Source organism: Kosakonia oryzendophytica (assembly GCF_027886705.1).
Lineage (GTDB): Bacteria > Pseudomonadota > Gammaproteobacteria > Enterobacterales > Enterobacteriaceae > Kosakonia > Kosakonia oryzendophytica.
This window is the reverse complement of sequence record NZ_CP115659.1, coordinates 4,076,367-4,134,037: the sequence shown is the minus strand read 5'-3', so window position 1 is coordinate 4,134,037 and position 57,671 is coordinate 4,076,367. Positions and strand designations below refer to the sequence as shown.

Sequence of the window (57,671 nt, the reverse complement as noted above, 5' to 3'; positions counted from 1 at the left end):
CATTGCCGTATCGAAGTGGCTTGCGACGTGACCAATCCACTCACCGGTAAAGAGGGCGCGTCGGCGGTATTTGGTCCCCAGAAAGGGGCGACGCCTGAGATGATCTCCCGGCTGGATGATGCGCTGGGGCGTTATGCGAAGATCATCGCCCGCGATCTGGATCTGGATGTCCTCAATCTGGCTGGCGGCGGTGCAGCCGGGGGAATGGGCGCGGCGCTGTACGCCTTTTGCGGTGCGGAACTGCGCCACGGGATTGAGATCGTTACCGATGCGCTTGATCTGGATAAGTACGTTGCGGATGCAGATCTGGTGATCACCGGGGAAGGGCGGATAGACAGCCAGACCGTGCACGGAAAGGTGCCAGTAGGGGTGGCGAAAGTGGCGAAACGTTACCGGATCCCGGTCATTGGTATCGCTGGTAGCCTGACCGCTGATGTAGGTGTGGTGCACAGCCACGGTATTGATGCGGTTTTCAGCGTCATCTACCGGATCTGTTCGTTGGATGATGCGCTGGCGAATGCCAGAGAAAACGTGCGCATGACAGCGCGTAACGTGGCGGCGGTGCTGAAAGCAGGTCAGACAATATAGCCTTTGTTTGCCGGATGGCGCGAAGACGCCGATCCGGCAACCTCACTACCCAATCAATCTCCGCGCTTCGCGTACCACATTGTCCATTTCATCCAGTAGCTCAAGAAACTCCGGCTCCAACTCCTCGGCCGGTACGCCGCTGCGTAACTGATGCTCGATAAGCTGGCAGAGGTTTTTCAGGCGCGGAACACCGCTATACCCGCAGCTACCATGCAGTTTATGGATCCCTTCCGACAGCCCCTGTGGTGACTCTCCCACCAGTTGCTCTTCCACCTGATTGCGGATCTCCGGCAGAAACTCCACCAGCATTTGCAGCATCTCCCGCGCCAGATCGGTTTTCCCCGCCGCCTGCCGTAAGGCCAACTGCCAGTCGAGCGTCACATCTGCATTTACCACCGGTTCTGCATGCGGCGTCTCTGGCTCCGGCGGCGTTAACCAGGAGCTGATGTCCGGGCCGGGTTTATAGCGCAGCAGCAGGTTGTGCAGCTTGTCTTCTTCAATCGGTTTCGCCAGATAGTCGTTCATTCCTGCGCTCAGTAATTTTTCTTTCTGTCCCGCCATGGCATGCGCCGTTACGGCAATCACCGGCGTTTGCTGCTGGTGAGGTAACTGGCGGATCAGCTCACAGGCGCGGATGCCGTCCATATCCGGCATCTGGATATCCATCAGGATCAGATCAAATTGCAACTGTCTGGCGCGCTCAAGGGCCTGCATACCGCTGTCGCATAGCTCAACGTGCTGGACCTGATCCTCAAGCAGCGCGCCGATCAATTTCAGGTTCGCCGGGTTGTCATCTACCGCCATCACTGACATCGGCAGTTTGCTTTCGTTAGGTACAAAGGTCTGGGTTAAGCGTGTGGAACGGCAATATTCCGTGAGCGCAGGTAGCAGACGTGTGGGCGTCAGCGGTTTCAGCAGACAAGCCGCCGCGCCATCCTGTTTGAGCTCTTCCGCGTTCACTTGCGCATGGCAAGGGAGCGCCAGCAAGAGATAGTCCGTCATGGCCGCCGCCCGCGCGAGGCGGTCATGCTGCATGTTCAGCGGTTCGCGAACGGTGACCGGAATCGCCATCAGCAAAATATCGTAATGATCCTGCGGCAATGCGGAGAACGACGGACTGTAAACCACCTCCAGCGGCGTTTCGCTCAGCACATCCAGCGTACTTTGCGCTGCGGTGGCGTTCGGCTCAACATACGCCAGCCGTTTGCCTGCCAGGCAACCTGTTGCAGGCGCTTCGGTAATGGCATTTGGGTTGAGATCGAGATTGATATGGAACCAGAAGGTGGAACCACGGTTTGGCTGGCTGTGGAACGAAATATCGCCCCCCATCTCATTCACCAGTTTCTGTGTGATCACCAGGCCCAGACCGGTGCCACCATGGCGACGGGAAATACTGGCGTCAGCCTGACGAAACGCCTGGAATAAACGCGACTGGTCACGCTCAGGGATTCCGATGCCGGTATCGCGGATCTGCACCTCAATCTGCACTTTGTTATTACTGATCGCGCGTTTCTCCACGACCACATCAATGTTGCCATTTTCGGTGAACTTGATGGCATTACCTACCAGATTGGTAATGACTTGCTGTAAACGCAGCGGATCACCAATCACATTATCCGGCACATCGTTTTTGATATTCAGCGTCAGCTCCAGCCCTTTATCGTGGGCGGAGTGCGCCAGCAGGATCACTACCTCATCCAGCGTATTGCGCAGCGGGAAAGGAATGCTCTCAAGGATCAGTTTGCCTGCTTCCAGTTTGGAGAAGTCGAGCACGTCGTTGATGATGGCCAGCAGGTTATTGGCCGAACGCTCAATAGTGAGCAGGTGGTCGCGTTGTGTGGGGTTCAGCTCCGACTTCAGCGTCAGGCGGGTAAAGCCAATCACCCCATTCAGCGGTGTACGCAACTCATGCGACATGTTGGCAAGGAACTCTGATTTGATGCGTGCGGCTTCTTGTGCACGTTTTTTGGCCAGGTCCAGTTCAACGTTCTGGATCTCCATCTGCTCCAGCGTTTCTCGCAGGTCGGAGGTGGACTGATCAATATTGTGCTGCATCTCTTCGTGGTAGGCCGCCAGCGACATGGCCATCGAGTTGATGCCGTTTTTCAACATATCCAGTTCACCGAGCATAAAGCCTTCAACACGGCTATCAAGCTGCCCGCGACGAATACGGTCTACGGTATTCACCATATTACGGATCGGACTGGTGACATCGCGCATCAGACGCCAGCCGAAAATCAGCGCAATGCCGATACAGAACAAGATCATCAGACTGGAGATAAAAATCTCTTTGTACTGCTGTAAACGCACGGCTTTCAGATCGAGTTCCAGCGCGACATAACCGAGCATATTGCCGGTAATTTTATCTGCCGGAAGTGAGGTGTTCGCTGGCGCGTAGCCTTCTGAAAGGATCGGCGTACGCAGCACCATCACATCGCCGTGGCGGGTCACGCTTAATTTGCGCGGGAAAGGCTGCCCCTCCGCCAGTTTCAGATCGTCGCCATCAAGCTGGAAATTCGATGAAACAAACACATCGTTCTTGCCGTCGTAAATGGAGATAGCTCGCACTATATCCGAATGACGGCGGTGCAGAACGCTAATAAGCTGACCAATAGCTTCTCTGTCCTGCAACGCCATACTGTATTCGCTGGAGACCGCCAACGGTTCAATAATGCTGGCGCCGGCATCTTCCAACTGACGCTGTAAGTCGTTGTAGCGGTGAACAACAAAAAAGATGCTGAGCAACACACCGATAAGTACGGTGGGGGCCAGGATCAGAATCATCATGCGTGCGCGCAAGCTGTAGTTGGTCATGGAATTCCGTTATGGGAGAATAAGGCCATTAATCGGTAATGAGATATTTCCAGGCAATGGCGCAATTCTACTCTGCAAAACGACGCGTGACGACTCGTCAAACACTAACGGTAACCGTAAATGATCTTGATCCCTTTGGTCAGGGCGTTGCGCGCCATAATGGTAAGGCGTTGTTTGTTCCCGGACTTTTGCCTGGCGAGACGGCAGAAATCACGCTGAAAGAGGACAAACGGCAATTTGCGCGCGGTGAGGTAAAACGCCGCCTGAACGACAGCCCGGAGCGTGTAGCGCCCGTGTGCCCGCACTTTGGCGTTTGCGGGGGGTGCCAGCAGCAGCACGCCAGTGTTGCACTGCAACAGCGCAGTAAAAGCGCCGCGCTGGCACGTTTGATGAAACACGATGTCGAAGAGGTGATTGCCGCTCAGCCGTGGGGGTACCGCCGACGCGCACGCTTAAGCCTGAGCTGGCAGTCAAAAACGCAACAACTGGCGATGGGCTTTCGTAAAGCGGGTGACAACGACATCGTCTCTATCACGCGTTGCCCGGTGTTGGTGCATCGGCTTGAAGCATTGCTCTCCCCGCTGCGCGAATGTCTGGCGCAGTTGAAAGCGGTGCGTCATCTTGGGCATGTTGAATTGGTTGATGCAGACAACGGTCCGCTGATGGTTTTACGCCATACCGGCCCGTTAGCCACTGATGATAAAGAAAAACTGGAACGGTTTTCGCATTCTCATGACCTGGCGCTGTATCTGGCGCCGCAAAGCGAGATACTGGAACATGTGTGCGGAGATGTTCCCTGGTACAGCTCTGAAGGGCTACGCTTAACGTTCAGTCCGCGGGATTTTATCCAGGTGAACGACGGAGTGAACCAACAGATGGTCGCCCGTGCATTGATGTGGCTGGATGTACAGCCAGACGATCGCGTACTGGATCTGTTCTGCGGAATGGGGAATTTCACGTTACCGTTGGCGAAACGCGCGGGCAGTGTCGTCGGCGTAGAAGGCGTTGCCGGGCTGGTGGCGAAAGCGCAGCAAAACGCGCAACAGAATGGCTTGCACAATGTGACATTTTTTCATGAAAATCTGGAAGATGATGTCACAACGCAGCCGTGGGCCAGGCAGGGTTTTGACAAAGTGTTGCTCGATCCTGCGCGCGCCGGTGCTGCAGGCGTGATGCAACATATTATAAAATTGTCGCCGCAGCGGGTGGTGTACGTTTCCTGTAATCCCGCCACCCTTGCCCGCGACAGTGAAGCGCTTTTACATGCGGGTTACCAGATTCAGCAGTTGGCGATGCTGGACATGTTCCCGCACACAGGCCACCTGGAGTCGATGGTGTTGTTTGTGAATCACAAATGATTAATTTCGGCTTGTCGAGTTCGACAGGCCCGGTCCCTGAAAGGAGAGGACAATGGTTGCGGTACGCAGTGCGCATTTGAACAAAGCGGGTGAATTCGATCCGGGAAAATGGATCGCGAGTCTGGGGATCACCAGTCAACCGTCGTGTGAACGCTTAACCGAAACCTGGGAATATTGTCTGCGCCAGACGCAAGGGCATCCCAATGCGGAAATACTGCTGTCGCGCGGTATCGAGATGGTTGAAATCCTCTCCATGCTGAGTATGGATACGGACACATTGCGTGCGGCGCTCCTGTTCCCGCTGGCGGATGCCGAAGTGGTCAGCGAAGAGGTGTTGCGTGAAAGCGTGGGCGCTTCCGTCGTTAACCTGATTCACGGCGTACGCGATATGGCCGCCATCCGCCAGCTTAAAGCCACCCACACCGATTCTGTCTCCTCCGAACAGGTGGATAACGTCCGCCGTATGCTGCTGGCGATGGTGGATGATTTCCGCTGCGTGGTGATCAAGCTGGCTGAACGTATCGCGCACTTGCGCGAAGTAAAAGATGCGCCGGAAGATGAACGCGTGCTGGCGGCCAAAGAGTGTACGAATATCTATGCGCCGTTGGCGAACCGCCTCGGGATCGGGCAACTGAAATGGGAGCTGGAAGATTACTGCTTCCGCTATTTGCACCCGGCGGAATACAAACGCATCGCCAAACTGTTGCACGAGCGGCGTATCGATCGTGAACACTATATTGACGAGTTCGTCGGCCATTTGCGTACGGAGATGAAAAACGAAGGCGTTAAAGCCGAGGTATATGGTCGTCCGAAACACATTTACAGCATCTGGCGCAAAATGCAGAAAAAACACCTCGCTTTTGACGAGCTGTTTGATGTGCGCGCCGTGCGTATTGTCGCTGAACGCTTGCAGGATTGTTACGCGGCGTTAGGGATTGTCCATACCCATTACCGCCATTTGCCGGATGAGTTTGATGACTATGTCGCCAACCCGAAACCGAACGGTTATCAGTCGATCCATACCGTGGTACTGGGGCCGGGCGGGAAAACGGTGGAGATCCAGATCCGTACCCGCCAGATGCATGAAGACGCTGAACTGGGTGTGGCGGCGCACTGGAAGTACAAAGAGGGTACAGCCGTTGCAGGCAGCCCACGTTCCGCTCATGAAGACCGTATTGCCTGGCTGCGTAAACTGATCGCCTGGCAGGAAGAGATGGCCGACTCTGGCGAGATGCTTGATGAAGTGCGCAGCCAGGTGTTCGACGATCGGGTGTATGTGTTTACGCCGAAAGGGGATGTAGTGGACTTACCGGCAGGCTCCACACCGCTGGACTTCGCTTACCATATTCACAGTGACGTGGGGCACCGCTGCATCGGCGCGAAAATTAGCGGGCGCATTGTGCCCTTTACATACCAGTTGCAGATGGGCGATCAGATTGAAATCATCACTCAGAAGCAGCCAAACCCAAGCCGCGACTGGCTGAACCCGAACCTCGGCTATGTGACCACCAGCCGTGGGCGTTCGAAGATCCACGCCTGGTTCCGTAAACAGGATCGTGACAAAAACATCCTGGCCGGGCGGCAGATCCTCGACGATGAGCTGGCGCATCTGGGCATCAGCCTGAAAGAGGCGGAAAAACATCTGCTGCCGCGCTACAACTTTAACGAAATGGAAGAGTTGCTCGCGGCGATTGGCGGTGGGGATATTCGTCTTAACCAGATGGTGAACTTCCTGCAATCGCAGTTCAATAAACCGAGCGCAGCAGAGCAGGATGCCGCCGCACTGAAGCAGTTGCAGCAGAAAACCTATACGCCGCAAACCCGCAGTAAAGACAACGGTCGCGTGGTGGTGGAAGGCGTGGGTAATCTGATGCACCATATTGCACGGTGCTGCCAGCCGATCCCGGGGGATGAAATCGTTGGTTTTATCACTCAGGGGCGTGGGATCTCGATTCACCGCGCCGACTGCGATCAGCTTGAAGAGCTGCGCACGGTCGCGCCGGAGCGCATCGTGGAAGCCGTCTGGGGCGAAAGCTACTCGGCAGGTTACTCGCTGGTGGTGCGTGTTACCGCCAACGATCGCAGTGGCTTGCTGCGCGATATCACCACGATCCTCGCCAACGAGAAGGTGAATGTGTTGGGCGTCGCCAGCCGCAGCGATACGAAGCAGCAGCTAGCCACTATCGACATGAATATCGAAATCTATAACCTGCAGGTGCTGGGCCGCGTGCTGGGTAAACTTAACCAGGTGCCTGATGTGATCGACGCCCGTCGTCTGCACGGCGGCTGATTTTCTCTTCACTCAACTCCTCTCCCTGCGGGGAGAGGAGCAACGTTTTATGATCAGGGATTTCTCATGACTCAAATCGACCGTTTGCTCGGGATTATGCAACGCCTGCGCGACCCGGAAACTGGCTGCCCGTGGGACAAAGAACAAACCTTCGCCACCATCGCGCCGTACACGCTGGAAGAGACGTATGAAGTGCTGGACGCGATTTCCCGTGAGGATTTTGACGATTTGCGCGGTGAGCTGGGCGACTTGCTATTCCAGGTGGTGTTTTACGCGCAGATGGCGCAGGAAGAGGGGCGTTTTGATTTCAACGACATTTGTGCCGCTATCAGCGACAAGCTGGAGCGACGCCACCCGCATATCTTCGGTGATGCGCACGCGGAAACCAGCACGGAAGTGCTGACTCGCTGGGAGCAAATCAAAAGCGAAGAGCGGGCGGAAAAGGCGCAACATTCGGCGCTGGATGATATTCCCCATAGTCTGCCAGCGTTGATGCGCGCGCATAAAATCCAGAAACGCTGTTCTACCGTCGGCTTTGACTGGACTACCCTCGGCCCGGTGCTCGACAAAGTCTATGAAGAGATTGATGAGGTGATGCACGAGGCGAAACAGGTCGTTGTGGACGATGCGAAACTGGAAGAAGAAATGGGCGATTTGTTGTTCGCCACGGTCAATCTTTCCCGTCATCTTGGGGTAAAAGCAGAAACCGCGCTGCAAAAAGCCAACCTCAAGTTTGAACGCCGTTTCCGCGAAGTTGAGCGTATTGTCCGCGAGCGCGGGCTGGAAATGACAGGCGTGGATCTGGAAACAATGGAAAATGTCTGGCAGCAGGTAAAACGCCAGGAATATGATCTTTAACGGATTTGTTCCAGTAAGCGCTATTTGTGTGATTTTTAAAATAACAAGCGCTTGATTTACGTCAAAAACATTTACCTGAAAGTGGCTATTTTCACACTCCTTATATTTGTTGAAACGCCTTGAGAATCGCCTCTTCGAGTCATTCGGGTCGCAGCAAGGCGGCAACCGAGCGAATCCCGGGGCACAGAGAAAGACTCCGTGAACGGGGTAAGCGAAAGAAGCCAACGCAGATGCGGCCTGAAGAACGAAGGAGAGGGTTAATGAAAGTTTGTGGCACAAGCCATGATCGGGTATACTGCTTTCCCGTCCTGGTTATTCCATCGTCTTTTAAACCTAACTTCTCAGGTTCAGCATGACAACGAACTATATTTTTGTGACCGGCGGGGTCGTATCCTCTCTGGGTAAAGGCATTGCCGCAGCCTCCCTGGCAGCCATTCTTGAAGCCCGTGGCCTCAACGTCACCATGATGAAACTCGATCCGTATATCAACGTCGATCCGGGTACAATGAGTCCAATCCAGCATGGCGAAGTGTTCGTTACCGAAGATGGCGCTGAAACCGATCTGGATTTGGGTCACTACGAGCGCTTCATCCGCACCAAGATGACCCGTCGTAACAACTTCACTACTGGCCGCATCTACTCCGAGGTTCTGCGTAAAGAACGTCGTGGCGATTATCTGGGCGCGACCGTACAGGTGATTCCGCATATCACCAACGCGATTAAAGAACGCATCATTGCTGGCGGTGAAGGCCATGATGTAGCGCTGGTGGAAATCGGCGGCACCGTTGGCGATATCGAATCTCTGCCGTTCCTCGAAGCCATTCGCCAGATGGCAGTAGAAGTGGGCCGCGAGCGCACACTCTACATGCACCTGACGCTGGTGCCGTACATGGCGGCTTCCGGGGAAGTCAAAACCAAACCAACACAGCATTCTGTAAAAGAGCTGCTGTCTATCGGCATCCAGCCGGATATTCTGATTTGTCGTTCCGATCGCGCGGTTCCTGCTAATGAACGCGCAAAAATTGCTTTGTTCTGTAACGTTCCAGAAAAAGCTGTGATTTCTCTGAAAGACGTCGATTCCATTTATAAAATCCCGGGCCTGTTGAAATCTCAGGGGCTGGACGATTATATTTGTAAACGATTCAGCTTGAACTGTCCGGAAGCAAACCTGGCCGAATGGGAACAGGTGATCTACGAAGAAGCGAATCCGTCAGGGGAAGTCACCATCGGTATGGTCGGTAAGTATATTGAACTGCCGGACGCCTACAAATCAGTGATTGAAGCCCTGAAACACGGTGGCCTGAAAAACCGCGTGACCGTCAACATCAAGCTGATTGACTCGCAGGATGTGGAAACGCGCGGTGTCGAAATTCTGAAAGGTCTGGATGCTATCCTCATTCCTGGCGGCTTCGGCTACCGCGGTGTGGAAGGCAAGATCGCTACCGCACGCTATGCGCGTGAAAACCAGATTCCTTACCTGGGCATTTGCCTCGGTATGCAGGTGGCGTTGATTGAATTTGCTCGTAATGTAGCCGGGATGGAGAACGCCAACTCGACGGAATTTGTGCCAGACTGTAAGTACCCGGTTGTGGCGCTTATTACCGAATGGCGTGATGAAGACGGCAACGTCGAAGTCCGTTCGGAGAAGAGCGATCTCGGTGGCACCATGCGCCTCGGCGCACAGCAGTGCCAGCTTGACGATGGCAGCCTGGTTCGCCAGCTGTACGGTGAGCCGACTATCGTCGAGCGTCATCGTCATCGTTACGAAGTCAACAACATGCTGTTGAAACAAATTGAAGCTGCAGGTCTGCGCGTTGCGGGCCGTTCCGGTGATGATCAGTTGGTCGAGATCATCGAAGTGCCGAATCATCCGTGGTTCGTCGCTTGTCAGTTCCATCCGGAATTTACATCTACGCCGCGTGACGGGCATCCGCTGTTTGCAGGCTTTGTGAAAGCCGCCAGCGAGTACCAGAAGCGTCAGGCGAAGTAAAAAGTTACAACAGCAACGCGTACCCCAGGGTACGCGTTGTTTGTCTGGAGTTTTAGTTTAACTTGTACTGAGGAAAACCTAATGTCCAAAATCGTTAAAGTCATCGGTCGTGAAATCATCGACTCCCGTGGTAACCCGACTGTTGAAGCCGAAGTACACCTGGAAGGTGGTTTCGTCGGTCTGGCTGCTGCGCCGTCAGGTGCTTCCACGGGTTCCCGCGAAGCGCTGGAACTGCGCGATGGCGACAAATCCCGTTTCATGGGTAAAGGCGTACTGAAAGCGGTTGGCGCGGTTAACGGCCCGATTGCTCAGGCAATCCTTGGCAAAGACGCCAAAGATCAGGCTGGCATCGACAAGATCATGATCGACCTGGACGGCACCGAAAACAAATCCAACTTCGGCGCGAACGCAATCCTGGCTGTTTCTCTGGCTACTGCTAAAGCTGCTGCTGCTTCTAAAGGCCTGCCGCTGTACGCACACATCGCTGAACTGAACGGCACTCCGGGCAAATACTCCATGCCGGTACCGATGATGAACATCATCAACGGTGGTGAGCACGCTGACAACAACGTCGACATTCAGGAATTCATGATTCAGCCGGTTGGCGCGAAATCCCTGAAAGAAGCAGTACGTATGGGTTCAGAAGTGTTCCATAACTTGGCTAAAGTACTGAAATCCAAAGGCATGAACACTGCTGTGGGTGACGAAGGCGGCTATGCGCCGAACCTGGGTTCCAACGCAGAAGCGCTGGCTGTTATCGCTGAAGCGGTTAAAGCAGCAGGTTACGAGCTGGGTAAAGACATCACCCTGGCGATGGACTGCGCAGCGTCTGAGTTCTACAAAGACGGTAAATACGTTCTGGCTGGCGAAGGCAACAAAGCGTTCACCTCTGAAGAGTTCACCCACTTCCTGGAAGATCTGACCAAACAGTATCCGATCGTTTCTATCGAAGATGGTCTGGACGAATCTGACTGGACTGGCTTTGCATACCAGACTAAAGTCCTGGGCGACAAAATCCAGCTGGTTGGTGACGATCTGTTCGTAACCAACACCAAAATCCTGAAAGAAGGTATCGAGAAAGGCATCGTTAACTCCATTCTGATCAAATTCAACCAGATCGGTTCTCTGACCGAAACGCTGGCTGCGATCAAAATGGCGAAAGACGCAGGTTACACCGCTGTCATTTCTCACCGTTCTGGCGAAACTGAAGACGCAACCATCGCTGACCTGGCGGTAGGTACTGCGGCTGGCCAGATCAAAACTGGTTCTATGAGCCGTTCTGACCGCGTTGCTAAATACAACCAGCTGATTCGTATCGAAGAAGCGCTGGGTGAACAAGCTCCGTACAACGGTCGTAAAGAGATCAAAGGTCAGGCATAATCGCCTCAGCCTTACATGAAAAATGCCAGTCGATTGACTGGCATTTTTTTTTGTCACCCCTAAACCACCTCCTGGGGAGGTGGTGATTGATCCTGTAAGGCTATAGCCTGAAGAATGCCCATGCCGGAATATCTCTGCTTACTCACCACAAGTAAAAGGAGACAAACCGACATGGGGCTTTACAGGAGTTCATCACATGTATATTGGCGTTGTAAATACCACATAGTCTGGACGCCTAAGTACCGTTTCAGAATCCTGAAAGATAAGTTGGGCAAGGAACTTTACAGGACAATCTACATTCTCTGCGGAATAAAGGATTGTGAGGTTCTGGAGCTAAATGTTCAGCCAGATCATGTACATCTGGTCGTAATAGTCCCGCCGAAAATCTCGATATCAACTCTAATGGGGCATCTGAAAGGTCGCAGCGCAATCAGACTCTACAATCGTTTCCCACACATAAGAAAGAAGCTATGGGGCAACCACTTTTGGTCACGTGGCTACTTTGTAGATACTGTCGTTGTGAACGAGGAAATTATCAGACGATATGTGAGGCATCAGGAGAAAACGGAACAAATACATGAACAGCAAATGGAATTGCTAGAGTAGTAAGCGGAAAGTGACAATAGCCCCCCTTACAGGGGGCATTCTCAAAAGCCACCTTCTAAGAAGGTGGTCTTTTACTTGGCTTTTTGATACCGACTATTTGAAATCGACTTCCATCTGTTGCGGGATAGACAGACCGTGCGTCGTCTGTACACAGCGGGCGATATAATCGGTAAAACGCGGCGGCTTCGGCATCCCCATGCTGAGCAGTTTATCATTGCTGAAACGTACGTTCAGTTCAGCAAAAGCGCCATACAGACGCATGGCTTTCAGCATCAGGCGTTCATTACACGGCCCGAAAATATCTTTCAACTCGCGGCGCATTTTCACTAAGGTTTCATAGCTCACCTGGGCGTATTTATCGCCGACCGGAGCTTTCTCCAGTGCTTTGGCCATCGCGCGGTCGATATCCGCAAAGCGCACACTGTTCTCTTCACCTGCAGAAATGTGCACCACTTCACCGTTAGCGATCTGGCCTTTAAGCAGCATCAGCAGTGCATCGGCGCAATAATCGACAGGGATAACGTCGATGCGATCTTCCAGCGAGCAGATAAATTTTTGCAGCATCAGCCCCATGCTAAAGACCCAGAAAATGCTGGTGGAAGGCTGGCAACCATGGCTGGTATGGCCGACGACGATAGACGGGCGTGCAATGACCAGCGGCAACTGCGGGCACTCTGTACGCATCAACTGTTCGATGGTGGACTTAGAGCGGGTATACGTGACCAGGTGCTCGGCATTCTCGCGAAATTCTGCGCTTTCCGGCACCAGGGAGTCGGGCTCCGGCGTGCACGACATTGCCGTACCCACATGCAGAAAACGTTGTAATCCTGTGACCTGAGACATGCGACGGGCAAAGGCCAGCGTGCCTTCGACGTTCACTTTCCACACCAGCGGGTTATTACCGAATGAGGCGACCGCTGCGCAGTTCAGCACATGCGTGACCGACTCCAATCGCGGATCATCCAGAAATCCCTCCGGTTCGCCCAGATCACCAAGCAAAACCTGATCGGCGGTCAGTCGCTGCAATGTCTCTTCGCTGAGGTTAAATTTGCGCATATTAGACTTCACGCGCTCAATACCGGCTGCGGCATCGTTCGCCCGAACCAGCAGCAGCAAATTCATCGCGTCATTGCCATTAAGGATTTTTTCTAATACTGCCCCGCCAAGAAACCCGGTCACGCCTGTTATCAATAATGTATTCACGAGTGCTATCTCATCATGGTCGATTTGGCGGATTTTAGGCACAGAAAGCTAAACGCTATGTAAATAAGATGGCGGGGTTTGTGGGGGCTTCTTAAGCTTATTTTAAGGTACGTACGAAAGGGGATTGAACTTTGACAATGAAGCGCAGCGAAAAATTCACCCGTGAATAATGAAATAGTTATCTGGTTGATTTCGTGCTGGTTATTTTTACCGGAAAGCGCCGGTATTTGCCCGCGCAGATAATTCAAAGTGTAAGATAAATAATATTTGGTTACATCATTTCTGACCTGGTTAAATAATCGCGTTGCAGGGAAATCCCTGCAACGTAATAGCCATACACTGAGCGTTACACGGCGAGTTTACCAATTGCCTGATGAACCGCCGCCATCGCTTGAGCCACCATCCCCCCCGGAGCTGGAACTGTCACTGCTGCTATGGCTTGTGCTATCGCTACTGCTGTAATGCGTGGTGTCGGTGCTGGTCCAGACGGTGGCGGCGCTACTCAAATGATTGCTTTGGCGGCTCTCGCGGTATTTCTGCCGCCCTGCGGCACTCAGGCGCTGAGGATAAATAAACAGGACGCCGAGCACCATAATGAGTATGGCAACCGGAATCGAGCCGCTGAACCAGACATAGGGCATCAACCACGGTGCCTGGTCACTGAAAAACAGCAGTATCAGCGTCAGCGGGCAGGCAACAACGAACAGTGCTGCTAATAACCGCAGCCTGCCGGTTACCGTCAGGAAAATGATCACCACCGCCAGCGCCAGCAGACTCTTCCACAGGGAAAAATACGCAGATATCTCCTGCCAAAATGTCGGTGGTTCCGCTTTGGGCAAAGGCTGGCTGGCAAGTACGGTACTGATCCCTTCCACACCCTGGGTGATCCCTGTTGCCAGCTCGCCGGATTTAAAGGGCGGAATGATGTACTCATTAATGATTCTGCCTGCCAATGCGTCCGTAAGCATTCCTTCAAGCCCGGTTCCTACCTCGATCCTGACATGGCGGTCCTGCCATGCGACCAGCAACAATATGCCGTCATTACGCAGGGCATTGCCTAATCGCCATTGGTTAAACACCCGCCAGGCAAATTGCTCAATAGTGTCGTTGCCGGTGCTTTGTACCACCAGTACGGCAGTTTGCGTGCCGGAGCGCTCATTGAGTATATTCACCTGGTGGTTAAGCTCTGCCCGTTCCCATGAGGTCAACAGTTCATCCGGATCGTTAACAAAGCCGTTCATCGGCGGAATCGGGGAGGCCAAAGCCTGAGCGGCAAAGCCTGTCAGTACCAGCAACATTGCCAGTATGCGCGCCATATGCATCATCCTTGCAGGGCAATAAGAGAGGAATTACCCCAGCATAATAGCGGCTATTCTTCCGCTATGACAATTTGCCATTACTGATAGTCATTCATTTCAGCGGTTAAAAGCGCTCCCGGCGCGGGTGGCGCAAATGGCACATGATCGGTGGGCGGTAATCTGCAATAATTACTTCTTTAAACTTCCAGTAAGAGTGATGATGCAGTACCCGATTAATGAGATGTTCCAGACCTTGCAAGGCGAGGGTTACTTTACCGGCGTTCCCGCTATTTTTATTCGTTTACAGGGATGCCCGGTGGGGTGCGCCTGGTGCGACACCAAACACACCTGGGATAAGCTTGCGGATCGGGAAGTGTCGCTGTTCAGCATCCTTGCGAAGACTAAAGAGAGCGATAAGTGGGGCGCGGCGAACAGTGAAGATCTGCTCGCCATTATTCAACGCCAGGGCTGGACTGCGCGCCATGTGGTGATTACCGGCGGCGAACCCTGTATTCATGATCTGATCCCGCTGACGGCAACGCTGGAGAAAAATGGCTTTAGCTGCCAGATAGAAACCAGCGGCACTCATGAGGTGCGCGCTTCGCACACTACCTGGGTGACGGTGTCGCCAAAGGTCAATATGCGCGGCGGCTATGAAGTGTTACAGCAGGCGCTGGAGCGCGCTGATGAAATAAAGCACCCGGTAGGACGTTTGCGCGACATTGAAGCGCTGGATACCCTGCTGTCGCAGCTTGCTGATGATAAACACCGGGTGATCGCCCTGCAGCCCATCAGCCAGAAAGAGGACGCGACGCGGTTATGTATCGAAACCTGTATCGCCCGTAACTGGCGGTTGTCAATGCAGACGCACAAATATCTGAATATTGCCTGATACATAAACCCGCCAGCGGCGGGTTTATTGTTTACGACGAGTGGATCAGCCGCGGTAGACGCACCCGGCGGTGCAGGTCTCTTTCACCATCACCGCGCTAAGCAGCGGCACGACGGGCTTCATCTGATCCCAAATCCATTTCGCCAGCACTTCGCTGGTTGGGTTTTCCAGTCCCGGGATCTCATTCAGGTAGTAGTGATCGAGTCGGTCGTAGAGCGGTTTAAACGCCGCTTTCAGCTCCGCAAAGTCCATGATCCAGCCGGTATAAGGATCCACCTCGCCGGTGATCTCCAGGCGCACCATAAAAGAATGGCCATGCAGACGACCGCACTTATGCCCCTGCGGTACATGCGGCAGATGGTGAGCGGCTTCAAAGGTGAAATCTTTAAACAAGGTGGTAGACATAATGCACTCTCTGGCTAAAAAAACCGCCGCATGGTAGCGGAAATGACCTTTTTTAGCATTAATTAAAATCACTAAAAGCGGTCAACATCGTCCAAATAGAATGTAACGTCTGTTTTTTATATGAAATTCAAAGAGTTGATTAACCTGTTTTAGTGTTAATAACTATAACCAAAACAGGTTAGTTCTTTTGGTTATTTGTTATTTCCAACCTTTCTTTAATTGTTATTATCCCCACCGTTAACCTTAGTTTCACTTCGGTTTTTTCTACATTATAACCCCGCAGGATTTTGCGCTGCTGCCCACCCGGAGGCGTCGTGAAAAGCGAAGGGGAATTTGCTACTGGAACATAACGACGCATGACGACTCAGGTCCCACCTTCCGCGTTGCTCCCGCTCAATCCGGAGCAACTGGCGCGCCTTCAGGCGGCCACCACTGATTTAACACCCACCCAGCTTGCCTGGGTTTCTGGCTATTTCTGGGGCGTGCTGAACCAGCAGTCTGGCGCGGCGACGGCTGCACCGACCCCTGCTGCGGTGATCCCGGCCATTACGCTGATTTCCGCTTCGCAAACCGGCAACGCTCGTCGCGTCGCCGAAGCGCTGCGCGACGATCTGCTGGCGGCAAAACTCAACGTCAATCTGGTCAACGCCGGCGATTACAAATTCAAACAGATCGCCAGTGAAAAACTGCTGGTGGTCGTGACCTCAACACAAGGGGAAGGCGAAGCGCCGGAAGAAGCGGTTGCGTTGCATAAGTTCCTGTTCTCCAAAAAAGCGCCGAAGCTGGAGGGCACTGCGTTTGCTGTCTTTGGTCTTGGCGATACCTCGTATGAATTCTTCTGCCAGGCCGGGAAAGATTTCGACAGCAAACTGGCGGAACTGGGGGCAGAACGCCTTCTGGATCGCGTCGATGCGGATGTGGAATACCAGGCGGCGGCGACCGAGTGGCGTGCTCGCGTGGTTGACGTACTGAAAGCCCGCGTACCGCAAGACACGCCTGCGCAGGCGGTAGCGAGCGCAACCGGGGCTGTGAATGAGGTGTTCTCCAGCCCATACAGCAAAGACGCGCCGCTCACCGCGAGCTTGTCGGTAAACCAGAAAATCACCGGGCGTGATTCTGAGAAAGATGTTCGCCATATCGAAATCGATCTGGGTGACTCGGGGCTGCGTTACCAGCCAGGCGACGCGCTGGGGGTCTGGTATCAAAACGATCCCGCACTGGTGAAAGAGCTGGTTGAACTGCTGTGGCTGAAAGGCGACGAGCCGGTCACCGTCGACGGCAAAACGCTGCCGTTGGCAGAAGCGTTGCAGTGGCATTTCGAACTGACGGTTAATACGGCCAACATCGTGGAAAATTACGCCACGCTGACCCGTAGCGAGTCCCTGCTGCCGCTGGTGGGCGATAAAGCGCAATTGCAGCACTATGCTGCCACCACGCCGATTGTGGATATGGTGCGTTTCTCCCCCGCGCAGCTGGATGCTGACGCGTTGATTGGTCTGCTGCGCCCACTGACGCCGCGCCTCTATTCGATTGCCTCTGCGCAGGCGGAAGTCGAGAGCGAAGTGCATATCACCGTTGGTGTGGTGCGTTATGACGTTGAAGGCCGCGCCCGTACGGGGGGAGCCTCGGGTTACCTTGCCGATCGCGTGCCGGAAGAGGGAGAAGTGCGGGTGTTTATCGAGCATAACGACAATTTCCGCCTGCCCGCTAACCCGGAAACCCCGGTAATCATGATTGGCCCCGGTACAGGTATTGCACCGTTCCGTGCCTTTATTCAACAACGCGCAGCCGAGGAAGCGCCTGGTAAAAACTGGCTGTTCTTCGGTAACCCGCACTTTACGGAGGATTTCCTCTATCAGGTGGAGTGGCAGCGTTATGTGAAAGAGGGCGTGCTGAACCGTATCGATCTGGCCTGGTCCAGAGATCAAAAAGAAAAAGTCTACGTACAAGACAAACTGCGCGAACAGGGCGCAGAGCTGTGGCGCTGGATCAATGACGGTGCACATATTTATGTCTGCGGCGACGCCAATCGCATGGCGAAAGACGTTGAGCAGGCTTTACTGGACGTGATTGCCGAATTCGGTGCGATGGATGCCGAAGCGGCGGATGAATTTTTAAGTGAGCTGCGCGTTGAGCGCCGTTATCAGCGAGATGTCTACTAATGAGCGAAAAACATCCAGGCCCACTGGTGGTCGAAGGAAAACTGGCGGATGCCGAGCGTCTGAAAGAGGCGAGCAACTACCTGCGCGGCACCATTGCTGAAGATCTGAACGACGGTCTGACCGGTGGTTTTAACGGCGACAACTTTCTGCTGATCCGCTTTCACGGCATGTATCAGCAGGATGACCGCGATATTCGCGCCGAGCGCGCTGAGCAGAAACTGGAGCCGCGTCATGCCATGATGCTGCGCTGTCGTCTGCCGGGCGGCATTATTACGCCAAAACAGTGGTTGTCGATCGATAAATTCGCGGCGGACAAAACCCTTTATGGCAGCATTCGCCTGACTAACCGCCAGACGTTCCAGTTTCACGGCATTCTGAAAAAGAACGTGAAACCGGCGCACCAGATGCTGCATGAAGTCGGTCTTGATGCGCTGGCGACCGCCAACGATGTGAACCGCAACGTGCTTTGCACTTCGAACCCGATTGAGTCGGAACTGCATGCTGAAGCCTATGAGTGGGCGAAAAAACTCTCTGAGCACCTGCTGCCACGCACCCGCGCGTATGCCGAAATCTGGCACGATGCTGAGAAAGTCGCGACCACGGACGAAGAGCCGATCCTCGGTAAAACCTATCTGCCGCGTAAATTTAAAACCACGGTGGTGATCCCGCCGCAGAACGATGTTGATCTGCACGCCAATGATATGAACTTTGTGGCCGTGGCGGAAAACGGCAAACTGGTGGGCTTTAACCTGCTGGTCGGCGGCGGTCTCTCTGTGGAGCACGGCAATAAGAAAACGTACGCCCGTACGGCGAGCGAATTCGGCTACCTGCCGCTGGAACATACGCTGGCTGTCGCGGAAGCGGTGGTGACCACGCAGCGTGATTGGGGCAACCGTACCGATCGTAAAAACGCCAAAACCAAATACACGCTGGAACGCGTGGGTGTCGATACCTTTAAAGCGGAAGTCGAGCGTCGCGCTGGCATCAAGTTTGAACCGATCCGCCCGTATGAATTTACTGGCCGCGGCGATCGTATCGGCTGGGTGAAGGGGATCGACAATAAATGGCACCTGACGCTGTTTATTGAAAATGGCCGTATTCTGGATTATCCCGGCCGCCCGTTGAAAACCGGCATGCTGGAAATTGCTAAGATCCATAAAGGCGATTTCCGCTTAACCGCCAACCAGAACCTGATTGTGGCGGGCGTCCCGGAAAGCCAGAAAGTGAAAATCGAAAAACTGGCCCGTGCGCACGGGTTAATGGACGCGGTCAAACCGCAGCGTGAAAACTCCATGGCCTGCGTGTCGTTCCCGACCTGTCCGCTGGCGATGGCGGAAGCCGAACGTTTTCTGCCCTCTTTCGTTGATAAAGTGGAAGCGGTGATGGAGAAACACGGCGTGGGCGATGACCACATTGTGCTGCGTGTGACCGGCTGCCCGAATGGCTGTGGTCGCGCGATGCTGGCGGAAATCGGCCTGGTCGGCAAAGCGCCGGGGCGCTATAACCTGCATATTGGCGGTAACCGTATTGGTACGCGGATCCCGCGGATGTACCGTGAAAACATTACGGAAACGGAAATTCTCAACGCGATTGATGAGCTGGTCGCACGTTGGGCGAGTGAACGCAAAGAGGGTGAAGGCTTCGGCGATTTCACCATCCGCGCTGGCATCATTCGCCCGGTGCTCGATCCCGCGCGGGATTTCTGGGAATAACGCAGCCTGTAAGCCTGATAAGCGTCGCGCTATCAGACAACGAACACAGTGAGGAACGTATGTCCAAACTCGATCTTAATGCGCTGAACGCGCTGCCAAAAGTTGAGCGAGTACTCCAGCTTGCCGAAACGAATGCGCAGCTCGAAACGCTGAGCGCTGAAGCGCGTGTAGCCTGGGCACTGGAAAACCTGCCGGGCGAGTATGTGCTCTCATCAAGCTTCGGTATTCAGGCGGCGGTAAGCCTGCATCTGGTCAATGAGGTCTGTCCAGGCATTCCGGTGATCCTCACCGATACCGGCTATCTGTTCCCGGAAACGTACCAGTTTATCGACGAGCTGACGGACAAGCTCAAGCTTAACCTGAAAGTCTACCGTGCTGAGCACAGTCCGGCCTGGCAGGAAGCGCGCTACGGTAAACTGTGGGAGCAGGGCGTTGAAGGCATTGAAAAGTACAATGACATCAACAAAGTTGAGCCGATGAACCGTGCGCTTGCAGAATTAAATGCGCAAACCTGGTTTGCCGGGCTGCGCCGCGAGCAATCCGGCAGTCGCGCCAATCTGCCGGTATTAGGCATCCAGCGCGGCGTGTTTAAAGTGCTGCCGATTATCGACTGGGATAACCGCACGGTATACCAGTACCTGCAAAAACACGGTCTGGGCTACCATCCTCTGTGGGATCAGGGTTATCTCTCGGTGGGCGATACCCATACCACCCGTAAATGGGAGCCGGGTATGGCGGAGGAAGAGACCCGCTTCTTCGGCCTGAAACGCGAATGCGGGCTGCACGAAGGTTAATACATCTCCCCCTCCTGCGTAGGAGGGGGCTTTCTCACCCCATCAAACTCACATGCGCTGCGACAATGCGCCACCCCCATGGGAATTTCACCCACGTCTGCATCTGCCTGCCCACGCGTTCGCTGTTCTCACGGGTAAATTCCGTACTGGCCACCGCCATGTCCTCGCCAAAAGTGGTGATGGTGGTATTGCGTAACAATCTGTCCAGCCCGGCGGAAGGGCGTGAATGTCGAAAGTCACGAATGGCGGCAATGCCATAGAGATTCTCTGTCGCACCATAACGCACGGTGCGCTCATCGTCCCAGAACAACTCATCCAGTACGTCTATATCATTGCTTATCAGTGCCTGCTCATAGCGGTAAAAGGCCGCGGTCACTTCGTTGAGGATCGCCGGGCGATCGATATTGTCTCGGTTCATGTTGCGTCCTGTGGATAAAGTATTCCGGCTTGTTCGAGCCGCCATGCTGCCTGTAAACAGCGGGTTTCTTGCCAGGGCGCACCAATAATCTGTACACCAATCGGCAAACCGCTACGGGTTTTTACCGGTACGGTGACCACCGGCAGACCAAGGAAAGAGATCGGTTGTGTCAACATACCCATACTCGCTTTCACCGGCAGATCCGCCCCGTTAATACGCATGGTCGGCGTACCAATCGGTGTTGCGCTACAGGGCGTTGCCGGCGCGAGCAGCAGGTCAAGCTGTTGAAACAGCGGCAAGGTTTTATCGCGAAACCAGGCGCGGAAACGCTGTGCCTGGGTGTACCAGGCTGACGGCGTCATGGCCCCGGCCAGCAGACGTTCGCGGGAGTTCGGTTCAAAGCGCGACGCTTCAGTGCGCAGTGCGGGAAGATAGTGATTTCCCCCTTCCGCCGCTGACAACAAAAACGCCGCTGAACGCGCCAGTTCGGCTTCCGGTAGCGTCACGGTGCGATCTGCGCCCAGCGCCTGGGCTACGGTGTTTACGGCCTGCCGCGCATCGTCATCGCACCAGGTTGAGAAGTAGCCATCCAGCACCGCACAGCGTAGCGCGTTGCCTGCGACAAGACCTGGCAGAGCAATATCGGCGGTGCGTGTGGACTGCCAGCGATCATCGTTATCACGCCCTTGCAACGCATCATACACACGCGTCAGATCCTCCGCGTTGCGTGCCAGTGGGCCAATATGATCGAGGCTGGCGACAAACGGGTGGCTACCGGTGCGGGAGAGACGACCAAACGTGGGTTTCAGGCCATAAATACCGCACAGCGACGCTGGTACGCGAATCGATCCGTTGGTATCGGTACCGAGGGCAAAATTGACCATACCCGCTGCCACAGCCGCAGCGGAGCCACCGGACGATCCACCTGCCACACGTTGCGGATCGCGCGGGTTGCGGGTTGCGCCATAGTGACTGTTTTCCGTGGTGAAACCGTAAGCATAGGCGTCCATATTCAGCGCTCCGGCAAGCGTCGCCCCGGCGCGGGTGAGCTGGCGTATGGCAAAGGCATCCTGGGTGGCCGCCGGTTGGGTACTGAACAGTTCGGCTCCGGCAAGGGTAGTGATCCCGGCGATATCAAACAGGTTTTTTACCGCATAAGGCACGCCTGCCAGCGCAGGCAGTGGTTCACCCTGGGCGATGCGCACATCAATACGCGCCGCTTCCACCCGTAAGCGCGACGCGGTGATATCGGTAAACGCATTAAGTTGCGGGTTGTGCTGCTCAATGTGCGCCAGGGTGCGCTGCGCCAGTTCGCTGGCGCTAAAGGTTTTCTCTCGCAGCCCGCGTTGAATATCACCAATCGATAAGTTCATAGGCGGTACTCCCCGGCGCCTTCCTGGCGGTGTGGTAAGGGGAAGGCCATTAACGGTTGCGCCATGGCGGCGATACGGGTGAGCTGTACTTCCAGTTCCGCGCGACGGGCATCGTCCAGCGGCACTGCCAGCAGTTGCTCCATCAGCCGGATGTAGGTGGGCCAGTCAAAATCAGTGGTGTTCATCTTTGCTCCTTAAAAACCGGCTGCGCTGCCATTGCTGCGCGGATCGAAAGCCCCTTCCAGCATGCCATTGGCATGGCGAAGGATAGCGCCAGCATGCCCGGTGGCTTCGCTTAAGCCGGGCAGCCACTCCACCTCATGCCCCATCTTGCGTAGTGCGAGAAATGTCTCTTCGCTAAAACCGCTTTCCAGTTTCAGGCTTTCCGACGCCTGTCCCCAGGTGCGCCCCAGCAGCCAGCGCGGTGCGCAGACCGCCGCCTGTAAAGGCATTCCCTGCATCACATGGCGGGTAAAAATGGCGGCCTGGGTTTGCGGCTGACCGTCGCCGCCCATCGTGCCGTACACCATGGTGCGCCCGTCGTTGAGCCGCGCTGCTGCGGGATTTAAGGTATGGAAGGGTTGCTTGCCCGGCATTAACGCCAGCAAATGCGACGGATCGAGGCTAAAGGCCGCGCCGCGGTTTTGCAGCAGAACGCCGCTCTCCGGTAGCACCACGCCGCTGCCAAATTCATGGTAAATGCTCTGGATAAACGAGACCGCCAGACCGTTTTTGTCGATCACGCCCATCCACACCGTATCCCCCGGCCCTTTGCCTTGGCCCCAGGGCGCTGCGCGCTGTTCGTCAATGCTGTCAGCCAGCAGCGCCAGCGGTGCTTGCTCGAGCAGGCTTTGTACCGGCAGCGTGACGTGGCGCGGGTCGGTAATGTAGCGGTCACGCAGGCCGAAGGCTTTTTTGGTCGCTTCCACAATACGGTGGATGGTTTGCACGTCGTTCGCCTGGGCCATGTCCAGATGATCGGTGATGCCGAGGATGGCCAGTGACACCAGCCCTTGCGTGGGCGGCGTCATATTAAATACCTCCCCCTGGCTGTGCCGGAGTTTTAGCGGTACGCGGCGCTGAGCACGGTGATGTGCCAGATCCTGGGCGGTAATAGGGATGCCCAGTGCTTGCATCTCATCGGCCATCAGTTGCGCGAGCCCCCCGCGATAAAAGCTGTCCAGCCCCTCGGTGGCGAGTCGGGTCAGGGTGCGGGCCAGCGTTGGCTGGCAAAAACGGCTGCCTGCCTGCGGCGCGGTGCCTTGTGGCAAAAAGGTACTGGCGAAACCGGGCACGTCCATCAGTTCCTGAAATTTATTTTGGCTGGCGCTGGCCTGGGACTGTGTGACCGGAATACCGTCCGCCGCGTAGCGAATGGCATCGGCCAGCAGGCGCGACAGGGGTAACGGCGCTGCGCCCAGCGAGGCGGAAACCGCTAATGCCTCATCCCAGCCGCTGAGCGTGCCGGGTACGGTAAGGGCGGCAAGCGGGCCACGATGAGGAATATGGGAATGTCCGGCATAAAACGCCTGAGTTGCCCGCTGCCCGGCTGCGCCGCTGGCGTCAATGGCTAACGGTTCGCCTTCCGGCGGCACAATCAGCCAGAAGCCGTCGCCGCCAATGCCGTTCATATGCGGGTAGGTCACCGCGATGGTCGCGGCAGCGGCAACCATCGCCTGAATGGCATCACCGCCGTGGCGTAAAACCGACAGCGCCGACTCGCTGGCAAGATGGTGCGGAGTCACCGCCATGCCAGAGGGGGCCATATTACTTTGCATCGTCACGCTTCCTGTAGTCTTGGGTAAGTGGAGATGACTAAGCAAGAGCTGTTCCAGATTGACGACAAGCGTTTCACTGTGTCAGCTTATCGTGAAACAAAAGTTGCAGGAGAGGCTATGCAGCAGCTGGATGAACGTCTGCGGGAGTGTTATGACCAGCTTTCCCCGCAGGAACAACGTGTTGCGTCATTTGTCATTGATCACTTTGACGATCTGGTGAGCTATAACAGCGCTGAACTGGCGCGGCTCAGCGGGGTGTCGAAAGCCACCGTCAGTCGTCTGTTTAAACGGTTAGGCTACGATCGTTTTAAAGAGATGCGTGATGAGTTACGCAGCCTGCGCCAGAGCGGAATGCCGCTGACGGAGAACCGCGACGCCGTACAGGGTAATACGTTGCTGGCGCGTCATTACAAGCAGGAGATGGCAAACCTGACCCAATGGGTCAATGCGCTCGATGCCGGGCACTTTGCCGAAGTGATTAGCGCACTTGGCGAGGCCCGTCGGATCGTGATCATTGGCCTGCGCAACAGTGCGCCGGTCGCGCTGCATTTGCGTCAGCAACTGCTGCAAAGCCGGGGCCAGGTGATGGTGCTGCCGCAGCCGGGGCAGACGCTGGCGGAAGAGTTAGTGGATATCACGCCTGCTGATATGGTGGTGATGGTCGCGTTTCGCCGCCGTCCACGCGTGGTGCGGCCGGTACTGGAGGCGCTCTATCAGCAGGGCGTACCGGTGCTGGCGATCAGTGAGCCGCAGGCGACCCGTATCAAAGCGCTGTGCCGCTGGCATATTGGCTTGCCGCTGGACAGCGTCTCGGCATTTGATAGCTACAGCTGTGCCATGAGCCTGGTGAATTTACTGGCGAACGCCTTGCTGCATACCACTCTCACCGCAGGGCGGCAGCGCATTCATCAGATCGCATCGTTGTACACCGACCTGGATGAACTGGAACAACGGTAATGCACTTTAATGGTGCTTTTGCACCACAATGATGATGCATGGCGGGGCATTTAGCGTCCCGTTTTTTTTGACTAAATGGTCGTAGATTCCAAGTTATTCCTATGCTGGCTTCATCTTTTTGTCTGTGGCACATTAGTTGCAAAAATAACATTAAAGAACCTTTTGTTTCATCATCTGTGCTGTCGCACATCAAAGGATGCGCCCATGTTCGATTTTCAGCAGTTCCCGCAAATAAACCCGCCTCAACGCTTGTTAATGGGGCCGGGGCCGATCAATGCCGATCCGCGTGTGCTGCGCGCCATGGCAAGTCAGTTAGTGGGGCAATACGATCCGGTAATGACCGGCTATATGAACGAGGTGATGGCACTCTACCGCCAGGTGTTCCGCACGCAAAACCGCTGGACGATGCTGGTGGATGGCACTTCCCGCGCGGGCATTGAGGCAATCCTCGTGTCGGCCATTCGCCCGGGAGATAAAGTGCTGGTGCCGGTGTTTGGTCGATTTGGTCATTTGCTGTGTGAAATTGCCCGTCGCTGCCGTGCGGAAGTACACACGATTGAGGTTCCCTGGGGTGAGGTCTTTACGCCAGACCAGATCGAAGATGCGATCGTTCGGGTTAAACCGCGCCTGTTGCTGACGGTGCATGGCGACACTTCCACCACCATGCTACAACCGCTGGAGCACCTCGGTGAGATCTGCCGCCGTCACGGTGTACTGTTTTATACCGACGCAACCGCCTCGCTGGGCGGTAACGTGCTGGAGAGCGATGCCTGGGGGCTGGATGCGGTCTCCGCCGGTTTGCAAAAATGCCTGGGCGGCCCGTCCGGTAGCTCGCCGGTGACGCTAAGCCCGGCGATGGAAGCCGCGATCCGCGCGCGTAAATGCGTGGAGCAGGGGATCCGTACCGAGGCACATCAGGACGGCGCAGATGAGATGATCTACTCCAATTATTTCGATCTTGGCATGGTAATGGATTACTGGGGGCCGGAACGCCTGAACCATCATACCGAAGCAACGAGCATGTTATTTGCCGCCCGCGAATGCGCCCGCATTATGCTGGAGGAGGGCATGGACGCACTCATCGCCCGCCATGAACTGCATGGACGTGCGCTGCTGGCGGGCATCCAGGGCATGGGGCTGACGGTATTCGGCGATATCAGCCACAAGATGAATAACGTGCTGGGGGTGATGATTCCGCAGGAAGTGCAGGGCGAAGAGGTGCGTAAACGGCTGCTGGAAGATTTCCATATTGAGATCGGGACGTCGTTTGGTCCGCTACAGGGCAAGATCTGGCGTATTGGCACCATGGGGTATAACGCGCGGAAAGATTGCGTTCTGCAAACCCTGACGGCGCTGGAAGCCGTGCTTAACCGCCTGGGGTTGCGCACTGTTCAGGGGGCTGGCATGCAGGCCGCGTGGGATATCTACGACGGAGCGAACGGATGATGACCGCCGAGGAGGCCGCCCGCGCCGCAGAGCGGGTGATGGCGCGCTGCGACGAACTCGCGCGTATCAGTGAAACGCCGGGGCAGCTCACCCGGGTCTATCTGTCGCCCGAGCACCTGCGAGCTAACGCATTGGTCGCCTCGTGGATGCAACAGGCGGGTATGCGCACCTGGCAGGATGCGGTGGGCAATATTTGTGGGCGCTACGAAGCGGCATCGGAAGGTGCTCCGGCGGTGCTGCTGGGGTCGCATCTTGATACCGTGCGCGATGCCGGGCGTTACGACGGCATGCTGGGTGTGTTGACCGCCATTGAAATTGTCGACGGGCTGCACCGGGCAAACGTGCGTGGAACCCAGGCGATTGAGATTGTGGGCTTTGCCGATGAAGAAGGCACCCGTTTTAATATCACGCTTCTTGGCAGTCGCGGTCTTACCGGAAGCTGGCCTGCTGAATGGCTGGCCTGTGAGGACGCACAGGGGATAAGCGTGGCACAGGCGCTGGCACACGCCGGTCTTGATGCGACGCGTATTGGCGATGCGCAACGCCCGGCGGCGGATTTCTCGGCTTATCTGGAGTTGCATATCGAGCAGGGGCCGGTGCTTGAGCAGGAAGATCTGGCGATCGGCGTCGTTACGGCCATTAACGGTGCCCGCCGTTTGCATTGCCGCTTTACCGGCGAGGCCGGGCATGCTGGCACTGTACCGATGAGCCATCGCCGCGATGCGCTTGCCGCCGCGGCGGAATGGATGGTATTGATTGAGCATGCTGCGCGGCAAGCTGGTCCTGAACTGGTTGCGACCGTGGGAACCTTGCAGTGTGAACCCGGTGCGGTGAATGTGATCCCCGGCGTGGTGTCGCTGACGCTGGATATCCGTAGTTCCGATGACCCACAGCGTGAAGCGTTACTGAACCACTTACTGGCGCAAGCCATGCGCATTGCAGAACAGCGTGGAGTGGCGTTTAGCCACGATATTTTTTATACCATTGCCGCCACGCCCTGCGATGGCGAATTGCGCGACAAGCTGGCTGATGCGGTGCGAAACGTTCAGCGGCGTGTGCTGCTGTTGCCCAGCGGCGCGGGTCATGACGCGATTGCCATTGCCGAACGCTGGCCATCGGCCATGCTGTTTGTGCGCTGTGAAAAAGGCATTAGCCATCACCCGGCGGAAAACGTCATGGTGAGTGATGTGGCACTGGCGCTTCGGGCAATGAGCCTGACAGTGCGGGAATTGGCGCTGACGCCATAGCGCGTTGCGGCTTAACACAGCCGCAGCGTGGTGTTTTCAAGAATGCTGGAAAAGATGTCCATCACTTCTTCACGCCCTGGCAACGCATCGCTCTGGCCGCTGTGGTGCTGGCTCAGCCAGTAAAGCAGCATGCTCAGAATGCGCCGCGTTTTCAGTCCGGGCAACTCTGCCGCCGTTGCGATGCGCGGCGCGAAACGATGGGCCAGTTGCGGCAGGATGTCGCTCAGGCACACCATTGAGCCATCCAGTAACCGGCCATAGTCCGCGCAAAACTCCCCTGTGCGGGAGGCCCGCAGGTAGAGATAAAAGAGTCCGGCGGGCGGCTGGTGCTTATTTTCCGTAAACCAGACGACGGTGCGGTGTTCAAGATGGTCGATGGTTTTATCCAGATCCTGATAGATGATGTCCTGATACATAATCAGCTCCCCTTATAACCCGTTGATTCTTTATCCACGTTGTCGTCATGCCTGACCTGAACATGTATCATGGATCGGATACACTATGATAGATTGTGTTTATTTGTGCAAGGTTGTGTTAATTTCGAGGGCTGAGTGTGACCGACTACAATGCATTGCCTGAGCAGAGGCAAGCGCTGATCCATCAGATGCTGATCGACACGGGCCGGGTGATTGGCGTGGATGTTGCCCGTCAGTTAGGCGTGTCCGAACATACCATTCGCCGCGATTTACAGGAGCTGGCGCGAAAGGGGCTGTGCAAAAAAGTGTATGGCGGCGCTGTCAGCCAGCTTAAACAATCCGCCAGCTTTGAAACGCGCGTTGCAGAAAATGTGGAAGAAAAAGAGCCGATTGCCCGCCGATGTGCACAAATGATCAAGCCCGGCAGCTGCATTTTTATTGATTCCGGCTCTACCTATCTCTTAATGGTGAACTTTATCCCGCATGAAATGGAGCTAACCATTGTGACCAATTCCCCCCAAATTGCCGCTGCGCTGAGCAGTCGCAAAAGCGGCGAACTCATTATGCTGGGTGGGAAAGTGAACCCGCTGGTAGGGAGTGCATTGGGTTCAGAGACGGTGAATCAACTGCGCAATATGCTTTTTGATCAGGCGTTTATCGGCGTCTGTGGGCTGGATCCGCAGGCTGGACTCAGCGCAGCCTATTACGATGATGCCTGTTTCAAAAAAGAGGTGTTTAACCAGAGCAATGAAGTGATTGCCGCCGTCACTGCCGACAAAATTTCGCAGGTGGCGCGCTACAAGGTCGCGGGTTGTGAGGAGATCGACATTGTTGTCGCCAGCACACAAACTCCCACGCACAGCTTCCGTCATACCAGCCTGCGGTTTGAGGTGGCGGAATAGCATTGCTCGGTTGTGTTAAGTTGTGTTGATTTATCGTCATTGCCTGCCCAGGCATCCGGCCTGCCTGCACCAAACCCATTCGATCCCTTTGCAAGCCCGATAAGCACAGCGCTATCGGGCGTCATCATCGGATAAGGGGTAATGCCTTCTCCGCTCACCGTCATCAAACCCGTTTGAAGCTCTGCCCCCTTTTTAGTGCATCGTTTGCACGCTAAGTGTGCGTTTTGTGTACAGCCTGTTTTGCGTGGCGAATGCCCGTCAGTGCAGGATCAAAAATAAACATTATCAAATCAAAGCATTAACAAAAATTTCAAAAACATGACCGAACCAATGCCAGATTGGTTCGGTAATTGCTTTATTCATCGCGGGTAGTGCAAATGCGTTTTTATTTAACCATTTGTAATTTAATAAAAAATAACGCTAAACGCGGATGAACCAATATGGAAAGACCATCACGCTATCTGGCAAATTCCAGTACAGCGCTTGAACAACTTCGTGGGCTTATTCACCAACATGAGTCAACACCAGGGACTCCTCTGCCCACAGAACGCGAACTGGCGGAAAGCCTGGGCGTCGGGCGACGCGAAGTGCGCCGCGCGCTCGATGTGCTGGAAGAAGAGGGGCGTATCTGGCGTAAACAGGGTAAAGGTACCTTTATTGGCCCTGCCGCGCCCGTCGCACCGGCTGCAATCCAGGGGTTGGTGCAACAAACCAATATGCTGGAAGTGATGGAAGCGCGTTTGCACATAGAACCGGGTCTTGCGCGGTTGGCGGCGTTGCGCGCCAGCAACGAGCACCTGGCGCTGATGCAACGCATGCTGGAACGCATCAATAACGTCAGTCCGGACGATCCGGATCTTAATGAGCTGTGGGACAGCGCTTTTCACCGGGCCATCGCCGAAGCGGCGGGAAACCGCTTGATGCTCGGTCTTTTTGACACCCTTGACGCGGTGCGCCGCGAACCTGGCTGGCACCATCTGCGAGAGTTGGCGCGTACCCCGGCAAAAGTGGATCGCTATAACGATCATCACCACCGGATTATGCACGCCATCCGGGAACGGCAGCCGCATGTTGCAGCGGCTGCGATGCGTGAGCACCTGCTCGATCTGCAACATGCCCTGATGCAGGCCATTCATCTCGGGGACGATACGCCATGACAACTCTCCCGCATAACGAGGCCGCGCCGGTATTGCGGCTGCATAATCTGAACGTGCAATTCAGCAGCTCGCCTGTCAGCGTGCTGGATGGCATTTCGCTGACCATAAACAGTGGCGAAACGCTGGCCTTGGTGGGGGAATCCGGCTGCGGCAAAAGCATTACCTCACTGGCGCTGATGGGGTTACTGCCCGGCAGCGCACAGATCGTCAGCGGTGAGATGCAATTTCGCCAACATGACCTACGCCACCTCTCTGCCCGCGAGTATGCCAACTTGCGCGGCAATGAGCTGGCAATGATCTTTCAGGAGCCGATGACTTCCCTGAACCCGGCGTTCACCCTTGGCGATCAGCTTAGCGAAGCGGTGATGCGCCATCAGCACCTTTCGCGCCAGGCGGCGAGGGACGCGGCGTTACAGATCCTTGAAAAAGTCCAGATCCCGGCGGCGGAAATGCGTCTGAAGGCTTACCCACACCAGCTTTCTGGCGGTATGCGCCAACGCGTGATGATCGCCATGGCGCTGATTAATAAGCCGCGTCTGTTGATTGCCGATGAACCCACCACGGCGCTGGATGTGACTATTCAGGCGCAGATCCTGGCGCTGCTCAACACCCTGAAAGCCGAAACCGGCACGGCGGTATTAATGATCACCCATGATCTGGGTGTCGTGGCAGAAGTCGCCCAGCAGGTGGCGGTAATGTACGCCGGACAGGTGGTGGAGCAGGGCAGCGTGGCGGCGATTTTTGCCGATCCGCAACACCCTTACACCATTGGGTTGATGGGATCGATACCTTCACTCGGTGCGCGCAAAGGTCAACTCTCCACCATTCCCGGCGCGGTGCCGCTGCCGGAGGCGATGCCGAAAGGGTGTCGTTTCGCCACGCGTTGCCCGTTTGCACAATCCCGCTGCCATCAGGAAAAACCTGCACTACAGCCGCTGGGGCCGGGCCATCAGGTGGCCTGTTTCCGCGCCCCCCTTGAAGAGCATATTGCGCCGGGAGAAACCGCATGAGCACACCGATCCTTGAAGCGCTCGATCTGAGCAAACGCTTTGCCGGGCCAACACGGCTGTTTGCGCCGAAGCGTTACGTGACCGCAGTCGATCGCATCTCGTTGCGTGTTTACCCCGGTGAAACTCTGGCGATTGTCGGCGAATCCGGCTCCGGAAAATCCACCCTTGGTCGCCTGCTGCTGCGTTTGCTAAGCGCTTCTGAAGGCCGCGTTTATTACCAGGGAGAGGAGATCACCCATGCCAGCGGCTCGCGCCTGAATCAATTGCGTCGTGAACTGCAAATTATCTTTCAGGATCCCTTTGCTTCGCTGAACCCGCGCATGACCGTGGAGCAGATTGTGGGTGAGCCGCTGTGGTTACACCAAAAAATGGGCAAAGCGGATCGCCAGGCACGGGTCGCTGAATTGCTTAGCACCGTGGGGTTGCCGGCGGCCTGGGCGCGGCGCTACCCGCATGAGTTCTCCGGCGGACAGCGCCAGCGTATTGGCATTGCCCGCGCGCTGGCGTCCGGGCCGAAACTGCTGCTCGGTGATGAACCGGTTTCCGCGCTGGATGTCTCCGTACAGGCCCAGGTGGTGAATCTGTTAGAAGATCTCAAGCAGCAGCTTGGGCTGACGTTGATCATTGTGGCGCACGGTCTGGCGGTGATCCGCCATATGAGCGATCGCGTGGCGGTAATGTATCTTGGGCAAATTGTAGAGATGGCGCGTGTTGATGAGATTTTCGATGCGCCATTGCACCCTTACACCCAGGCATTGATTGCCTCCGCACCGCAGACGCAGCCAGGTCTTGCGCGGCAAACGCCACTGTTGCAAGGCGATTTACCCAACCCGGCCAGCCCGCCACAGGGCTGCCGTTTTCATACCCGTTGTCCCTATGTCACCGAAGAGTGTCGTCAACGCGAGCCCATTACTCAGGTGCTCGACGGCGGTCGTCAGGTCTTCTGCCATCGTTGGCAAGAGATCAACCGCGATCGCAGTGTGATTCATATCGCTCCGCCCTCCGCCGCGTTCCTGCGCCGTCGCGCTCTGTTTGAACAGGCGGCCTCTCACACCTCTCCTTAAAGGAATATGTTAATGATTGTGCGAAATTCTCTTTTGACCGTTCTGGGAAGTGCCATGTTGCTGGGCGCGGCGTTACCTGCGCAGGCTGAAAATGTGCTGCGCATTGGGCTGGGAGCCGATCCGGATATGCTCGATCCTCATCTGGCGCGCACCTACTATGGCCGCTTTGTGTTTGCTTCGCTGTGCGACCGGTTAGTGGATGTCGATGAAAATCTTCACGTGAAGCCGGGTCTGGCAAAGGACTGGTCGTGGAGTGACGATGGCAAGACCCTGACCATGAATTTGCGCGAAGGCGTCACCTTCCATGATGGTGAAAAGTTTGATGCAGCGGCGGCTAAATTCAGCCTGGATCGCGCGCTGACGCTGCCGGGTTCGCTGCGCAAAAGCGAAATCTCCTCCATTGAATCCGTTGAAGTGAGCGGACCGCTGCAAATCACTCTGCATCTGAAAACGCCGGACTCCGCGTTGTTAATGCAGCTTACCGATCGTGCCGGGGCGATGCTGGCACCGGAAGCGGCGAAAAAGCCGGACTTTGCTGCGCACCCGGTGTGCTCCGGGCCGTACAAGTTTGACAGCCGCGTATCGCAGGATCGCATTGTCCTGTCGCGCTTTGAGAATTACTGGAACAAAAGCGCGTATCACTTCGACAAAGTTATCTACCTGCCGATCCCGGATGCGTCCGTGCGGCTGGCAAACCTGCGCGCCGGCGATCTGGATCTGACAGAAGGCATTGCGGCCAGTGATGTAAAAACCGTGCAGAACGACAGCAAGCTTCAACTGGAGAAAGTGACCGGGCTGGGTTACCAGGGCATCACCTTTAACATCAACAATGGCAAGGTTGCGGCTAACGATCCGTTTAAAGATGCCCGCGTGCGTGAAGCCTTCTCGCAGGCCATCGACCGCGAGGCGCTGAATCAGGTGGTATTTGAAGGTCTGTATGCGCCGGCAAACCAGGCATTTTCCCCTGTCAGCCCGTACCACGTGAAGCTGCCAGTGCCGCCGCGCGATGTGGAAAAAGCCAAAGCGTTACTGAAAGCGGCAGGGGTTACCACACCGTTGACGGTCTCAATGCTGGTGCCGAACAACCCTATCTCACAGCAGGTCGGCCAGGTATTACAGGCCATGACCGCCGAAGCCGGTTTTAACGTTAACCTGCAAATGACCGAGTTCGCCACCTTGCTGGACAGGCAGCAAACCGGTGATTTCCAGCTCAGTTTCTCCGGCTGGTCGGGACGCCCGGATCCGGATGGCAGTATTTTTGGTTTTATTCACAGCAAAGGCACGCTTAACGATGGCCGCTACAGCAATGCGCAGGTTGATGAGTGGCTGACGCAGGCACGTTTGCATAACGATCCGGCGATTCGCCAGGGGCTGTATGAAAACGTGGTGAAACAACTGCAAACCGACATGCCGATTGCCTATCTCTACTTTGAGCCGCGTCTGTTTGGCCTTAACAAAAGCGTGCAGGGCTTTAAACCTTATCCGGACGGCATTGTGCGTCTGGCGGGGCTGACGCTGGCGAAGTAACAGGTATTGAGGAGCTACCATGCTGGAACTGATTTGCAAACGCCTGCTGCTCGCCATTCCGACGCTGCTGTTGGTCAGTATGATGGTTTTCGGGTTGCAAAAACTGCTGCCCGGCGATCCACTGACCGCCATGCTTGGCGAGGAGCGCAACCCGGCGGTGATCGCGCAGTTGCGTGCCGAGCTGAACCTGGATGCGCCGATCCCGGTGCAGTATTTCAACTGGCTGACCCGTGCGCTACAGGGCGATCTGGGTGTTTCGTTACGCACACAGGAACCGGTAACGCACCTGATCGCCGCCAAGTTGCCGGTGACGCTGGAAATGTCGCTGCTGGCGATGATCATTGCGCTGGTGTTCGGTATCAGCATGGGGATTCTGGCGGCCGTCAACCGTCATAGCTGGGTTGACCACGGTGCGAACTTTGTGGCGATTTCCGGGATTTCGGTGCCGCATTTCTGGTTGGGGATTTTGTTGATCCTGATTTTTTCCGTCAACTTGCAGTGGCTGCCCGCGTCCGGTTTTGTGCCGTTTAGCGAAGATCCGTTACAGAACCTGCGCACGTTGCTGCTGCCTGCGCTGGTGCTGGGCACCGGGCTGGCGGCAACGCTGATGCGGCATACGCGCGCATCCATGATTGCTGTGCTGAAGGCCGATTACATCCGTACGGCGCGCGCCAAAGGGCTGTTGCCAAAAGCGGTGATCATGAAGCACGCGTTTCGTAATGCGCTGGTGCCGGTTATCACCCTGACGACGCTGCTGTTTGGCGAATTGCTTGGCGGCGCGGTGCTTACTGAGCAGGTGTTCACCATTCCCGGCTTTGGCAAGATGATTGTCGATTCGGTGTTTAACCGCGACTACGCGGTGGTACAGGGTGTAGTGCTGGTGGTGGCTATCGGCTTCTTGCTGCTTAACCTGCTGGCCGATGTGTTGTATGTGCTGATTAACCCGAAAATGCGGAGCGAATAATGGCCGAACTGACCACCAATCGTGTCGCGGCTTCGCTGCCGCACGCGGAAAACCGGGTATTGAAGGCATTTCTTGCCAACAGGAGCGCCGTCATTGGTGCGGTGATCGTCGGCGTATTTGTGTTGATCGCGCTGCTGGCTCCGTGGATCGCGCCGTTTGATCCGGTAAAGGCGAATTTCCTGGCCGTGCGTAAACCGCCTTCGGCGCTCTACTGGTTTGGTACGGATGAACTGGGGCGGGACATTTTATCGCGCATGATTTGGGGGGCGCGCACCTCGCTGCTGGCAGGCTGTGTCTCGGTGGTGATCGCCGTGGTGATTGGCGTGCCGTTGGGGCTATTGGCGGGCTACTTCCAGGGTCTCTGGGATGGAGTGATCTCGCGCGTTATTGAGGCATTACTGGCCTGCCCGTTTCTGATTATGGCCATTGCTCTCGGCGCGTTTCTTGGTCCCAGCCTGACGAACGCCATGATTGCGATAGGCTTGTCGGCGATGCCCATTTTTGCCCGCCTGACGCGGGGCCAGGTGATCGCCATTCGCAATGAAGAGTACATCGACGGCGCACGCGCGATTGGGCTGCCGGACCGCTGGATAATCGTGCGTTATGTGTTGCCAAATGTGATGTCGCCGATCCTTGTGCAGGCCACGCTGGCGATTGCGTCGGCGATCATCACTGAAGCCAGTCTCTCTTTCCTTGGCCTTGGGCAACAGCCGCCGGATCCCTCCTGGGGGGCGATGCTCAATACTGCCAAAGGTTTTCTGGAACAAGCGCCGTGGATGTCCATCTTCCCCGGTGTGGCGATTTTTCTGACCGTGCAGGGATTTAATTTACTCGGCGATGGGCTGCGCGACGCGCTCGATCCGCGCCACGACTAAGGAGTTTCGATGACCAAAGCGATAGATTTTAATGTCGGTTATGCCTCACAGCGCGCGCCGATGATGGGGCGTAATGCGGTGGCGACCTCCCAGCCGCTGGCGGCGCAAGCGGGAATGCGTATGCTGATGCTCGGTGGTAATGCCGTGGATGCAGCGATCGCCACGGCAATGGCCTTGACGGTAGTGGAACCAACCGGCTGTGGCATTGGCAGCGATGCGTTCGCCATTGTCTGGGATGGGAAGGCGTTGCAGGGGTTGAACGCCTCCGGGCGCTCCCCGGCAAGCTGGCATGCGGATATGTTCGCGGGTAAAAAAGCGGTGCCGGAACTGGGTTGGGACGCGGTAACGGTGCCCGGAGCGGTATCCGGTTGGGTGGCGCTGGCAGAACGTTTCGGTTCGCTGCCGTTAACCACGCTGGCGCAGCCTGCGATTGAGTATGCCCGTGACGGTTTTCCGGTGTCACCGCTGATTGGCCATCTGTGGCAGCGCGGTTACCACAAGCTGAAGGATCAGCCCGGTTTCAGCGCCTGTTTTGCGCCGCAAGGGCGTGCGCCTGCTATTGGCGAAATCTTCCGTAACCCGGCACAGGCCCGTTCGCTGGAGCTGATCGCACAGACCAACGGCGAGGCGTTCTATCGCGGGGAACTGGCGCAGAAAATAGCCGCGTTTGCCAGAGCGCATGGCGCGCACCTGAGCGAGGCGGATCTGGCGAACCACAAAGCGGATTGGGTGACGCTGCTGTCACGCGAGTTTGCTGGTGGTTCGGTGCATGAGTTGCCGCCGAACGGGCAGGGGATTGCGACGCTGATTGCGTTGGGCATCCTTGAGCAGTGCGATATTGGCCGCTATCACCCGGACTCGGTACAGTCGCTGCATCTGTCGATTGAAGCGATGAAACTGGCGCTGGCGGATCTCGACCGCTATGTCGCCGATGAAGACCATCTGGAATTTGCGGCTGAACGGTTGCTCAGTGACGATTACCTGAAGTCGCGCGCGGCATTGATCAATCCGGATAAAGCCTCGGACTTTGTCTACGGTGAACCGACGCAAAGCGGTACCGTTTACCTTTCCACCGCTGATGCCAGCGGCATGATGGTGTCGTTTATTCAGTCTAACTATATGGGGTTTGGCTCTGGTGTAGTGGTGCCGGATACCGGCATCAGTTTGCAAAACCGCGGCTGCGGCTTTGTGCTTGATCCCAACCATCCGAATGCGCTGGCGGGTGGCAAACGACCGTTTCATACCATCATTCCCGGCTTTGCGCTGGGCGCAGATGGCAAGCCATTGATGTCATTTGGCGTTATGGGGGGGCCGATGCAGGCGCAGGGGCATATGCAAATGGCGCTGCGTATTATGCTGCACAGGCAGAACCCGCAGGCAGCCATTGATGCGCCGCGCTGGCGCGTGGTGCAGGGCCGGGACGTCTCCGTTGAGGCAACGTTCGACCGCAATGTGATTGCGGGGTTGCGCGAGCGTGGGCACCAGATTTCGGTGGAAGACCCGCTGGCGGGCTATAACTTTGGCGGTGCGCAAGTGGTTTATCGCATGGCGGAAGGCCACTATGTGGCAGCGACAGAAAGCCGGAAGGATGGTCAGGCACTGGTGAGCTGATGCCCTGATCTTCCCCTCCCTCTGAGGGGAGGGGAATTGGACGGTGCAGGGTTAACCCAGGGTAAACGGGTCTGCATCCTGCCACGCGGGGAATTTCTCGCGATACTCCTGCAACGCGCTTAATGACAGCTCAGCGTCAATGCGCGTGGCCTGATGCGGTTCGGCGGTGGCGATGATTTCGCCCTGCGGGCTGATAACCCGGCTGTCGCCGCGGTAGTGGTGACCATTGCCGTCGGTGCCGACGCGGTTGCAACCCGCTACCCAGGCAAGGTTTTCAATGGCGCGGGCCACCAGCAAAGATTGCCAGTGCAGTGAGCGCGGCGCTGGCCAGTTGGCCACATACAGCAGCAGGTCGTAATCATTGCGGTTGCGCGACCATACCGGGAAACGCAGGTCATAGCAGACCAGGGGTAGAATGCGCCAGCCGCGCCACTCAAACACCACCCGCTCGTTGCCCGCTTCGTAATGATGATGTTCATCGGCCATGCGGAACAGATGGCGTTTATCGTAGACATGCACGTTGCCGCCCGGCTCGACCAGCAAAAAGCGGTTTACCGGCCCGCGATCGGTTTGCAACGCGGCACTCCCGGCGATCAACGCATTGGTCTGGCGGGCTTTGTCATACATCCACGCCACCACCTCATCCTGTGGTAGAGACTGTTTTGCGGCTTCCATCGCAAAGCCGGTGGTAAACATTTCTGGCAGTACAATCAGGTCACGCCCGGTGACGTCTTCAAGCTGAATGTCGAAATGGCGCAGGTTGGCTGGCCCATCCATCCAGACTAACGGTTGTTGTAACAGCGTAATTTTTAAACCAGGCACAGTATCGACTCCCCGTAAGACAGCATTTTCACACTGTAGCATGAGGCGTAATAAAAAAACCCGCGAAATGCGGGTTCAGGCATGAGAGGAAAAAGGGGGGGGGGGGCGCTTGCGCCCCCTTTGGTCAGGCGGCTTCTATCTTACGCACCTTTTCCGGCGCGGCGACCACGGGTTGAGTGGCCAGAGCATCTGGCTCGAAATCATCGACGTTAATGCTGCGCAGACGGCTGGCCTCGGCTTTGATAAGCAGCGCGGCTTCTTCCTGATTGATAAGCCCTGCGCTTAGCGCCTGCTGAGCCAGTTCATCCAGACGTGTGAAGGGCAGGTTTTTGCCCAGCTCTTTGCACACGCGCTGATGGATAGGATCCGCCGCCATAACATCCAGCAATGCCTCTTCCAGCAGACCCAGCGGGTTGTGCTCGCTTGCCGCCAGATACTGCCCGCGACCGATGCGTGAGCGGGTGGCGCTTGGGGTTTGCAGGATCTTCGCCACTTTATGGTCCAGCTTATCCGACGGTGCACGATAGTGGCGTCCGGTCGGGAAGATAACCAGGCTCAGCGCGCCGGCGACAAAACGGTTCGGGAAGTTTTCCAGCAGATCGCTGATGGCCTGTTCCGCCTGATACAGCGCGTCCTGAACGCCCCAATGCACCAGCGGCAGATCCGCTTCCTGGCGACCTTCGTCGTCATAGCGTTTCAGTACCGCCGAGGCGAGATAGAGCTGGCTTAAAATATCCCCCAGTCGTGCGGAGATACGTTCGCGACGTTTCAGACTACCGCCCAGCACGGCCATGGACACATCCGACAGCAGTGCGAGGTTGGCGCTCAGGCGATTCAGATGCTGATAATAGCGTTTTGTGACGTCACGGGTTGGCGTGGCGCTGGTTAAGCCGCGCGTCAGGCCAAGCCAGAAACTGCGCATTTTGTTGCTGCCAACATGACCAATATGTTTGAACAGCAGTCTGTCGAAGGCGTCCACATCGTTGTTCTGCGCGGCGGCCATCTCTTCTAGTACATACGGATGGCAACGGATCGCACCCTGGCCAAAGATCATCATGGTACGGGTCAGAATGTTGGCCCCTTCCACGGTGATGGCGATCGGTGCGCCCTGGTAAGCACGGGCGAGGAAGTTGCTCTCGCCGAGCATAATGCCTTTACCGCCTGCGATATCCATCGCATCGATGATTGACTGCTGACCACGATGGGTACAGTGATATTTAACAATCGCCGACAGCACGGCAGGTTTTTCACCGAGCATAATGCCGTACGTGATCAATGAGGCTGCGGCGTCCATTGCATAGGCGTTACCCGCAATGCGTGCCAGCGGCTCTTCAATCCCTTCCATTTTACCAATCGACACTTTGAACTGACGGCGGATGTGGGCATAAGCACCAATTCCCAGCGCGATGGATTTCACACTGCCGGTAGAGTTGGACGGCAGGGTGATACCGCGTCCTACAGACAGACATTCCACCAGCATGCGCCAGCCCTGACCGGCCATTTTCGGCCCACCAATGATGTAATCAATTGGCACAAAGATATCGTTGCCGCGAGTCGGACCGTTCTGGAACGGGACGTTAAGCGGGAAATGACGACGACCGATTTCTACCCCAGGCGTTGAGGTAGGGATCAGCGCACAGGTGATTCCGAGCTCTTGTTCGCCGCCCAGCAGTTTATCCGGGTCGGAGAGTTTAAACGCCAGACCGAGTACGGTGGCAATCGGTGCGAGCGTGATATAGCGTTTGTTCCAGGTCAGGCGCATGCCAAGCACCTGCTGGCCCTGCCAGTCACCCATACACACCACCCCGGTATCCGGAATGGCGCCCGCATCGGAACCCGCTTCCGGGCTGGTCAGCGCAAAGCAGGGGATCTCCTGTCCACGCGCCAGACGCGGCAGATAGTGATCTTTCTGCGCTTCGGTGCCGTAATGTTGCAGCAATTCACCCGGACCGAGGGAGTTCGGTACGCCCACGGTGATGGCGAGAATACCGGAAACGCCCGCCAGTTTTTGCAGCACGCGGGCCTGAGCGTAAGCGGAGAATTCCAGACCGCCGTACTCTTTTTTAATGATCATCGCGAAGAAGCGGTGCTCTTTTAAGAATGCCCACAGCTCCGGCGGAAGATCGGCCATTTCGTGGGTGATCTGGAAATCGTTCGCCATACGGCAGGCTTCTTCCACCGGGCCGTCGATAAACGCCTGTTCTTCGGCGGTCAGGCGGGGCTGCGGATAGTTGTGCAGTTTTTTCCAGTCCGGGTTACCACGGAACAGGTCGCCTTCCCACCAGGTGGTCCCGGCGTCGATGGCTTCTTTTTCCGTGCGGGACATCGGCGGCATCACTTTACGAAAACCGCGGAATACGGGGGCGGAAATCAGCGCTTTCCGCATTGGCGGCAGGTTAAACGGCACCAGGATGATCGCCAGCGGCAGCAACACCCAGATAGACCACAGGCCGGATATCCCCAGCGCGGCGGTCCACGCCAGTAAAATCAGGCTGCTCAGCAGCAGGTTCACCCGGTGGTAAAACAGCACCCCGAGCAGTACAACCGTAGCGATAAGGCTCAACGTCATCATAAAGAAAAGCTCCCTGTCTTGTAGGAGGTCTGACCACTTGTGATGATATGGTTGTAGTGGATGCGAAATCTTTTATCAATGCGTTTACAAAATAATTACAACCTGGTTCACATTGTTGAGGGCATTTCGCGCACGGAAAACGAAAACCCCCGGTTGCAGGTAAGGCTTTAGCTTCTCGCCCGGCATGCTATCCGGTAAACTCCCCGGTGTTATTTACATTTATGCTGAAGGATATCCTCATGTACCAGGATCTGATTCGTAACGAACTGAATGAAGCGGCGGAAACGCTGGCGAACTTTCTGAAAGATGATGCCAATATTCACGCTATTCAGCGCGCGGCGGTCTTGCTGGCGGACAGCTTTAAAGCCGGCGGCAAGGTGTTGTCCTGTGGTAACGGTGGCTCGCATTGCGACGCCATGCACTTTGCGGAAGAACTGACCGGGCGCTATCGCGAAAACCGTCCGGGCTACCCGGCGATTGCGATTTCCGACGTCAGCCATCTCTCCTGCGTCAGCAATGACTTCGGTTACGATTATGTTTTCTCCCGCTATGTTGAAGCCGTAGGCCGTGAAGGCGACGTGCTGCTGGGGATTTCCACTTCCGGCAACTCCGGTAACGTCATCAAAGCCATTGCCGCTGCGCGTGAAAAAGGCATGAAAGTGATCACCCTGACCGGTAAAGACGGCGGCAAAATGGCCGGTAGCGCGGATATCGAAATTCGCGTACCGCATTTCGGTTATGCCGACCGTATTCAGGAGATTCATATCAAGGTGATTCATATCCTGATTCAGTTGATCGAAAAAGAGATGGTTAAAGCTTAATTAATAAGGCTATTTTATTTGCCATTTTGACACCGGGCAGTGCCCGAAATCCTCACGTACTGCATGTACGCTCCGGTTTCTGTGCGCTGTCCGTGCCCAAACTGACTGCAACAATTACGCCTTCTCTGGTAAGGGCGCTGTGTGGGGGTGTGTATGTGCGAACTGCTCGGGATGAGCGCCAATGTGCCAACCGATATTTGCTTTAGTTTTACCGGGCTTGTTCAGCGTGGCGGCGGCACCGGGCCGCACAAAGATGGCTGGGGCATCACCTTCTATGAAGGCAAAGGCTGTCGCACGTTTAAAGATCCGCAACCCAGCTTTAATTCCCCCATCGCTAAACTGGTGCAGGACTACCCCATTAAGTCCTGCTCAGTGATAGCCCATATTCGGCAGGCCAACCGTGGCGAAGTGGCGCTGGAAAATACCCATCCGTTTACCCGCGAACTGTGGGGCCGTAACTGGACCTATGCCCATAACGGGCAGCTTACCGGGTATAAGTCTCTGGAAACCGGTAATTTTCGTCCGGTGGGAGAGACAGACAGTGAAAAAGCTTTCTGCTGGTTGTTGCATAAGTTAACGGAGCGTTACCCGCGTACGCCGGGCAATATGGCTGCGGTCTTTAAGTTCATTGCGGCACTGGCGACGGAACTGCGGCAGAAGGGTGTTTTCAATATGCTGCTGTCGGACGGACGCTATGTGATGGCGTTTTGTTCCACCAATTTGTTTTGGATCACGCGTCGCGCGCCGTTTGGTGTGGCGAAACTGTTGGATCAGGATGTGGAAATCGATTTTCAGCGGGAAACCACACCCAACGATGTGGTTACCGTGATTGCCACACAACCGCTAACCGGCAATGAAACCTGGCACAAGATTATGCCAGGTGAGTGGGCGTTATTTTGCCTGGGGGAGCGTGTAGTTTGACGCCAGCTGCGGCTGCGTCGACGTGTTGAGCGGTTTGTTTACAACGTAGCGGCCATCCACGACCGAGACTACCGGCGGCTGGTGGGTGGCGGCGAAATAGTCGTAGCCGGGCTTCAACTGCTTCCAGAAATCCGCATAGGTTGAATATTTATGACGCTGCATGTTGGCATCAGTCATGCGGAACGGATAAATGCTCAACTGCACATTCGGTTGCCCGAATACCAGCGCGGCGGTGACAAACTGGAAGATCTCGTCGATGCTTGAGTCCGTCATGGCATAGCAGCCAATCGAAACGCAGGCACCGTGAATCATCAGGTATTTGCCTTCATAGCCATGAGCGCGGTCATAATTGTTCGGAAAACCAATATTGATGGCTTTATAAAAACGGCTGTCCGGCTTGAGCTGGCTGCGCTGCACGGAGTAAAACCCCTCCGGGCTTTTAAAATCGCCCTGGCGCTGTTTGGGACCTAACCCGCCGGAGTAGTTACAAATTTTATAGCTGTCCAGCAACTGGTACTGCTCGCCCATTTTGACGTAAAGATCAAGGGTGCGCTCTTCTTTGAAGATTTGGATATAAACCGGCGACCCCATCAACTGCTGCTTATATTCTTTGCTGACCGGCGTGATTGAACCATTGCTGCTCACCAGGCCAGCAAACGAGACGCACGGAATCAGAAGCATCGCAATAAATAATGCGATTTTGCGCATACTACTTGTTTCCTTGATAAAGCTAATACCACATTGCCAGGACGGCAAAAGACGCCCAAAATTCAGACTATTCTGTTTTGGAGCGCCCACATTAGCATTACGGCATTTTTTCGCAAGCCCCAATACACGTCATCCTTCACGCTACCTCTTTGTTGGCCGCGCCTTCGCACCCCGGTCACTGACTTGTGTCAGCTCCCGGGGATACTCAGTCTTGCCGCCGCGATGTAGCGCGAATGATTTTGTGTATAACACGTCACTCTTCCGCTACCTCTTTGTTGGCCGCGCCTTCGCACCCCGGTCATTGACTTGTGTCAGCTCCCGGGGATACTCAGTCTTGCCGCCGCGATGTAGCGCGAATGATTTTGTGTATTACAGGTCACTCTTCCGCTACCTCTTTGTTGGCCGCGCCTTCGCACCCCGGTCATTGACTTGTGTCAGCTCCCGGGGATACTCAGCCTTGCCGCCGCGATGTAGCGCGAATGATTTTGTGTATAACACGTCACTCTTCCGCTACCTCTTTGTTGGCCTTTCGCCAAGCTGTCGCGCAACGGATTGTGTATTCGTTTGCCGTTTGCTTGCCGGTTATTCTGGCCGTATAAGCGTTGAATTAATAGCGAGATCGTGATTTTCCTCCCCGTTTTTCGCCCTGGCTTCTCATTTCATTTGAATGTGCTGTATACTTATCCAGTGTTCTGTGAGGGCGTACGCATGCGCAAAATCATTCATGTCGATATGGACTGCTTTTTCGCGGCGGTAGAAATGCGCGATAACCCGGCCCTGCGCGATATTCCCATCGCCATTGGCGGCAGCCGTGTTAAACGTGGCGTTATCAGCACCGCCAATTATCCGGCGCGCAAATTCGGCGTACGTAGCGCCATGCCAACGGCGATGGCATTAAAACTCTGTCCGCACCTCACCTTGTTACCGGGTCGTTTCGATGCCTATAAAGAAGCCTCCAACCAAATCCGTGAGATTTTTTCCCGTTACACTGCGCTTATCGAACCACTTTCGCTGGATGAAGCCTATCTCGATGTGACCGACAGCCCGCACTGCCACGGCTCGGCAACGCTGATGGCGCAGGAGATCCGCCAGGCTATTTTTAACGAGACGCAGCTCACCGCCTCCGCGGGCGTCGCGCCGGTAAAATTTCTTGCCAAGATCGCCTCCGATCTCAATAAACCCAACGGGCAATATGTGATCACGCCAGCGGAGGTGCCCGCGTTTTTGCGTACGCTGTCGCTCAGCAAAATCCCGGGTGTCGGAAAAGTGTCGGCGGCAAAGCTGGAAAGCATGGGGCTGCGCACCTGCGAGGATGTGCAAAACAGCGATCTGGCCATGTTGCTCAAACGCTTTGGCAAGTTTGGTCGCATATTATGGGAACGCAGCCAGGGGATTGATGAGCGGGAAATAAACAGTGAGCGCCTGCGTAAATCGGTCGGCGTGGAACGTACGCTGGCGGAGGATATTCACCACTGGGAAGAGTGCGAGGCGATTATTGAGCATTTATATCCCGAGCTGGAAAGACGGCTGGCGAAAGTCAAACCGGATCTGTTAATTGCCCGCCAGGGGGTAAAACTGAAATTTAATGATTTTCAGCTCACGACTCAGGAGCATGTCTGGCCGCGTTTAAATAAAGAGGATCTGCTGGCAACGGCGCGTAAAACCTGGGATGAGCGCCGCAGCGGGCGTGGTGTCCGGCTGGTGGGGCTGCATGTCACTCTGCTCGATCCCCAACTTGAGCGGCAACTGGTGTTAGGTCTATAAAAACTACCATAAATAACGGTAGCAATTTAATATTGGCTTCTCTATCATCCCCGGCGTTTATTCATTCCACGTTACTGCAAAGGAGGTTCACCATGACACACCATGCCCTGATTTCTCTTTGCAGACCTTTCCAGGATTAATTCTCCGTCATATTGCCCCTGGTTACGTCTGCCAATTCCTTTTATTTTTCTGCATATGGATTGGTATATGGGCAATTCTATTTGTCATATCTCAGAAGCAATTTCGTATATTGCTTCAGAAAATCTTTGGATCGAAGGTTCAGCGATTCAACAATTACAAACCACGGCTGCATTGCCGGGTATGATCCGTGTGGTGGGGATGCCGGATCTGCACCCTGGGCGCGGCTACCCCATTGGCGCGGCGTTTTTTTCCACTGGGCGTTTTTACCCGGCGCTGGTGGGTAATGATATTGGCTGCGGCATGGCGCTGTGGCAAACGGACTTACCGCTGCGTAAATACAACGCCGATAAGCTGGAAAAACGGCTTGGCGCATTGGGCGATACCGCCATGCCTGAGTGGCTGGACAACGTTGTCCCGCAGGCATTTCAGACGCATCCGTACCGCGCTGCGTTGGGCTCAATTGGCGGCGGCAACCACTTTGCCGAATTGCAGCAGATAGACAGCGTGACGGATGCCGTGACGTTCGCACAATATGGGCTCAACGATCGGCAGTTGCTGCTGCTGGCGCACAGTGGCTCACGGGGGTTGGGGCAGGCGATCCTGCGTCGTCACATCGCGATGTTCTCCCATGATGGGCTGGTAGAGGGCAGCGATGCCGCCCGCGACTATCTGACGGAGCATGATGATGCGCTGAACTTTGCTCGCGTGAATCGCGATCTGATTGCCCGGCGTATTCTCGGGCAGATCAACGCGGATGGTGCGCCGGTGCTGGATGTAGCGCATAACTTTGTACAAGCATGCACCGTGGGCGACATGTCGGGCTGGTTGCACCGCAAGGGCGCTACGCCGGACGGTCAGGGGCTGGTGGTGATCCCCGGTTCGCGTGGTGATTACAGCTGGCTGGTTAAGCCGGTGGTAAGCGAAACGAGCTTGTTCTCGCTTGCGCATGGCGCGGGACGTAAATGGATGCGTACCGAGTGCAAGGGGCGGTTGTCGGGGAAATTCACTCCGGCGCAGCTCTCGCGTACGGCGCTTGGCAGCCGGGTGATCTGTCGCGATCGTCAGCTGATTTATGAGGAAGCGCCACAGGCGTATAAATCGGTCGATAGCGTGATGGATTGCCTGGCGGACGCCGGGTTGATCGCGCCGGTGGCTCGTTTGCGTCCGGTATTGACGCTGAAGGTTAGCAGGGAGGTGGGCGAATGATGCTATTGCAACTCTCTTCCGCACAGGGGCCAGATGAGTGTTGCCTGGCCGTGGGGAAAGCATTATCCCGTTTAATGGAAGAGGCCTAGGCGCATAATGTGGCGCTGGCCGTGGTGGAAAGGGAAGCCGGGCGCCATGACGGCGCTTACCGTTCAGTACTGGTTTCACTGGATGGTGCAGACGAAAAGGCGCTCAGCGCGCGCTGGTGCGGCACGGTGCAGTGGATTTGCCCGAGTCCGTATCGCCCACATCATGCGCGGAAAAACTGGTTTATTGGTGTAGCGGCGTTTACGCCGGAGAGTCAGACGCTGAGCCGTGAAATTCGCTTTGAATCGCTGCGCTCATCCGGTCCTGGCGGGCAGCACGTCAATAAAACGGATTCCGCCGTGCGCGCGACACATATCGCGACAGGCATTAGCGTGAAGGTGCAGTCGGAACGCAGTCAGCATGCCAACAAACGGCTGGCGACGTTACTGATTGCTCACCGTCTGGAGCAGATACAGGATGACCAACGCGCAGCGCTGAAGTCGGAACGGCGTTTGTTCCATCATCATATTGCGCGGGGAAACCCAACGCGGACCTTTAAAGGCATGGCGTTTAGCGCACAGTAAACGCAGAAAGAAAATGTCCGCGCCGGGCGGCGCGGACAGCAGGCTTATTTCGCCGGAATGGCTTTCAGCAGTTCGGTCAGCAGGGTCCAGTAGTGGCCCACGCTTTCGATATGCACTTGCTCATCCGGAGAGTGCGGGCCGGTAATGGTTGGCCCAATCGACACCATATCCATATTCGGGTACGGTTTTTTGAACAGACCGCACTCCAGACCGGCGTGGATCACCTGAATGTTCGGGGTTTTGTTGAACAGACGTTGATAGGTTTCACGCACCAGCGCCATCACCGGTGAATGCGCGTCCGGCTGCCAGCCTGGGTAACCGCCTTTCGGGTGGGTTGTTGCGCCCGCCAGCGCGCCCAGTGATTCCAGCATGCTCACCACGTAATCTTTACCGGTATCCACCAGTGAACGAATCAGGCAGACAATCTCAGCATTGTTATCCTGCAGCGTGACCACGCCTACGTTGAGGGAGGTTTCCACCACACCTTTGGCGACATCCGAGTTGCGGATCACGCCATTCGGCATGGCGTTCAGCAGACGGATAAATGTATCGTGCGACGCGGTGGTCAGCGCTGCTTTATCGCTGTTTGCGCTCGCCAGCAGAACGGTCAGGTTTTTCTCTTTCATTTCCAGTTCGTTCTGCAGGATCGCCAGGTAGTCGTTGGCCAGCGTTTTCAGTTGCTCAGCTTTATCTGCCGGTACGGCCACGGTAGCGATAGCTTCACGCGGAATGGCATTACGCAGGGTGCCGCCAGTGAAATCCAGTAGACGCAGATCCAGCTCTTGCGCATGACCGGCAAGGAAGCGCACCAGCAGTTTGTTGGCGTTGCCAAGTCCGACATGAATTTCCGCGCCGGAGTGGCCACCTTTCAGGCCTTTCAGCGTCAGTGTAAACGTTGCGAAACCCGCAGGAACGGGTTCACGGGTCAGCGGCAGGTCGGTGATAAAGTCGATGCCGCCCGCGCAACCCATGTAGATTTCACCCTCTTCTTCAGAGTCGGTGTTAATCAGAATATCGGCCTGCAACCAGTTGGGCTGTAAACCGAACGCGCCATCCATGCCCGCCTCTTCGGTCATGGTCAGCAGCACTTCCAGCGGACCGTGTTTTACACTGTCATCCGCCAGCACCGCCAGCGCGGAAGCCATACCGATGCCGTTATCCGCACCGAGCGTGGTGCCGCGTGCTTTCACCCATTCGCCATCGACATACGGGCGAATCGGATCGGTGGTGAAGTCGTGCACCGTGTCGTTGTTTTTCTGCGGCACCATGTCCAGGTGCGCCTGCAATACCACCGGTTTACGGTTTTCCATTCCGGCCGTGGCGGGTTTACGGATCAGGATGTTGCCAACCTGGTCGCGCTCCGCGTGCAATCCTTTTTCCTTTGCCCAGCCCATGATGTGTTCGGCCAGCTGTTCTTCGTGGTAGGACGGGTGAGGAATGGCGCAAATGTTGGCAAAAATATCCCACAGCGGCTGTGGAGATAGTTGAGACAGTTCAGACACAATGAGTCTCCTTACAAAGGACCTGCTAAACATTGCCTTACAGGTCACAGGGTTAAATAAACGACGTCGCAAGAGACCTTGCGAGATGGCGTTGAGAATAACACTTATTGTCTGTTTGCGAGCACAGGAAGATGTAAAAAGCACCTGCATTGCCGGGTAACACTGGTTTTTACCGCTTCAGATCTCTATAATCTCGCGCAACCTATTTCCCCCTAGAATACTTTTTAAGCCGTAAAACACAGGCTGGGACACTTCACATGAGCGAAAAATACGTCGTCACCTGGGACATGTTGCAGATTCACGCACGCAAACTGGCCGCCCGACTGATGCCTTCTGAACAATGGAAAGGCATTATCGCCGTTAGCCGCGGCGGTCTGGTGCCGGGTGCATTGCTGGCGCGTGAACTGGGCATTCGTCATGTTGATACCGTATGCATCTCCAGCTATGACCACGATAATCAGCGTGAGCTGAAAGTGTTGAAACGCGCGGAAGGCGACGGTGAAGGTTTTATCGTCATTGACGATCTCGTGGACACGGGCGGCACGGCGGTGGCTATCCGTGAAATGTATCCTAAAGCGCATTTTGTGACCATTTTTGCAAAACCGGCTGGTCGTCCGCTGGTGGATGATTATGTCATTGATATCCCTCAGGATACATGGATCGAGCAACCGTGGGATATGGGTGTGGTCTTTGTTCCGCCTATCAGCGGCCGCTAATTCCCTGCGCACGTTATGCTAACGCCCGGTTTGACCGGGCGTTGTTCTTTTCAGGGCGCGACAGGTTACAATAACCTCCAGTGATAGATACATGGAGGCTGCGCGCAATGTCACAGTCAAATCTCAGCGAAACCCTGTTCAAACCCCGTTTTAAGCATCCGGAAACGTCAACATTGGTGCGCCGTTTTAACCCGGGCACGCAGCCACAAATGCAATCCACGCTGGATGGCAAAAACGTGCCGCACTGGTACCGCATGCTAAACCGGCTGATGTGGATCTGGCGCGGTGTGGATGCGCGGGAGATCCTCGAAGTGCAGGCGCGTATCGTGATGTCTCAGGCCGAACGTACCGAGCCGGAGCTGTACGATACGGTGGTGGGCTATCGCAATGGTAACTGGATCTATGAATGGTCCGTGCAGGCGATGCTCTGGCAGCAAAAAGCGATGCAGGAAGATCGTGTCGACGTGAGCGGCCGTCACTGGTTGCATGCCTGTAGTTTGTACAGCATTGCCGCTTACCCCCATATCAAAGGCGATATGCTTGCCGAACAGGCGCAGGCATTGGCCAATCGTGCCTATGAAGAAGCCGCGCAGCGTTTACCCGGTACCATTAAAGAGATGGAGTTTGCCATCCCTGGTGGTGCGCCGGTGACCGGCTTTTTGCATATGCCGCCCGGCGAAGGGCCTTTCCCGACGGTGTTGATGTGTGGCGGGCTGGACAGTCTGCAAAGCGATTATTACACCCTTTATGAGCGCTATTTCGCGCCGCAGGGCATGGCAATGCTGACACTGGACATGCCGTCTGTCGGTTTCTCCTCCAAATGGAAATTGACCCAGGAGTCGAGCCTGCTGCATCAACATGTGTTGCAGGCCCTGCCGAATATTCCCTGGGTCGATCACACGCGTGTTGCGGCGTTTGGCTTCCGTTTTGGTGCTAACGTGGCAGTGCGCCTTGCGTATCTGGAAGCGCACCGTCTAAAAGCGGTGGCTTGTCTTGGCCCGGTGGTACACGCGCTGTTGAATGAGCCGTTACGGCAGGGGAAAGTCCCGGAGATGTACCTGGATGTGCTGGCCAGCCGGCTGGGTATGCATGATGCGTCTGACGAAGCGTTGCGCGTTGAACTGAACCGTTATTCGCTAAAAACCCAGGGCTTACTGGGCCGGCGCTGCCCAACGCCGATGCTTTCTGGCTTCTGGCAGAACGATCCGTTCAGCCCCGAAGAGGAGTCGCGGTTAATCACCTCGTCATCTTGTGACGGCAAACTGTTAGAGATCCCGTTTAACCCGGTGTATCGCAATTTTGATAAGGCGTTGCAGCAAATAACCGGATGGATCAACCACCATTTCCGTTAATAGATTGATAAATTCTATTGATTTGGTAAAACAGTTGCTTCACAAAAGGAGATCGCAATGACGTTACCGAGTGGACATCCGAAAAGCAGATTGATCAAAAAATTTACTGCGCTTGGGCCTTATATCCGCGAAGAGCAGTGCGAAGATAACCGCTTTTTCTTTGATTGCCTTGCCGTTTGCGTCAACGTAAAACCGGCACCGGAAAAGCGTGAATTCTGGGGTTGGTGGATGGAAATGGAAGCGCAGGAAGGCCGTTTTACCTACCGCTATCAGTTCGGTCTGTTTGACAAAGAAGGTCAGTGGAAACCCACCGCGATTAAGGATCAGGAAGTGCTCGATCGTCTGGAGCACACGCTGCGTGAATTCCACGAACGCGCACGCGATATGCTGGCTTCACTTGAGCTGAAGCTCGAACCCGCCGAAAACTTCAAAGAAAACCTGAAACTCCCCGCGTAACGCCCTCCATAAAAAAAGCCCGATCGCAGCATGCGTATCGGGCCGGGACTGGCACAGGCCAGTTTGTACCTAATCCGGTTAAACAAATGCCCTCTTGTGAGGGCATTTCATATAACGAGGGTGTAACGGGTACAACAACTTAGAACTGGTAAGTCACGCCAACAGCCACGATGTCGTCGTTCGCGAGACCCAGTTTGTTGTCGTCTTTGAGCTGGTTGATTTTGTAGTCAACCATCGCAGAGAAGTTTTTGTTGAAGTAGTAAGTCGCGCCAACGTCGATGTAGTTAACCAGATCTTCGTCGCCAATGCCGTTTTCCATGTCTTTGCCCTTGGTCAGGACGTAGCCCAGGGACGGACGCAGACCGAAGTCAAACTGGTACTGAACCACGGCTTCAAAGTTCTGCGCTTTGTTAGCAAAGCCGCGAGTAGAAGAGACCGGTGTCATGTTGTAAGACACGGCGTACATGGTGGCAAGGTACAGATTGTTTGCGTCGTATTTCACGCCGGTTGCCCAGGCTTCGGCTTTCTCGCCGCGACCCAGCGCCATGGTGTTCTGTGCGTTGGTACGGTCAGAGTTAGCATAAGCGCCGATAAGGGTAACCGGGCTACCGCCGAAGTCATAGGCCAGAGAAGTACCCCAGCCGTCGCCATTTTGTTTGATGACGCTGCTGCGGCCGTTTTCGTTTTTACCCTGGTATTGCAGGGTCATATCCAGACCATTAATGGCACCGAAAAAGTCGGTGTTGCGGTAAGTCGCAACGCCAGTGGTACGTTTGGTCATGAAGTTATCGGTACGGGCCAGGGAGTCGCCGCCGAATTCCGGGAACATATCGGTAACAGAGGCTACGTCGTACAGCACGCCCAGGTTACGACCGTAGTCGAGAGAACCAAAATCTTTGATTTTCAGACCAGCAAACGCCAGACGGGTTTTCTGACCTGACGTTGTTTCGTCGTTGTTGCCCGCAAATTCAGCTTCCCAGCGACCAAAACCGGTCAGCTGATCGTTAATCTGGGTTTCGCCTTTAAAGCCGAAACGCACGTAAGTTTTGTCACCGTCGTTGGTGGTATCATCGCTGAAGTAGTGCATGGCTTTGACTTTGCCGTACACGTCCAGTTTGTTGCCGTTTTTGTTATACACTTCTGCTGCGTGAACAGAAGCAGATGCGACAACGCTCATCACCATTAATGCCAGAGTGCTCTTCTTCATTTTAAATTCCTGATTTAACAAACGCGCTAATATTCGCTGGGTCTTTTGGCCCCGTGAAAAAACAGGAAGGGTTGTAACGCTGCGAAATTAAAGATTTATGACAAATTCAGAATATTTTTAAAAATGTATGTTTTTTTGTGTTTGCCATAAAAGTGTCAAATCCTGCCGTTAGGCTTGCTGATCCCGCGCAACAAACGCGAGGCTATTTACACTGGCAGTTGGCAAGCGCCTTGAGTCCTGTTACAACGTCTGATTACATTCAGTTATCGTATATTTTCCTTATAACGGCAGAGAATCATGAGTGACAGCCAGACGCTGGTGGTAAAACTCGGCACCAGTGTTTTAACAGGCGGTTCCCGTCGCCTGAACCGCGCCCATATTGTGGAGCTGGTGCGCCAGTGCGCGCAGCAGCATGCCGCCGGGCATCGTATTGTAATTGTGACGTCCGGCGCGATTGCCGCCGGGCGCGAGCACCTCGGTTACCCGGAGCTGCCTGCGACTATCGCTTCTAAACAGTTGCTGGCGGCGGTAGGGCAGAGCCGTTTGATTCAACTGTGGGAACAGATGTTTTCCATTTATGGCATCCACGTTGGTCAGATGCTGTTGACCCGCGCCGATATGGAAGACCGTGAACGTTTCCTCAACGCCCGCGACACCCTGCGCGCGCTGCTGGATAACAACATCGTGCCGGTGATCAACGAAAACGACGCCGTCGCCACCACTGAAATTAAAGTGGGCGATAACGATAATCTCTCTGCGCTGGCGGCCATCCTCGCCGGTGCGGATAAACTGCTGCTGCTGACCGATCAGCAGGGACTGTTTACCGCCGATCCGCGTAATAACCCCGATGCTGAGCTGATTCAGGATGTTTATGGCATTGATGATGCGCTGCGCGCCATTGCCGGCGACAGTGTTTCTGGCCTTGGCACGGGCGGTATGGGCACCAAACTGCAGGCTGCCGATGTGGCGTGTCGCGCGGGCATCGACACCATTATTGCCGCTGGCAGCAAACCGGGCGTGATTGGTGATGTGATGGAAGGCATCGCCGTGGGCACGCGCTTCCACGCTCAGGAGTCTCCCCTCGAAAGCCGTAAACGCTGGATTTTTGGTGCGCCGCCGGCGGGCGAGATCACCGTCGATGAAGGCGCTACCGCCGCCATTCTTGAGCGCGGCAGTTCGCTGCTGCCAAAAGGCATTAAAAGCGTGACAGGCAACTTCTCCCGTGGTGAAGTGATCCGTATTCGTAATCTTGAAGGCCGCGACATTGCCCACGGCGTTAGCCGTTACAACAGCGATGCGCTGCGCCGTATTGCGGGCCATCACTCGCAGCAGATTGACGCCATTCTGGGCTATGAGTATGGCCCCGTCGCTGTCCACCGCGACGATATGATCACCCGTTAAGGAGCAGAAGTATGCTGGAACAGATGGGCATCGCTGCGAAAGCAGCATCGTATAAGCTGGCATTGCTCTCCAGCCGCGAAAAAAACCGCGTGCTGGAAAAAATAGCCGATTACCTTGAAGCCCAGTCGGAAGCGATTTTACTGGCAAACGAGCAGGATTTGCTGGAAGCCCGTCGTAACGGGCTGAGCGATGCGATGCTCGATCGCCTGGCGCTGAACCCGGCGCGCTTAAGCAGCATTGCTAATGATGTGCGCCAGGTTTGTAAGCTTGCGGATCCGGTCGGCCAGGTGATCGATGGTGGTCTGCTGGACAGTGGCCTGCGCATTGAGCGTCGGCGCGTGCCGTTGGGCGTGATTGGCGTGATTTATGAGGCCCGTCCTAACGTGACCGTTGATGTGGCCTCGTTGTGCCTGAAAACCGGCAATGCGGCGATCCTGCGCGGTGGCAAAGAGACCTGGCGCACCAATGCGGCCACGGTGAAGGTTATCCAGCAAGCGCTGGAAGAGTGCGGTTTACCAGCGGGTGCTGTCCAGGCGATTGAAAGCCCGGATCGCGCGCTGGTCAATGAAATGCTGCGCATGGATAAGTACATCGACATGTTGATCCCGCGCGGTGGTGCAGGACTGCACAAGCTGTGCCGCGAGCAGTCGACGATCCCGGTGATCACGGGCGGTATTGGCGTGTGCCATATTCTGGTGGATGATTCGTCGGAGATCGCGCCCGCGCTGAAGGTGATTGTTAACGCCAAAACTCAGCGTCCTAGCACCTGCAACACCGTCGAAACGCTGCTGGTGCATAAGGGCATTGCGCAAACTTTCCTGCCTGCATTGAGCAAGCAGATGGCGGAAAGCGGCGTGACGCTACATGCGGATGAACAGGCGCTGGCGCTGTTGCAAAACGGTCCGGCGAAAGTTGAGGCAGTGAAGGCGGAGCAGTACGACGATGAGTTTCTGTCGCTGGATCTGAACGTGAAAATCGTTGCCGATCTGGATGACGCCATCGCGCATATTCGCCAGCACGGCACCCAGCACTCTGATGCGATCCTGACCCGTACGCTGGGCAATGCGAATCGCTTTGTGAACGAAGTGGACTCCTCTGCCGTGTATGTGAATGCTTCCACGCGCTTCACCGATGGTGGGCAGTTTGGCCTGGGCGCGGAAGTGGCCGTGAGCACGCAGAAACTGCACGCACGCGGTCCAATGGGGCTGGAAGCGCTGACAACCTATAAGTGGGTGGGCTTCGGCGACGATACCATTCGTGCTTAATTGAAGAAGGGTGATGCAAAAGTAGCCGTTTGATTCTCAAGGGCATTGACGCATCACCCTCTTAGTTTTAACCTTCTACTCCGTGGTTCACGCTCGTGAACGCATCGCAGGGCCGATATAGCTCAGTTGGTAGAGCAGCGCATTCGTAATGCGAAGGTCGTAGGTTCGACTCCTATTATCGGCACCATTTCAAGCTCTTCCCAAGTCTCCAAATTACTCAACACATAACCCCTTTCGTCTCTTCGGGTATCAGCCTGGTGGTATGCATAGGGACAACGGCAATTTGATTTTGCATCAGCCTGGGTTTTATCTCTATCATGCCTGCCCGTGGTGTAGAGGGTCTGATGGCTTAGGGTCGTCTGGATGTTCGTGGTTTTCCTGAAGTTAGTCACAGGGGGGTGAGATGAAAATCATCCTGTTTATTGTCGTGTTGATTGCGGTGTTCTTTTTAATTCCTGATCGTTGGGTGGACGAAACGTTTATGCGTTATATCCCTATTGAAGGAGATGGTGAAGTCGCAATGGACGACTATGAGTCCAAACTACTGCTCATCGAGCTTGGTCTCTCTGCTGTGATTGCTGCGCTGCTGGTATGGGGCTGTCGCGTATTCAAACGCTGATGCAATCCTCTCGGCCATCAGGCTGAGGGGCATCGTTCTTTCTTTGATCAAATCAGTGGAGCGTGACGAGCTTACTGTTCGCTTTCGCGGAGCCTTTGCCGGGAAACTGTTCTATCCCAAACCTTACGATTTTCTTCCTGTGTTTTACTGAAAATTTCAGATAAAGAATAATTAAATGCTTTTTTGTACGGTTGTTAACAATAGCCATATCCACAAGAAATAAATTGGGGATAATTTTATCGGTTAGATAATCCAGTTTGATTTTATAGGACGTAATTTTGGAGAGCTTTAGGGAAATGTATGAGACTATTCTTTCTGACGCTTTTTTAACAAAAGTAGAAGAGATGGAGTTCAAGGATACTCCTGAACCAAATTTTTTCGATATAGGCGGTTCTGGCTATCTGGAGAATCCTACTTCAGATATCATGTCTGTATTTATGGGGTTAGATCCTAATATCCAACCCTGGTTATTAAAAGCTTTACTGCAATTGTTTGGGCAAGATGTTGATAATATAGATTTCTCATCGCTACGAGTACAACGAGAAGTTGCCTGCGAGAATGGTGAGCGGCTTGATATTGTTATTATTCATGACGATTTTATCATTGGCATTGAAAATAAAGTTTATCATGAAGTAAATAATCCATTTGAGATTTATGAAACTTGTTTGGAAAATCTTACTGATAATGATCAGAATATCTATAAGTGTATTTTGAAACCGGCAACGAATAAGTACCCAGTATTATGTGACTGGAAGGTGATAACTTACTCTGAGTTAGTTGATGTTGCATTATCCCGGATAGGTAAAGACATCGTATACGAATCAGTAGATAAATGGTTTTTCTTCTATAAAGAGTTTTTATCACATCTGTTAGCGTTGAGTGAAGATAAAGTGAGCAGCGTTATGAATAACGAACAATCTGATTTCATTACCCATAATTTCGAACGTCTTTTAAAAGCGAAAGAACTCCTTGCCTTCTTTGAGGACGCGGTGTACCAGGAGGGCAAAGATGTTGTCGCAAAAATCTTACCTGATAGCACTATTGTCAGAAGCGTTAATAATCGTGCTGGAGATTATAAGGCATTAAACTACAAACCTGCTGAGTGGGGAAACGGCAGTTCGTATATCACGTTAGTCTACCGTCCGGCCAAAGAAGATACTGGAATTGAGTTTTATGTGAATGGTGAAATAAGTATTAATGAATATCCTGAGTTATCCTCACTTAAAAATGTAGTGGATTCGCTAATTGAAAAAGATGAATTCATTAAAACAGCCAGTGTTGAGGATTCTGGTGTTTATTTTTCAAAGAATGAACGGCACCTCACATTGAGTTTTTGGGGATTAACAAAAGATAAAGCCGGCGCAATGGCACTACTTCGTGATATGACTATATGGATGAAGGATAAAATTTCTTTTGCTGCCAAAGTATCCGGTTCTGAAAAGTAATTAAATTGAAAGAACCTTTTAAGCCAGAGACAATGGTATTGTCTCTTTTATAGTAAAGATAAAAAACATCGTACTCTGGCGATACTATAAATTCCAGCCAATATAAGTTGGTCAGCGGTTTATTATTCCTGCGTGTCCTGAACCTTCGATAACATAATAAACCGCGATATCATCCCCTCACATTTGGCATTGGCAGTGACGCAAAGTAACACGGGGGATCAGAACGAAATCGCCGTTTCTTCTTGCGTAACAATGCCTTCGAATAGGGTGAGTTCCTCCAGTTTGCTGTGGATCCACTGCCGGGAAAATGCTTGCCCCAGGCTGTCGAGCAGATAGGGACATTCCTGAAAAACGGCGATTGCCTGGTGCTGAAATAGCGGTAAAGGTGGGGCTTCGCGCAGAATATCATCCACTGAATCACCATCGATATTCTCCAGACCATACAGTATGCCGGTCAGGATGGTGGCCATCACTAGATAAGGATTAGCATCAGCGCCAGCAAGTCGGTACTCGATGCGACGATTCTCTTCGCTGGAGCAGGGAATGCGTAATGCGGCGGAACGCGTGTTGTAACCCCATGAACTAAACAAGGGCTCGTCCAGGTTTCTGCGCAGGCGGCGAAAAGCGTTGACACCAGGAGCCATTATCGCCAGCGACGCAGGCATAAGATGAAGTAGTCCGGCAAGGCACAGGCGCGTCATCTCGTTCAACTCGTTGGCAGGAGAGGCAAAGAGGTTATTACCCTGTCTGTCATTCAGGCTGATATGAAAATGCAAGCCATTACCAGCAAGCAGGGAAAAAGGTTTCGCCATAAAATTGGCCTTGTAGCCAAATTCATTAGCGATCACGCTGGTTAATCTGCGTAGCGCGAGGACATTCTCGCAGACCTCAACAACCTGATGAGAGTGGCGCAGGTTAAGCTCGAATTGCGCAGGCTCTGCTTCGCTGACAATCCCCGTTAATGGCAGATTCTGCGCAGCCGCCATCTCCTCCAGGCGCTCGATGAAGGGGGCGTACGCAGAAGGGACGGCCATGTGGAAGCATCCC

At 55.0% G+C, this 57,671-nt stretch carries 48 protein-coding genes, 1 tRNA gene and 1 pseudogene (2 of these 50 cut by a window edge); 35 read left to right on the top strand and 15 right to left on the bottom strand.

Annotated features, from left to right (window positions below; all coding sequences use genetic code 11):
• Positions 1 to 588: the 3' portion of a glycerate kinase gene (locus O9K67_RS19990; protein WP_061497462.1), read on the top strand. The gene continues 552 nt to the left of window position 1, outside the view; 588 of the gene's 1,140 nt are visible here — the last part of the coding sequence; its start codon lies beyond the left edge, outside the window; the stop codon is at positions 586 to 588.
• A 45-nt stretch (positions 589 to 633) separates the two neighbouring features.
• Here O9K67_RS19990 and barA read toward each other — a convergent pair whose 3' ends face one another.
• On the bottom strand, positions 634 to 3,402 hold the full coding sequence (gene barA, locus O9K67_RS19985; protein ID WP_061497459.1) for a two-component sensor histidine kinase BarA: 2,769 nt from the start codon (positions 3,400 to 3,402) through the stop codon (positions 634 to 636).
• A gap of 56 nt (positions 3,403 to 3,458) precedes the next feature.
• Here barA and rlmD point away from each other — a divergent pair, with 56 nt between their 5' ends.
• The 6 genes from rlmD to tnpA all read left to right on the top strand — a co-directional run bounded on the left by rlmD (position 3,459) and on the right by tnpA (position 11,884).
• Positions 3,459 to 4,760: a 23S rRNA (uracil(1939)-C(5))-methyltransferase RlmD gene (rlmD, locus tag O9K67_RS19980; protein WP_061497457.1), complete on the top strand. Its 1,302-nt coding sequence runs from the start codon at positions 3,459 to 3,461 to the stop codon at positions 4,758 to 4,760.
• Between the two features lie 52 nt (positions 4,761 to 4,812).
• Positions 4,813 to 7,050 (top strand): GTP diphosphokinase, encoded by a 2,238-nt coding sequence (gene relA / locus O9K67_RS19975; RefSeq protein ID WP_061497454.1) that lies wholly within the window; start codon positions 4,813 to 4,815, stop codon positions 7,048 to 7,050.
• 66 nt (positions 7,051 to 7,116) lie between these two features.
• Positions 7,117 to 7,908, top strand: coding sequence for a nucleoside triphosphate pyrophosphohydrolase (gene mazG, locus O9K67_RS19970; protein WP_061497452.1), 792 nt, complete (start codon positions 7,117 to 7,119; stop codon positions 7,906 to 7,908).
• A 352-nt stretch (positions 7,909 to 8,260) separates the two neighbouring features.
• Positions 8,261 to 9,898, top strand: a complete 1,638-nt coding sequence (gene pyrG / locus O9K67_RS19965) for a glutamine hydrolyzing CTP synthase (protein WP_061497450.1) — start codon at positions 8,261 to 8,263, stop codon at positions 9,896 to 9,898.
• 81 nt (positions 9,899 to 9,979) lie between these two features.
• Positions 9,980 to 11,278, top strand: a complete 1,299-nt coding sequence (gene eno / locus O9K67_RS19960) for a phosphopyruvate hydratase (RefSeq protein ID WP_061497448.1) — start codon at positions 9,980 to 9,982, stop codon at positions 11,276 to 11,278.
• Between the two features lie 171 nt (positions 11,279 to 11,449).
• Positions 11,450 to 11,884, top strand: coding sequence for an IS200/IS605 family transposase (gene tnpA / locus O9K67_RS19955; RefSeq protein ID WP_061493626.1), 435 nt, complete (start codon positions 11,450 to 11,452; stop codon positions 11,882 to 11,884).
• 93 nt (positions 11,885 to 11,977) lie between these two features.
• Here the strand turns inward: tnpA and O9K67_RS19950 are convergent, their stop codons facing one another.
• Both O9K67_RS19950 and O9K67_RS19945 read right to left on the bottom strand, forming a co-directional pair.
• Positions 11,978 to 13,087: an SDR family oxidoreductase gene (locus tag O9K67_RS19950; protein WP_061497446.1), complete on the bottom strand. Its 1,110-nt coding sequence runs from the start codon at positions 13,085 to 13,087 to the stop codon at positions 11,978 to 11,980.
• A 359-nt stretch (positions 13,088 to 13,446) separates the two neighbouring features.
• Entirely contained in the window at positions 13,447 to 14,403 is a 957-nt protein-coding gene (locus tag O9K67_RS19945) for a TPM domain-containing protein (RefSeq protein WP_061497444.1), read from the bottom strand.
• Between the two features lie 202 nt (positions 14,404 to 14,605).
• Between O9K67_RS19945 and queE the strand changes: the two genes are divergently transcribed.
• Positions 14,606 to 15,277 (top strand): 7-carboxy-7-deazaguanine synthase QueE, encoded by a 672-nt coding sequence (queE, locus tag O9K67_RS19940; RefSeq protein WP_061500156.1) that lies wholly within the window; start codon positions 14,606 to 14,608, stop codon positions 15,275 to 15,277.
• Between the two features lie 45 nt (positions 15,278 to 15,322).
• Here the strand turns inward: queE and queD are convergent, their stop codons facing one another.
• Complete coding sequence (queD, locus tag O9K67_RS19935) at positions 15,323 to 15,682, bottom strand: 6-carboxytetrahydropterin synthase QueD (protein ID WP_061497441.1); 360 nt, start codon at positions 15,680 to 15,682, stop codon at positions 15,323 to 15,325.
• Between the two features lie 356 nt (positions 15,683 to 16,038).
• Between queD and cysJ the strand changes: the two genes are divergently transcribed.
• From cysJ to cysH, 3 genes are read left to right on the top strand one after another with little or no spacing between them, the layout of a single operon-like run.
• The gene (cysJ, locus tag O9K67_RS19930; protein WP_061497439.1) at positions 16,039 to 17,844 is read left to right on the top strand and encodes an NADPH-dependent assimilatory sulfite reductase flavoprotein subunit; all 1,806 of its coding nucleotides are present in this window, start codon (positions 16,039 to 16,041) and stop codon (positions 17,842 to 17,844) included.
• A complete protein-coding gene (cysI, locus tag O9K67_RS19925; protein ID WP_061497436.1) occupies positions 17,844 to 19,556 on the top strand; it encodes an assimilatory sulfite reductase (NADPH) hemoprotein subunit in 1,713 nt (570 codons plus the stop codon). The genes cysJ and cysI overlap by 1 nt, the downstream gene beginning before the upstream one ends.
• A gap of 59 nt (positions 19,557 to 19,615) precedes the next feature.
• On the top strand, positions 19,616 to 20,350 hold the full coding sequence (gene cysH, locus O9K67_RS19920; protein ID WP_061497434.1) for a phosphoadenosine phosphosulfate reductase: 735 nt from the start codon (positions 19,616 to 19,618) through the stop codon (positions 20,348 to 20,350).
• A 34-nt stretch (positions 20,351 to 20,384) separates the two neighbouring features.
• Here the strand turns inward: cysH and hpxZ are convergent, their stop codons facing one another.
• Genes hpxZ through O9K67_RS19900 form a run of 4 tightly spaced genes read right to left on the bottom strand, consistent with a single transcriptional unit; the run spans position 20,385 to position 23,919 of the window.
• The gene (hpxZ, locus tag O9K67_RS19915) at positions 20,385 to 20,768 is read right to left on the bottom strand and encodes an oxalurate catabolism protein HpxZ (RefSeq protein WP_061497432.1); all 384 of its coding nucleotides are present in this window, start codon (positions 20,766 to 20,768) and stop codon (positions 20,385 to 20,387) included.
• Entirely contained in the window at positions 20,765 to 22,141 is a 1,377-nt protein-coding gene (locus O9K67_RS19910) for an AtzE family amidohydrolase (protein ID WP_061497430.1), read from the bottom strand. Before O9K67_RS19910 ends, hpxZ begins: the two co-directional genes overlap by 4 nt.
• Complete coding sequence (gene hpxX, locus O9K67_RS19905; RefSeq protein WP_061497429.1) at positions 22,138 to 22,326, bottom strand: oxalurate catabolism protein HpxX; 189 nt, start codon at positions 22,324 to 22,326, stop codon at positions 22,138 to 22,140. Before hpxX ends, O9K67_RS19910 begins: the two co-directional genes overlap by 4 nt.
• Positions 22,327 to 22,335: 9 nt before the next feature.
• Positions 22,336 to 23,919 carry a gamma-glutamyltransferase family protein gene (locus tag O9K67_RS19900; protein ID WP_061497426.1) on the bottom strand — a complete coding sequence of 528 codons (1,584 nt, stop codon included), beginning with the start codon at positions 23,917 to 23,919 and terminating at the stop codon, positions 22,336 to 22,338.
• 117 nt (positions 23,920 to 24,036) lie between these two features.
• Between O9K67_RS19900 and O9K67_RS19895 the strand changes: the two genes are divergently transcribed.
• The 3 genes from O9K67_RS19895 to hpxK all read left to right on the top strand — a co-directional run bounded on the left by O9K67_RS19895 (position 24,037) and on the right by hpxK (position 27,569).
• Positions 24,037 to 24,876, top strand: coding sequence for a MurR/RpiR family transcriptional regulator (locus tag O9K67_RS19895; RefSeq protein ID WP_061497424.1), 840 nt, complete (start codon positions 24,037 to 24,039; stop codon positions 24,874 to 24,876).
• Positions 24,877 to 25,080: 204 nt separating this feature from the next.
• Complete coding sequence (locus O9K67_RS19890; RefSeq protein WP_061497422.1) at positions 25,081 to 26,322, top strand: pyridoxal-phosphate-dependent aminotransferase family protein; 1,242 nt, start codon at positions 25,081 to 25,083, stop codon at positions 26,320 to 26,322.
• Positions 26,319 to 27,569, top strand: coding sequence for an allantoate amidohydrolase (gene hpxK, locus O9K67_RS19885; RefSeq protein WP_061497420.1), 1,251 nt, complete (start codon positions 26,319 to 26,321; stop codon positions 27,567 to 27,569). Before O9K67_RS19890 ends, hpxK begins: the two co-directional genes overlap by 4 nt.
• 11 nt (positions 27,570 to 27,580) lie before the next feature.
• Here hpxK and O9K67_RS19880 read toward each other — a convergent pair whose 3' ends face one another.
• On the bottom strand, positions 27,581 to 27,985 hold the full coding sequence (locus O9K67_RS19880) for a hypothetical protein (RefSeq protein WP_061497418.1): 405 nt from the start codon (positions 27,983 to 27,985) through the stop codon (positions 27,581 to 27,583).
• A 137-nt stretch (positions 27,986 to 28,122) separates the two neighbouring features.
• Here O9K67_RS19880 and O9K67_RS19875 point away from each other — a divergent pair, with 137 nt between their 5' ends.
• From O9K67_RS19875 to O9K67_RS19840, 8 genes are all read left to right on the top strand, one after another.
• Complete coding sequence (locus O9K67_RS19875; protein WP_061497416.1) at positions 28,123 to 28,887, top strand: DeoR/GlpR family DNA-binding transcription regulator; 765 nt, start codon at positions 28,123 to 28,125, stop codon at positions 28,885 to 28,887.
• A gap of 440 nt (positions 28,888 to 29,327) precedes the next feature.
• On the top strand, positions 29,328 to 30,044 hold the full coding sequence (locus tag O9K67_RS19870) for a FadR/GntR family transcriptional regulator (RefSeq protein ID WP_061497414.1): 717 nt from the start codon (positions 29,328 to 29,330) through the stop codon (positions 30,042 to 30,044).
• A complete protein-coding gene (locus O9K67_RS19865; protein WP_061497411.1) occupies positions 30,041 to 31,054 on the top strand; it encodes an ABC transporter ATP-binding protein in 1,014 nt (337 codons plus the stop codon). Before O9K67_RS19870 ends, O9K67_RS19865 begins: the two co-directional genes overlap by 4 nt.
• Positions 31,051 to 32,118, top strand: coding sequence for an ABC transporter ATP-binding protein (locus O9K67_RS19860; RefSeq protein WP_061497409.1), 1,068 nt, complete (start codon positions 31,051 to 31,053; stop codon positions 32,116 to 32,118). Before O9K67_RS19865 ends, O9K67_RS19860 begins: the two co-directional genes overlap by 4 nt.
• 12 nt (positions 32,119 to 32,130) lie before the next feature.
• Positions 32,131 to 33,645 (top strand): ABC transporter substrate-binding protein, encoded by a 1,515-nt coding sequence (locus O9K67_RS19855; protein ID WP_170933816.1) that lies wholly within the window; start codon positions 32,131 to 32,133, stop codon positions 33,643 to 33,645.
• Between the two features lie 19 nt (positions 33,646 to 33,664).
• Positions 33,665 to 34,609, top strand: coding sequence for an ABC transporter permease (locus O9K67_RS19850; RefSeq protein WP_061497407.1), 945 nt, complete (start codon positions 33,665 to 33,667; stop codon positions 34,607 to 34,609).
• The gene (locus O9K67_RS19845; protein ID WP_061497405.1) at positions 34,609 to 35,484 is read left to right on the top strand and encodes an ABC transporter permease; all 876 of its coding nucleotides are present in this window, start codon (positions 34,609 to 34,611) and stop codon (positions 35,482 to 35,484) included. The genes O9K67_RS19850 and O9K67_RS19845 overlap by 1 nt, the downstream gene beginning before the upstream one ends.
• 9 nt (positions 35,485 to 35,493) lie before the next feature.
• Complete coding sequence (locus O9K67_RS19840; RefSeq protein WP_061497403.1) at positions 35,494 to 37,095, top strand: gamma-glutamyltransferase family protein; 1,602 nt, start codon at positions 35,494 to 35,496, stop codon at positions 37,093 to 37,095.
• Positions 37,096 to 37,146: 51 nt separating this feature from the next.
• On the opposite strand, the gene O9K67_RS19835 is transcribed toward O9K67_RS19840, so the two are convergent.
• A complete protein-coding gene (locus O9K67_RS19835; RefSeq protein WP_061497401.1) occupies positions 37,147 to 37,917 on the bottom strand; it encodes an amidohydrolase in 771 nt (256 codons plus the stop codon).
• 124 nt (positions 37,918 to 38,041) lie between these two features.
• On the bottom strand, positions 38,042 to 40,489 hold the full coding sequence (fadE, locus tag O9K67_RS19830; RefSeq protein WP_061497399.1) for an acyl-CoA dehydrogenase FadE: 2,448 nt from the start codon (positions 40,487 to 40,489) through the stop codon (positions 38,042 to 38,044).
• 239 nt (positions 40,490 to 40,728) lie between these two features.
• On the opposite strand from fadE, the gene lpcA reads away from it, so the two are divergent.
• Both lpcA and O9K67_RS19820 read left to right on the top strand, forming a co-directional pair.
• Positions 40,729 to 41,310: a D-sedoheptulose 7-phosphate isomerase gene (gene lpcA, locus O9K67_RS19825; protein ID WP_061497397.1), complete on the top strand. Its 582-nt coding sequence runs from the start codon at positions 40,729 to 40,731 to the stop codon at positions 41,308 to 41,310.
• 153 nt (positions 41,311 to 41,463) lie between these two features.
• Entirely contained in the window at positions 41,464 to 42,231 is a 768-nt protein-coding gene (locus O9K67_RS19820; protein ID WP_061497395.1) for a class II glutamine amidotransferase, read from the top strand.
• Here O9K67_RS19820 and dpaA read toward each other — a convergent pair.
• On the bottom strand, positions 42,202 to 42,939 hold the full coding sequence (gene dpaA, locus O9K67_RS19815; protein WP_061497393.1) for a peptidoglycan meso-diaminopimelic acid protein amidase: 738 nt from the start codon (positions 42,937 to 42,939) through the stop codon (positions 42,202 to 42,204). The genes O9K67_RS19820 and dpaA overlap by 30 nt on opposite strands.
• A 708-nt stretch (positions 42,940 to 43,647) precedes the next feature.
• Between dpaA and dinB the strand changes: the two genes are divergently transcribed.
• The 3 genes and pseudogenes from dinB to prfH all read left to right on the top strand — a co-directional run bounded on the left by dinB (position 43,648) and on the right by prfH (position 46,661).
• Positions 43,648 to 44,703 (top strand): DNA polymerase IV, encoded by a 1,056-nt coding sequence (gene dinB / locus O9K67_RS19810; RefSeq protein ID WP_061497391.1) that lies wholly within the window; start codon positions 43,648 to 43,650, stop codon positions 44,701 to 44,703.
• A gap of 207 nt (positions 44,704 to 44,910) precedes the next feature.
• Positions 44,911 to 46,050: an RNA ligase RtcB family protein gene (locus O9K67_RS19805; RefSeq protein ID WP_061497388.1), complete on the top strand. Its 1,140-nt coding sequence runs from the start codon at positions 44,911 to 44,913 to the stop codon at positions 46,048 to 46,050.
• A pseudogene (gene prfH / locus O9K67_RS19800) lies at positions 46,047 to 46,661 on the top strand (peptide chain release factor H). Before O9K67_RS19805 ends, prfH begins: the two are co-directional and overlap by 4 nt.
• 44 nt (positions 46,662 to 46,705) lie before the next feature.
• Here prfH and pepD read toward each other — a convergent pair.
• A complete protein-coding gene (gene pepD, locus O9K67_RS19795) occupies positions 46,706 to 48,163 on the bottom strand; it encodes a cytosol nonspecific dipeptidase (protein ID WP_061497386.1) in 1,458 nt (485 codons plus the stop codon).
• A gap of 257 nt (positions 48,164 to 48,420) precedes the next feature.
• Here pepD and gpt point away from each other — a divergent pair, with 257 nt between their 5' ends.
• The 3 genes from gpt to crl all read left to right on the top strand — a co-directional run bounded on the left by gpt (position 48,421) and on the right by crl (position 50,687).
• Positions 48,421 to 48,879: a xanthine phosphoribosyltransferase gene (gene gpt / locus O9K67_RS19790; protein ID WP_003863205.1), complete on the top strand. Its 459-nt coding sequence runs from the start codon at positions 48,421 to 48,423 to the stop codon at positions 48,877 to 48,879.
• Positions 48,880 to 48,986: 107 nt separating this feature from the next.
• Entirely contained in the window at positions 48,987 to 50,231 is a 1,245-nt protein-coding gene (gene frsA, locus O9K67_RS19785; protein ID WP_061497384.1) for an esterase FrsA, read from the top strand.
• A 57-nt stretch (positions 50,232 to 50,288) separates the two neighbouring features.
• Entirely contained in the window at positions 50,289 to 50,687 is a 399-nt protein-coding gene (gene crl, locus O9K67_RS19780; RefSeq protein WP_061497381.1) for a sigma factor-binding protein Crl, read from the top strand.
• A gap of 139 nt (positions 50,688 to 50,826) precedes the next feature.
• Here crl and phoE read toward each other — a convergent pair whose 3' ends face one another.
• The gene (gene phoE / locus O9K67_RS19775) at positions 50,827 to 51,894 is read right to left on the bottom strand and encodes a phosphoporin PhoE (RefSeq protein ID WP_061497379.1); all 1,068 of its coding nucleotides are present in this window, start codon (positions 51,892 to 51,894) and stop codon (positions 50,827 to 50,829) included.
• A 297-nt stretch (positions 51,895 to 52,191) separates the two neighbouring features.
• Between phoE and proB the strand changes: the two genes are divergently transcribed.
• From proB to O9K67_RS19750, 5 genes are all read left to right on the top strand, one after another.
• Positions 52,192 to 53,295, top strand: coding sequence for a glutamate 5-kinase (gene proB / locus O9K67_RS19770; protein ID WP_061497377.1), 1,104 nt, complete (start codon positions 52,192 to 52,194; stop codon positions 53,293 to 53,295).
• 11 nt (positions 53,296 to 53,306) lie between these two features.
• Positions 53,307 to 54,560 (top strand): glutamate-5-semialdehyde dehydrogenase, encoded by a 1,254-nt coding sequence (gene proA, locus O9K67_RS19765; protein WP_061497376.1) that lies wholly within the window; start codon positions 53,307 to 53,309, stop codon positions 54,558 to 54,560.
• Between the two features lie 111 nt (positions 54,561 to 54,671).
• Positions 54,672 to 54,747, top strand: a tRNA-Thr gene (locus O9K67_RS19760).
• 216 nt (positions 54,748 to 54,963) lie between these two features.
• The gene (locus O9K67_RS19755; protein ID WP_061497374.1) at positions 54,964 to 55,179 is read left to right on the top strand and encodes a hypothetical protein; all 216 of its coding nucleotides are present in this window, start codon (positions 54,964 to 54,966) and stop codon (positions 55,177 to 55,179) included.
• Between the two features lie 296 nt (positions 55,180 to 55,475).
• The gene (locus tag O9K67_RS19750) at positions 55,476 to 56,624 is read left to right on the top strand and encodes a PD-(D/E)XK nuclease family protein (protein ID WP_071890591.1); all 1,149 of its coding nucleotides are present in this window, start codon (positions 55,476 to 55,478) and stop codon (positions 56,622 to 56,624) included.
• Positions 56,625 to 56,842: 218 nt separating this feature from the next.
• On the opposite strand, the gene O9K67_RS19745 is transcribed toward O9K67_RS19750, so the two are convergent.
• Positions 56,843 to 57,671 carry the 3' portion of a glutamine synthetase family protein gene (locus O9K67_RS19745; protein WP_061497369.1) on the bottom strand. The gene runs 587 nt beyond the window's last position, so the window shows 829 of its 1,416 coding nt (coding positions 588–1,416); its start codon lies off the right edge, out of view; it ends in the stop codon at positions 56,843 to 56,845.

Coding starts and splice junctions, on each gene's coding strand:
- barA (WP_061497459.1), bottom strand. CDS start 3,402: ATGACCAACTACAGCTTGCGCGCACGCATGATGATTCTGATCCTGGCC.
- rlmD (WP_061497457.1), top strand. CDS start 3,459: ATGGCGCAATTCTACTCTGCAAAACGACGCGTGACGACTCGTCAAACA.
- relA (WP_061497454.1), top strand. CDS start 4,813: ATGGTTGCGGTACGCAGTGCGCATTTGAACAAAGCGGGTGAATTCGAT.
- mazG (WP_061497452.1), top strand. CDS start 7,117: ATGACTCAAATCGACCGTTTGCTCGGGATTATGCAACGCCTGCGCGAC.
- pyrG (WP_061497450.1), top strand. CDS start 8,261: ATGACAACGAACTATATTTTTGTGACCGGCGGGGTCGTATCCTCTCTG.
- eno (WP_061497448.1), top strand. CDS start 9,980: ATGTCCAAAATCGTTAAAGTCATCGGTCGTGAAATCATCGACTCCCGT.
- tnpA (WP_061493626.1), top strand. CDS start 11,450: ATGGGGCTTTACAGGAGTTCATCACATGTATATTGGCGTTGTAAATAC.
- O9K67_RS19945 (WP_061497444.1), bottom strand. CDS start 14,403: ATGGCGCGCATACTGGCAATGTTGCTGGTACTGACAGGCTTTGCCGCT.
- queE (WP_061500156.1), top strand. CDS start 14,606: ATGCAGTACCCGATTAATGAGATGTTCCAGACCTTGCAAGGCGAGGGT.
- queD (WP_061497441.1), bottom strand. CDS start 15,682: ATGTCTACCACCTTGTTTAAAGATTTCACCTTTGAAGCCGCTCACCAT.
- cysJ (WP_061497439.1), top strand. CDS start 16,039: ATGACGACTCAGGTCCCACCTTCCGCGTTGCTCCCGCTCAATCCGGAG.
- cysI (WP_061497436.1), top strand. CDS start 17,844: ATGAGCGAAAAACATCCAGGCCCACTGGTGGTCGAAGGAAAACTGGCG.
- cysH (WP_061497434.1), top strand. CDS start 19,616: ATGTCCAAACTCGATCTTAATGCGCTGAACGCGCTGCCAAAAGTTGAG.
- hpxZ (WP_061497432.1), bottom strand. CDS start 20,768: ATGAACCGAGACAATATCGATCGCCCGGCGATCCTCAACGAAGTGACC.
- O9K67_RS19910 (WP_061497430.1), bottom strand. CDS start 22,141: ATGAACTTATCGATTGGTGATATTCAACGCGGGCTGCGAGAGAAAACC.
- hpxX (WP_061497429.1), bottom strand. CDS start 22,326: ATGAACACCACTGATTTTGACTGGCCCACCTACATCCGGCTGATGGAG.
- O9K67_RS19900 (WP_061497426.1), bottom strand. CDS start 23,919: ATGCAAAGTAATATGGCCCCCTCTGGCATGGCGGTGACTCCGCACCAT.
- O9K67_RS19895 (WP_061497424.1), top strand. CDS start 24,037: ATGCAGCAGCTGGATGAACGTCTGCGGGAGTGTTATGACCAGCTTTCC.
- O9K67_RS19890 (WP_061497422.1), top strand. CDS start 25,081: ATGTTCGATTTTCAGCAGTTCCCGCAAATAAACCCGCCTCAACGCTTG.
- hpxK (WP_061497420.1), top strand. CDS start 26,319: ATGATGACCGCCGAGGAGGCCGCCCGCGCCGCAGAGCGGGTGATGGCG.
- O9K67_RS19880 (WP_061497418.1), bottom strand. CDS start 27,985: ATGTATCAGGACATCATCTATCAGGATCTGGATAAAACCATCGACCAT.
- O9K67_RS19870 (WP_061497414.1), top strand. CDS start 29,328: ATGGAAAGACCATCACGCTATCTGGCAAATTCCAGTACAGCGCTTGAA.
- O9K67_RS19865 (WP_061497411.1), top strand. CDS start 30,041: ATGACAACTCTCCCGCATAACGAGGCCGCGCCGGTATTGCGGCTGCAT.
- O9K67_RS19860 (WP_061497409.1), top strand. CDS start 31,051: ATGAGCACACCGATCCTTGAAGCGCTCGATCTGAGCAAACGCTTTGCC.
- O9K67_RS19855 (WP_170933816.1), top strand. CDS start 32,131: ATGATTGTGCGAAATTCTCTTTTGACCGTTCTGGGAAGTGCCATGTTG.
- O9K67_RS19850 (WP_061497407.1), top strand. CDS start 33,665: ATGCTGGAACTGATTTGCAAACGCCTGCTGCTCGCCATTCCGACGCTG.
- O9K67_RS19845 (WP_061497405.1), top strand. CDS start 34,609: ATGGCCGAACTGACCACCAATCGTGTCGCGGCTTCGCTGCCGCACGCG.
- O9K67_RS19840 (WP_061497403.1), top strand. CDS start 35,494: ATGACCAAAGCGATAGATTTTAATGTCGGTTATGCCTCACAGCGCGCG.
- fadE (WP_061497399.1), bottom strand. CDS start 40,489: ATGATGACGTTGAGCCTTATCGCTACGGTTGTACTGCTCGGGGTGCTG.
- lpcA (WP_061497397.1), top strand. CDS start 40,729: ATGTACCAGGATCTGATTCGTAACGAACTGAATGAAGCGGCGGAAACG.
- O9K67_RS19820 (WP_061497395.1), top strand. CDS start 41,464: ATGTGCGAACTGCTCGGGATGAGCGCCAATGTGCCAACCGATATTTGC.
- dpaA (WP_061497393.1), bottom strand. CDS start 42,939: ATGCGCAAAATCGCATTATTTATTGCGATGCTTCTGATTCCGTGCGTC.
- dinB (WP_061497391.1), top strand. CDS start 43,648: ATGCGCAAAATCATTCATGTCGATATGGACTGCTTTTTCGCGGCGGTA.
- O9K67_RS19805 (WP_061497388.1), top strand. CDS start 44,911: ATGGGCAATTCTATTTGTCATATCTCAGAAGCAATTTCGTATATTGCT.
- gpt (WP_003863205.1), top strand. CDS start 48,421: ATGAGCGAAAAATACGTCGTCACCTGGGACATGTTGCAGATTCACGCA.
- frsA (WP_061497384.1), top strand. CDS start 48,987: ATGTCACAGTCAAATCTCAGCGAAACCCTGTTCAAACCCCGTTTTAAG.
- crl (WP_061497381.1), top strand. CDS start 50,289: ATGACGTTACCGAGTGGACATCCGAAAAGCAGATTGATCAAAAAATTT.
- phoE (WP_061497379.1), bottom strand. CDS start 51,894: ATGAAGAAGAGCACTCTGGCATTAATGGTGATGAGCGTTGTCGCATCT.
- proB (WP_061497377.1), top strand. CDS start 52,192: ATGAGTGACAGCCAGACGCTGGTGGTAAAACTCGGCACCAGTGTTTTA.
- proA (WP_061497376.1), top strand. CDS start 53,307: ATGCTGGAACAGATGGGCATCGCTGCGAAAGCAGCATCGTATAAGCTG.
- O9K67_RS19755 (WP_061497374.1), top strand. CDS start 54,964: ATGAAAATCATCCTGTTTATTGTCGTGTTGATTGCGGTGTTCTTTTTA.
- O9K67_RS19750 (WP_071890591.1), top strand. CDS start 55,476: ATGTATGAGACTATTCTTTCTGACGCTTTTTTAACAAAAGTAGAAGAG.